The following is a 57,671-nucleotide window of genomic DNA, read 5'->3' as shown; positions in this document are numbered from 1 at the left end:
CCTTTTTCATTTATTTTCATGTCAGGAGTGTTTGAACTATTCCAATGAAAACTACCATTTTTAAATACTTCAAAACCAAGTGATGAAATAGCATTCATCACTTGTTCTTTTGTTGCTTTAAGTGCCATTATCTTACAAAATCATTATGGCTTCTAATCTTTTGTCTAGGTTTAAAAGCTCTTAGTTTTTGGTGATTTGGAGGGATATTTGTTTTCTCTGGATTAATCTCTTTTTTGCTCTTTTTTTTCATAATTAAACCTTTGTTTATTATCTTTCTATATCTTTATCTACTTTTTTGTCTTTAGCTAGATATAGTTTTTTTTTACTAGATTCATTCTGTTGATTTTCCACTTCTTTACTATTTTTATATAACTCATTATTTGCTTGTATTCGGTAACCATCTTTACTTAAAATAACAGTATGTCTTTCGTTTGTTGAGCTCTCTTTATCAATTAACTCTTGTTTTATTTCATCATTTTTCAAAGTTATTCTTGCACTTAGATATGATGATTTTTCAGTAGATGTAATATTGATGCTATCAACTAACTCTTTTGAATTATTATTATCATTTAGTACATGGTAATAAGTTCCATTTTCCTTATCTACTTTATTAAAATTAATATATTTAGATTCATCTTTCGGATCTTCCATAGATTTTAAAACAATATTATTATTCTCATCTTTATTTACAAAAAAATTCTGGTAACCATTTTTTGTGTTTAATGATAAAGAAACAGCACCTCTTTTGGTATCAGCTACAGTTCCTGCTTCTCTTACAATATCAGTTAAAGCAGTTTGTTTTGTTCTATCTAAAAGATTTCCTTCTTTATCTTGATATTTTAAAGAGTTATTTACTTTCACCGCTAGTTGTGGTTTTTCACTTGTTGTTAATTCTAAAAATGCCATTTTTGCTCCTTTTAGCAATATTTTGTAAGAGATTGATTTAAGTAAACTCACTATTGGATAAATTTTTTGGCTCAATTTTTTATACACCAAAAATATAGGCATAAAAAAAGGAAAAGCTATAAAACTTTTCCTTGATTACTAATATTTTAAATAGATAGACTATTTGCTCCAAATCCAACAATTTTTATTTATTGGAATATTTTTATATTTTACATATTCTTTAAAGCTAACTCTTGCATATTCTGATTGTTCTGTAGAAGTTAGTTTTTTATACTCTGGATAAGAAATAGATTTTTCAGCTACTTTTTCATAACCATTTTTCCAATCTTCTTCTAAATACCATTTCTTTGGATCACAAGTATAAATAGGATTTATGTTTGTATACACACTGCTTGCTAATGCTTTGCAAGATTGATTTAAAGTAGGTGAGATTTGGTAAAAAATTTGATAGTTAAAAGAGTATTCATCATTATTTGAATTATTTCTACTTTTAATAGCTACATTTAATTCATCTAAATCACAACCACTTTTTAAATTTTTAATTATGTTATCTCTTAGATTTGTAAATTCTCTATCCTTCTCACCTTCATCTCCAATTGGACATAGTTTTAGAAAATTGCCTCTAGCTTTTAGTGTATCGCTCCATTTTTTATGACTAATTGAAAAATATCTATTTAATGATGGATTGCACTCTTTAGGTCTTGTATTGCTACTTAAACATAAAATTGCTTCACAAGATAGTTTTGTATCCCCTGTTAAGATTTCATTTGAATATAAAAAAGAACTATTTATAAAAATAGCTCCTAAAACTGTTAATTTTTTCAGCATTTGATTCTCCTATTTATCTATTTTTTGGATTGGAATTTCTATGCTTGTTTCATTTAATTGAATCATTTTTTCCCAATCTTTATAATTTGGTTTTTTAATATTTTTCATATGTGAAGATATTTTTCTAAATTTATTTATGAAATATTCATCATTGTAGTAAAATGCTTTATTGCAAATAATCGGTTTTGACCCCTTTAACATCAGTAAAGCTTTGTTTGATGGAAGTTCAATTAGTTCTTGAGGAAGCATCAAAGCTCTTCTTTGTTCACTAAGACTATGAGAAGAACTTCCTCCCTCAAGTAATGCTCCATGATTAAAAGATCTTGATTTTACTTCGACTGTTGTATCACCTAATCTTTTACTAATTTTCTCTGCTTCTTCAAATTCACTTGGAGTGTAATAAATTTTTGCACCCATATTCTGTAATAAAGTACTCGCTCCATCTTTTCCATAACCATCTGGAATAGGAGCTTCTAATTGACTAATTGCTTGAAATATCATCATTATTCTTAGATGATAACCAGATATATATGAAACTCCCTTTTTAAGAATTGGCATGTTTCCAATACTTGTAAATTCATCCATTAAAAGTAAACAACTGTATATTAAATCTGGATTATTTTGAGGTAATTCTTTTGTATTTACATTTATTAGTTGAGAAAAGAATATATTTAATATAGGTCTAGAAATTGCAAGTTTATCAGGAGTTATACCTATATAAATGGTTGTCTTTTCTTTTCTTAAATCTCTTAAATCAAAATCACTTGCAGCTGTTGCAGTTGTAATTGGTTCATTTCTATAAATCATAAGAGGAGCGTTAAAAGAACTCATAACGCCTGATTTTGTATTTTGACTATCAATAGTAAGATAACTATTTAATCTATTTTTTGTCTCTTTTGATACTATATCAAGAAAATCTAGATATTCAAATGTATCATCAAAACCAGATATTTTTTGCTCTTCATTGTTTTCTCCTTCAATTTTTAAATCAAATCCTGCACTTAAATTTAGTAAGCCACAAAGTGACCATTCAACCTTTAAATTATTTTCATCTAAAAATTCTTTACCTTCTGCTGTTAGTGCTAAATCTTTATAAAGATAAGCAAGACCTATAAAAAGATTTTGTGCTTGTTGATTGAAAAATACAGTTGTGTTATCTCCATCAGCTGGATACAATAGATTCACAAAATCTAGTAAATCATTATCCATAGTCATATTGTTTGTTAAATCTATGTAAGTTAGTGGATTGTATCTATGGGTTCTAAAATCAAATGGATTAAATAAATAAACTTTTTGACCTAAAATATCTCTTCTATATTTACTTGAAAAGTTGAAACACTCTTGTTTGATATCTAATACAACGCAACTTTCTTTCCACTCCATTAAGTTTGGAATAACTATAGCAACACCTTTACCACTTCTTGTTGGTGCACCTAATGCTAAAAATTCACTACTTTGCCATTTTAAAAGCTTTCCATTTTCAAGTTTTCCTAGAATTAAACCATTATCATTTAATAAACCTAATTTCTTAATTTCTGAGGTTGATGCAAATTTTGCATTACCATGTAATGATTTTTTATTTGGAATCAAAATTAAAAATAGCCCAATAAAACTAAAAAAACTTATAGTATATGCCAATGCTTCATATGCTTTTGGATAACTATTTACCAAAGCTTTGTAAGTAAATAAAAGATCATATTGATTATTTATCATTTTAAAAATATTTATACTAAAAAAACCATTTAGGAAAAATACTAAAATGCCTGTTGTTATGTAGCTAAATATCAAAACAAATAATATAAAAAATATGATTTTACTTTTATTGATATTTTCCATCATTAAACCCTTTGTAGTAAACCTCTCCAAAATGCCTTATGCCATCAATATTTTCGATATGAATAATTACATCGATAACTAGTTGAAGGCTTTTTTTAATTACTTCAAATGGTATATTTTGTACTTGAGAATTTAGTTCTACCATGCTACTTAGCCTATAAAAGGCTTGTTCAATTCCTCCTGCATGTATAGAAGTGATGCTTCCACCATGACCACTATTTAAAATATTTAGATATTCATATGCTTCAGCTCCACGTAATTCAGCTAGTAAAATTCTATCAGGCTTCATCCTTAGTGATGATTTAAGTAAAGTTGTACTTGTAATTGGATCACTTTCTTTAGCTTCACTTGGATAAAAAAGTTGCACATAGTTTTTATGATTATAAAAAGATATTTCTTCTGTATCTTCAATTGTAATTATTCTTTCCTTGTCGGGAATATAATCTATTAGAGATTTCATAAATGTAGTTTTTCCACTACCCGTTGCTCCAGCAATCACAATATTTTTCCCTTGCCTAATTGCTTCTAATAAAAAAGAATCCCACTCTTTTTTTTCAAATAAATTAATTAAATTCTTTTCTTCTGAATTTGACATCTTCTCATCACTTCTTATTGCATTATCAAACATACCTTGCTTTTTATAATCTTCCATGGTGTATCTTACCCTTGAAGGTTTTCTAATAGTTACTGATATTCTAAATTTCTTTGTAACTGGAGGAATAACCACTTGAACTCTTTCACCAGTGTTAAGTGTTGCACTTAATACTGGTTTATTGTTTTTGAGAGTATCTTCTTTGTAACTTGCAAGTGCAATTGAAAATGCCATTATCTGTTCAAATGAAATATTTCTTTGATGTTCGGTCCATAAACCTTTATTATTTTGAGTCCAAATTGCTCCATCTCCGTTGTAACAAATTTCATTTATAGATTCATCATCCAAATACTCACCAAATAAATTTCTAGTTTGAATTTCCAAACTTCGTGAATAGTTATTTATACTCATATTAGATCTTCTTTTTTAATTTGTAAACTTTTGAAAAGTCAATATCTCTATTTACATAAGCTCCTACCAAATCACCATGTTGTTTATAAATAGTTGGTTTTATATTTATAAATTTCTCAAGAGCTATATTTGCCATATTTGATGCATTTTCTCTTGTATTCTCAGAATAATCAATTTGATTTCTACTGCTGTTGCCATTATTCTTATTTGTGAGTTTCCAAGCTAAAACATTAAATACATCATCTACTGCACTTAGTAAAATAGAACTTCCAAATCTCATCATCCATTTATGATCAATTTCTCCTTCTAAACCAGCTCCACCTAACTCATCACTAGCACCACTATTTAATGGTATTCTTAAATGATTTGGGGTCCTTATCTCTTGCCAAATTACAAAGTATCTACTTGCTCCATCGTTTGCATCTCCACCTTTAAATGTTCCAAATAGTTTTGAACCTCTTTCAATTAAAAGAATATTTCCATTACTTGAGTAGATGTTTTGACTAACAGTACAAGAAGTGCTGCCACTTAAATTTGAAATAAATCTAGTATCTAATGAACAACCAATATATGAACCTTTTGGAAGTAAAAAATCAGGATTAAATTGACTTATTTTTGCAATTGAGGGAGCAAATGTATCTCCACTATAAAGATCTGAACTATCGCTTTGTAAATCATTATTTTTATTTTGTTCATTTTTTAATTCTTCAATTTGTCGATTATATTCATCATTTGGATTTGAATTTTTAATTAACACTTCACTCTCTCCTTTTACAATCATTTGTTTAAACATAGGTGGTTTTAGATTTGTTGTAAAAGTTTCACCGCTTTCTTTTATAATTTCAAATTGTTTATTAGTTTTTAAATCTTCAATACTATTTAAAAATTCATCTTTAGGATTTTCTTTAATAGGAAGCTCTTTAGATAAAGGTTTTACAATAGTTGCTGCAATCTCTTCTTTTTTCACTTCATTTTCTTTGGAACTCCCAAAAATAGTTACAACGGTTTTATAAACAAGATATAAAAAAATAATTACACCCATTATAATAAAAAGATAAGTTTGCATCTTTTTTAATGTACTTGCACCTGGTTCTTTCATATCAGTAATTTTTGGATTGATTATCTTCTCTTCATTTCTTAACTCATCTTTTGAGTCATCAGCTCCTTCACTGTTATATATTTTATTTTCCATCTATAAGCTCCCTTTGAATATCTTTTGAGATTGTTGTTTGTTGAACCTCTTTTGGATTAATTCCAAAGCTTTTATTCCAAATACCAACAATTCTATCTCCGCTTCTTAGAACAAATTGTTTAGCTGTTTTTTGAATAACTAAAACATCATAATTTCCATCTTTTTTAATATGTGTATTTAAAATGCTCTCTTTGTCATTTTCATATAAAAATACAGATGGAATATCTTTTATACTGTTAAATCCAAGGTAGGTAAATTGTCCATCATCATATGCAAAAGTAGGGGATATATTTTCACTGTATTTATTCTGGTTCATGTAATAGTCCCAATTTCTAGGAATAGCTGTTTTATTTAACTCTTCTCTTATTTCATCTTTTTGGATAATCTCTTTTTTCAATTTCTCCTGTTGTTGTTTTTTATTTAGTTCTTCTTGTGGATATTTAAAAGTAAATTTGAAGTAGCTATTTTTATCGGTATTTAAATCAAGATTAAAAACATACTCTCTTTTATTTGTAAGTACAATAAGATTTGTTTTCCAATCATTTGGATTTGGATCAATAATCATTTTTTTATTAACTGTTTCTCCTAGTTCATCAATTGCAAAGTTGCTTTCATAGGATTTTGGTTTTATAAATACAAAGTTTCTTCTATCTTGAATATCCCAACCAGAACTAAAACCACTTGCCATATCTAAAATTCTTTCATCTTCGGCAAACTGTATAACTGTTGTGTATCCATTTTTTGCAGAAATTTGAAATACATCATCTTTATTAAAATTTGTATATACAATTCTTTTATCAAATAATGTACTTTTTGGAATATCAATTGCAAAGAGTACATTTATTGTAAATATTGTGAAAAAAACTAATTGTTTCATTCTTATGCTCCTATTAATAATGTTTTATTTCTTCATCAACTCTGTATGAAGAAACAACAAATCCAAGTGGGTTTTCTAATCTATTTTTTGTATTGAGTTTTATTGGTAAGTATTCATAAGCAAGTGTAATTACTTTAATACTTTTTTCAATATTTTCACTTGAAGCATCTTTTTTAATTATTTCGGCTCTAATGGTACTTGTTCTAGTTCCATTGCTTTCATTTAGAACAATTGATAAAATATTTACATCAAGTTCTACATTGTTTTTATAAATAGAAGTTTTTCCATATTTTTCATTTGTCATCTCTTCTATATAATTATCAGCTACTTTTTTACTTGAATAAAGTTGAGTTGTTTCATAGTCTTGGTTTAAAATATTGTAAAAATATTGTTCTCTTGTTTTTACATATTTATAGATAAAATGTTTATCCCAAGCTTCACTGGTTGTTAAAATTTCTTCTTGAACATCAGTTATCACATCTAAAAAACCATTTTTATCAACTTTTACAACTGCTAAATCTACTCTTTTTAAAGGTAACATCACTATAATTGCAATTGTTAAAAGTAGAGAGATAAACCCAAAAATAAAAGTTACCAGCCAGGCTCTTTTATTGCTTTTATCAATTATATAAAGCCTTGAACTCTCAAAATCCAAGGCTTTACTTTGATTAAAATTATCATTTGTAATATTTTTAGCCATTACTTAACTACCTTTTCATTACCAATAATCTCTTGATTTATTTTATTTATTGGTTGCCAGTTTTCTTTGTTTTCGAACAAATTCTTATTTTGAATATCATTTATATTTGGTTCTAGTTTTTTTGAACAACCAACAAGTAATAAAGATATAAACAGTATTAATAAATTACTAATTCTCATTTTTTTCCTTTGATTGATTTGCCAAAATTTAGGCATAAAAAAAGGCAGAACTATAAAGTCCTACCTTTGATTTAATATTTTGATTTACTAATCTTATTTAGATTTGGTGTTTCTAAATTGTTTTAGATAATTACTAGTGGATTGACTTGCTTGATTAAAGCCACTTTCTCCAACGCCTTCAATACTAACCTGTGCTAATTTCTCTGCTATTGTTACAACAGTTTTAAGAAGCATAAATAGTAAAAAACCATACATAATTCCCTGCATTCCTATTGCAATTGCATCAACTTTATCTGCGTTCATATCAACCTTTGTTAAAAATTCTCCATATTTTAATGAGAATTGATTTAAAAGCATTCCGACCATATAAACTGTAAGTAAATTTCCTATGAATATAGCTAACCATTGTGTAAACACATTTTTAAACCATCCATAAAGTCTAGCGAATATTACTATTGGTGCTAGAATTAATATTAATCTTAATGTAATGTCAGTTGTAATCATCACTAAAAATGCGGGAACAATTCCTATCATAAATGATATCAGATTTAAAATTACTCCAATTAATGATTGAAATATACTTCCATCCCATATCTCAGCATTTTCATATAGTTTTGCATTTAATTTAATAACTGCATCGAGCTTTGCATCTAATACAGCATACAGGTTTTCTCCGCCACTAAAAGAGTTATGTAGCTGCTCCATTGCATCTTTCACTAAATCTAGCCATCCTCCAATATTTAGTGCAAAAATTGCTATAAACATCTTTAACATTAGGTCAAATATTACATCTCTTATAGGATCATTTATTTTTCCTATTAAAGTTAGATAAGCTTTAAATATTACTTGTATCGTAATTGTAATAGCTATTAAAGAAGCAAGAGTTGTAATTAAATCAGAGTTTGATTGAGTTCTTAAAAAATTTAAAATTTCATTTATTGTTGAACCTAATTTTTGAAATACATCCATGAATTCCTTTCCTTAATATAGTTATCTTATTAAATAACCTTTGTTAAGTTCTAATAGAACTTTATCTACAACATCTTTTCCATATTTTGGATAGAGTTGACCTTTTATGACAGTTAAATTAAGTTTTATACCACCATGTGTACTGTTAAGTTGAGTCATCTCATTTTTAACTTGTTCGTAAGTGAACCATTTGTTTTTTGTTTTTAAATCTTCAATCCAAGATTGAACAATTTCCTCTTTATGACTAGCTTCTGCTACTTCTTTTGCTTTCATATAGCCAAGAGTTACTGTATCTCTTTCAAATTGTATTTTTGCATTTTTAAGAGTTTCATCTTCAGTGCAACCTGTAAAAAGTAAAGTTGCTAAAACAGTTCCTGCAATCAATTTTTTCATCTTAGTTCCTTCTTTATAAATAATTAATTATATTATATCTTTTTTATTAAATAATACTAATTAATTAGTTTTACACTCTTTCCTAATCTATTGTGAAAATCACGAGTGTGTTGTTCTTCTTCTGCCTTTTGTAAAGCTTCATTTTGTTTATACATCATATCAAGCTTCATTTGTGCAACTTGAATATTTCCTATTTCTATATTTATAGCATTGGCTAAATCCTGGCTCTCTTTGATATCTTTTGAAGCTGATACATTTTTCCCAAGTGATTCTAAATTTTGGGAAGATTTATTTATCATATTGTTTGTAGCTTGAACAGTTGCAATATTATTAACTTCTCTTTTTAGTACATTTTTACAATTTGCAATTTCCCATTCTCTACTTAAATCTTTACATCTATCATAAACATTATACTTATCAAAAAGTTGGTCACTCATCTTTCCAATTTGCCCTGATTTTGTTCCACTAAGATTTAAATAATCATCACCATACATTTTAGAATATTCACTTAATTTGTTTAAATCTTTTAAAAATCCAACAGTATCTCTAACACCTGTTTTACTTAGCAAATCATTTTCATAAGCTTTTAATTGATTTTGATAATGTGTTGCAGTTTTTGCCCATCTTTCGGCCTCTCTCGCCCATTCTTCTATGGTTTTTATATTTTGAGCCATTGATTGTGCGTTTGCAACTCCATCTACAACAGGAATACCACTTGCATTTAATAAGTTTATTGTAATTAATATACTTAATATATATTTTTTCATTGTTTTTCTCCTTTATATTTAACTTTTTATTCCATTGAAAAAAAGAATATTTATTTTTTCAAAATCTTTTTCTAATGGATTTATTACCTGTAATTTTATATTTCCTGTGACTTGATTATCTAAGAAATATTTTTTATACTCTTTTATTAAATCTTCTTTTCCTATTAAAACTATCTCTTGTGAATTGTGAGCTATAAAGAAAGTTTTAACAATTTCGCTATTTTTAAAAAAATTATCTCCTTGCTTTTGAGCGACTATTTGATAAGTCCAGTTCTCATTTTTTAAAAATGGGTCTTTAGGAACTTTATATTCCTTGTGTAAGATGAACTCTTTATTTATTGTTAATGCTGTATTTCTTTCCCATTCTACTTTTTCAGCATCGGGTATTTTGTTAGAGCAAGCTGTAAAACTTAAAGCAGTTAAAGCTGCTAGACTTAATAGAATTTTATTTTTCATTTTTTATCTCCTAAATGTTTTTGTAATAAGTTCTTAAATTCTCAACTTTTTGATTAAGAGTTAAATTCTCTTGTGAAAAAATTGATCTGATTGTTTCTACGTGTGCAGTACTTGTTGAGATGATGCTTATATTCTCTTTTCCTAATTTTGATAAATCAAGATTTACAACAACAGCCTCATCTGAATTTTTTACTAAAAATGGATATTGTGCAGGATTAAACTTTTTTATTGTTTCAAACTCTTCAACAGTGCAAGAAAGACCATTTACATAATCTTCATAATTTGCTTTTTTATTTGGAAAAAAGATATGAGTTTGTGTTTGCTCAACTATTGCTCTTGCAATTTTTAATTTTAATACATCCTCAACACTTTGACTAGCCATTCCGATAAATCCATTCTCTTTTCTAATAGTTTTTAGTTTATTAAAAACTTCATCTTGAATTAATGGATTATCAAGCCATTGCCAGAACTCATCAATAATCATTCCAAATCTTCTACCATCAATTAAATTTGTAACTCTCCATAAGATGTAATAACTTAAAGGTGCAGATACATCAGGATCATTTAAAAATTCTGTTCCATCTATTCCAAAAAAGTTAATATTTTTTGAAAAATCTAATAAATCATTTTCATTGTCAAACACCCAAGCATATTTTCCATCTCTTGCCCATAAAGAGAATCTTTGTTTTAAAGAGTTTTCATCGCTATTATCATCTGTTAAATTCTCCATCAAAAGAGATATTCCATATTTTCTGTCTTTTAGAGGAATAAAATCCATAATAAAACTAATTGCATTTGCCAACTCTTTCTCTTCGCTAGTTTTTAGTGATTCTCCTTTATTTGTAACTAAAATCTTCATCAATATTTCTAAGGCTCTTTTATTCTCTTTAGTATTTTCAATCATAAAAGGATTAAACCCTGTTGAAACTCCACTTTTTATAGAAATATATTTTCCACCAGCACTTAAAATATTTCCCATAGCTCCATAATCTTTATCAAGGTAGATTAAACTCATCTGTTTTTTATTGGAACTTAAATTATTTGGAAATGTTTCACTATTTTTAAACTTTAAAAGTTGGTTACATAAAAATTGCATAAATGCAGTTTTTCCACCACCACTTTGCCCTAAAACTAAAAAGTTAGCTAGTGTCGTATCTCCAAAATCATCTTTAGATTTAATAGCATGCAGATTTAAGTAGTATGGCTGTTTAGATGGAGTTTTTAAAACGGTTACACAATCACCCCAACAGTTATTTTTTTCTCTTCCTTTTGGAAAATTATGTAAAGCTATTAAATCACTATAATTTTTATTAGTTATCAAACTAACTCTTGGTCTTAGTACAAAATTAGAAGGTATTTGTGCAAAGTAAGTACTAGGAAGTGCAATATCTGCTAATGTTACTCCAAATCCTAGATCTTGCATTTTTGTGATAACTTTATTTGTATTCTCTTTTGTACTTTTTGCATCTTCTCCAAAGACTAATAGGGAAAAATGGTAATTTCCAAAGCATATATCACCATTTGTTAAATCATCTAAAGCAATATCAAATTGTTCTGCTTGTGTAAAACTATCATCTTCACTTGCTTTAAAATGTTTTTTCTGTTTTTTTAATTTCTCTTTTGCTTCATGTCTTGCAATTGGAGAAAAACTTTGTGTCATAGTATAATTTACATCTAAATACATTAAGGCATCTAAAATACCTATCATTGTGTAAGAGCTATACTCCTTAATCTCAATTATTTGTGCAAACTGTTTATTTCCATTTGTATAATTTAACTGTATTAAGTCATAGGAAAATTGGATATTTTTTAATCCACCAATTAAATACTCATTTAATGGTGCATTCAAAGCTCTTGTTTTTAGAAAAAATCCACCTAAAAGGTAGTTGTAAAACTCTAATTGACTTGAGAATAAAGAGTTATTATCATTATAAATTTTTAGTTTATTTGCTTTGAAATGATTTAAATTTGCTTCAAATCTATTTGTATAATCTTCAAATCTCACAAAATAGTTTAAAAGATCATTTCTCTTTTTATTCTCATTTAAACTTTGAAATTTACTTTTATCTAAATTATTTACAAAAGGATTATAAATAATTGTCAAATAAAGATTAGTCGCTTTACTGCTACCCTTTGTAAATGATTTAAAATAGAGTTCATTTACATCTTGAAGATATGAATTTCCATATTCAACATCTAAATTTATATTTGTATCGTGTCTTGAAGAGTGAAAGTAAAATGAAACAGGTTCACTTGCAAAGGCTTGAAAAACATTTGCCAAAATATTTTTATAGTAGTCTTGATTACTATTACTTTCAACTTCAAAATCTATTCCTTTGATTTCCCATGAAGTTATAAAATTAAAATCTTTTGTTAAAACTACATCATCATTTATCAACGATGAAAAAGGTATAAATTTCTCAAAAGAGGGATTAGAATTTAATCCCAATATTGAGATTGGTGGAAAATCTACTAAATTACTCATCTTTCTATACTCCATACTTGAATAGGTTTTTACTCCATAATATTTTTTATTTAATTTTGAAGTAAACATTTTCATTCTTTGAAAAAGCAATGAAAACATAAAATCATCTTGTGAAGCTATAAACTTCATAATAAAAAATACTGGTATTGAAAAAAGCATAATTGAAAGATTTATCCAAACTGAAATAAGTGAAAACAGACATAACATTATAATTAATGGATAAATTGGAACACCCCATAACATTGCTGGTCTAGTCATTCCTTTAAATAGTATTTCTAAATTTTTTGCTTCCATAATATTTTCAACTTATTCCAGTAAACATTCCACCAATTGCACTTGCTGTTGCAATTAATAATCCACCAACTATTACAGGCGTCATCTTTTGGATAGCTTGACCTTGAACCATTACTTGATATGCAACATAAGCAATAACAACAGTTACAGAAATAGCTGCAAGAGCAAATAATGCATCTCTAATATTTTCCATCAAAGTTTCAGCTCTACTTACACTTATTCCAGCTCCTAAAAGAATATCTGGAATGAAAATAAATGCTGCTATTAGCATTAAATTTTTGATATTATTTTTTTTGAATCTCATAATTCTCCTTTTTAATATTTTTTAAATCAACAACGAATTTATATATATTTTTTACCTCCTTTCATTTAATTTTGATTAGCCCTACAGTTAGAACTAATTCAAATTAAAACTAAATTGGTTTTTATATTATTAAAATTAACAATAAAAAAATGCAATTCCTACACCTCTATAAAGGATTAATCCTTTACTAAAGTTCTTTCAAATTGCTGTTTGCACTTTTGCTTTTGGCAGGTGAATTTTATTTTATACTCCTATCACTTCCTTGCAGTCGGAGTCAATTGAATGTTAAAAAATGTTTACTAGAAATTAACTGTTAAATCCTTAGTTATTTTGAAATCTCATTTTTTTTCTTTAAGTGATTAACTCAACTTTCGCACATAAAAAATCATTAATTTCTTATATGTAAAAGATACAATAAAGCCCATAAATAGGCACTTTTTGATATAATTTCATCACGACAATCAACTATATAAAGGGCTTTTTTATGAGACTTGATAATTTTATCCAAACTGCTATGAACAACGTATTAAAAAATCCAGTATTATCTGTTTTAAGAGATATAAATTTTAGTTCAATTTTAAAACAGAGTAATTTTATAAAAAGAGATATTGGAAAATCACCATACTTAATAATTTTACATTTTTTATATATGTTTATCATTAATAAAAGAATCTCTACATTTATGAAACAAAGCTCTGATAGCTATAAAAAGGATGTATATTATAGACTTTTGAAAAACAGTAAATATAATTGGAGAAAACTATTACTATTAAGTTCTGTAAAATTAATCTCAAAACTTCATATACTTCAAAAGGCTACTGATACTAGAGTATTAATTATTGATGACACAGTTGAAATTAAAAGAGGAAAATTTATAGAAGGAAGCTGTAGAAATCTTTGGAATAATAAGGAACATAGAACTGTAAAAGGTTTGAATATTGTATCACTAAATTATAGTGATTCCCATACTGATATGATGTTAGATTTTTCTATTAACTACAACAAAAATCAAATTGTAAATGTTAATGAAAACTATTTTCATCATAAAAGTAATGCTTATAAACGAAGAGTTGAAGGTAATAATAGTAAAAATAATTTAGCTCTTCAAATGGTAAATAGAGTATTAAAATCTGGAATATATGCAGATTATTTACTTGTTGATAGTTGGTATGCCAAACCAAATTTTATTTATGAAATAAAAGAAAAAGGTCTTGATGTAATTGCAAGATTATCAAAATCAAATAGAATTTGGCAATTTACAGGAAAATATAATACGCTTGAAAGACTGTACACTCGAGTAAAAAGTCATAAATCTTCTAAACTAGGTAACTACAATTCTATAAAATACAGCTATGTATCAACTACAACTACACATAAAACACTTGGTAGAATTAAAATAGTTTTTATAAAAACAAAAGATAATCTTATTCCAATTGTTTCAACAAATATAAATTTATCAGATATTGAAATTATTAATACCTATAAAAAAAGATGGAACATAGAACAAGGATATAAAGATTTGCGAGAGTATTTCCAATTTGGTAAAGAAGAAAATAGAATTTACGAAGCACTCATTGCTAGGATTACTCTATCTTTCCTTGCTTATAACCTTACAAGCTATATCAATCGTATCAATAATGAACCACAAACATTAGGAGAACTTTTCAGAAATTTAGAGTGTCAGCTTGAAACCCTTGCAATTTCGATGGAACTATTTATAAAAATATTAGAACAACTAGTTCAAGCCCAAGAAATTGTCAAGAGAAATAAAGATTTGGAACAGATTATCCTAATGCTCAGGGTTTACACTAAAAAACAGTTAGGTTTTATCTGCGAAAGTTGAGTTAATTACATCCAAATATTATCAAGAAGCCTTACTTTTCCAAATCTTACAACTACTAAAATTATTGTATTTGAAGGCTCAATAGTATTTATTTCATCAAATTTTTTATTTACAATTTTTACATATTCAACGTCAAGATTTTCTAAAATTTCATAAATTTTTTCTTTTACTACTTTCGAATTTCTTTCGCCTTTAGCGATTAAATTTCCAGCCATATAAATAGATTTAGATATTTTAAGAGCTTCTTGTTTTTGTTCAGTACTTAAATATACATTTCTTGAACTCAGCGCTAAACCACTAATTTCTCTTACTATATCACAAGGTACAATATTTATATCTATAAATAAATTTTTTACCATCTGCTGTATAAGAGCTAATTGTTGAGCATCTTTTTTTCCAAAATATGCATTTGTAGGTCTTGTAAGATTAAACAGTTTTAAAACAACTTGTAAAACTCCATCAAAGTGACCAGGTCGTGTAAGACCTTCTAAAACATAACTATTTTGAGGGGCTTTTATTAAAACTTCATCTTCTTCATACATAGTATTTATATCTGGCATAAAAAGAAAATCAACTTTACACATTTGGCAAATTTTTATATCTGCTTCTTCTTTTCTTGGATATGTACTTAAATCTTCACCTTTTAAGAACTGTGTAGGATTTACAAAAATAGATACTATTACAAAGTCATTATTTGCTCTAGCTTCTTTTATTAAAGATATATGCCCATCATGTAAAGCACCCATTGTTGGAACAAAACCAATAGTTCCATTTAACTTTTTTCTAATAGTTTTTAATTCTTCAACTGTTTTAATAACTTGCAAAATATTTTCCTTTTATTTTTGTTGATTTTATTTTTCACTGTAGTTTGGATTTAATTTTAATAATACTAAATCAGCTAATATATTTCCTAAAAGTGTAAGAAAGGAACCAATAATAAGTATTCCCATAATCACGGGATAATCATGACTTAAAGCACTCTGGTAAAATAAAAGACCCATTCCATCTATTGAAAAAATTGTCTCTAAAATTACACTTCCTCCAATAATTCCAGGAAGGCTTAGTCCTAAAAGAGTAATAATTGGAGGGTATAAATTTGGTAATATATAGTGTCTTAGAATAATTTTATTGTTTAATCCTCTTGCTCTTGCAAAAAATATGTAATCACTTTTTAAAATTTCAATTGTTAATGCTCTTATATATAAAATCAAGCTTCCAATTCCACCAAAAACTATAATAAATATAGGAAGTGTTAAATGCCAAGCAAAATCTAAATAGTAAGTCAAGCTTCCATCTTTTGCTACACTGTGAAGTCCCGCTATTGGGAAAAGTTCAAATTTTATAGAAAAAATTAAAACCAATACAAGTGCTAGATAAAAAGATGGCATTGAAAAGCTTAAAAGTGAAAGCTGATTTGTAAATCTATCAAAGAAGCTATTTTGCTTCATTGCTGATTTTATACCAAAATATAAACTTATTAACTTAACTTTCGCACCTAAAACCAAGTAGTTTTCCAGTCACATCTCTTAATAGATCGATTATTGCTGTAAAATCCTCATTTCTATTGACAACTTCTTCAATTTTTGCAATCTCATCTAAAATAGCTAAAAATGCTTGCATAGCAATTGCCAAGGTGTGAAGTTCACATTCTAGATCTTTAAACAATCCACCAATAGTTTTTGGTTCATTACTGATACGATTTATATAGCTAACAACATTGTATGTAAAAAATGAGAGTGTTATGCGAGCAATAAGTGCTTCATAAATTCGATTTTCTTCTTTACCAAACCCAAAGTGTTCACGAAGTTCTTTATACCCTTGTTCTATATCCCATCGTCGTTTGTAAATATCGATAATTTCTTCATCACTCAAGTCTAAGTTTGTAGATACAATAGGGATGAGATTCTCTTTGGTTTTTATAAAAACAATTTTTAATTTTCCTGCTTTTTTATGTTCAACTATGACCCCGAAGTATTCAAACTTTATCTTTTTGCCATATTGACCCATCTTAATAGTTTTAAGCTTTTTAAACTTGTTATAGATACCATCAAGAGTTTTTTTCTCCCCTGTGAAGTTCCAGATTCTATCATTGTTTACCATTCTTGAAATAACTTGCAATCCTAGCTCATTCATTGTTTCTATAAACACAGGTTTAGAATACCAACTATCCACAAGCAGATAATCTGCATATATACCACTAGCTACTGCTCTTTTAATCATCTCTATAGCAATTTGTGATTTCCCTTTTAAGCTTTCCAATCTTCGCTTATGTGCATTGGTTCGATGATCAATAATATTTGTAAACTCTTCTATCTTTACCCTTGCATAATTATTCATAGCAATTGCAAAGTCCAACATAAAATTTGAATAACCATCACTATAGTTTAGTGATACAACATTTACACCTCTGATTTTTCTCTTTGCTTTATTGCTCCAAAGGTTGTCACAACTTCCCTCTATATTTTTACCAACTTTATCTTCAACAGTATCATCAAGTATAAGAACTCTTACTAGCTTTGCATCTTGTACTTTATGAAGCAGTGATAAAATCTTTAAAGAACTAAGTGATAATAGTTTTCTCCAGTTGTAGTGAGCATTAGCAAGTAGTCTGTAATAGACATCTTTTTTAAAGCTATCATTACTCTGATCCATAAAAGTTGATATTTTTTTATTCATAACTAGCATATATACAAAGTGTAATACAACCATATGAACAGCAACTCCCTCTTTTTTAGAAAAATTGCTCTTTGTTAAAATCGTTTTCATATTTAATAGTCGCAATGTTTCATAAATTGGATTCTTTAGTTTGTCGTTTATGATGCTTATTATCTTAGATTCTATCTGCATTCTTACCCTTTAATATAATAGATATTATATCTAAAAGTTCCTATTTAAGGGCTTTATTGAGAGTTCAAAATAGAAAAATATCATAGAAAAACAACTAAATTATTTTTATGTCAACAAGGATAATATTATTACCTATAGCAGTAATATTTTAGGGAGATTTAGCTACAATTTTAATCAACTTAACGTGCGAAAGTTAAGTGATTAAATTTATTCTCCTTTTTAAATTTTGAATTTAATTCAGAAGAAAATATTTGATTATCTTTCTCTCTTTTTATTTTCATATATTCAAAGTTTTTAATATCCAAATCACTTAAATATTTTTCTTGATAACTATAGAAATTTTTTCTATTTTCTGTTTTTAAAGTTTCATCTAAATCTTTTTCAGCTCTGCCGATAATAGAAATATCCCATATATTTTTATAGGAAGTTCTTGTATACACCATTCTTTTTTTAGTCACTTTATCAACTTTTTTAATAACAGTTTCGAATGGTTCTTTAGAGATTATTTTAAATTTAGCGAACTCACCTTTCTTTAAATCACTACTCTTTACAAGTTTTTCGAGTTCTTTACTCCAAATAGTCGTTACATGATCTTTACTACTTAGATAGCTTACAAAATAGGAAGCTTTTCCATTTTCTGCAAATTTGTAATTTGCTTTACCAAAATCAATCACTTCAAAGTGATTATTTTTCATACTAGATTTTACTTCTTTTAACTTTTGAGGATTTAGTATCTTTTCCTGAGATAGATTTCTTTCCCATTTTCTAGTTGCATATGCCTCAATTCCTAAATCATTTAAGTGCTTTGCAAATATTTCTCTCATATTTTCTAAATCAGTTTTTTTTACATCTATTCTTAATCCATCAATACTTTTGATTTTTAAATCGCAATGAATATGAGGATTATCAGTATCTGAGTGATAAACAAAATATGCTTGATTATTTGGATATTTTTCAGTAATTGTTTGCAAAGCAGCTTTGAGAAGTTTTTCTTTTGGTGTTGCTTCATGCTCTTTCATTGAAAAAACAAAGTGTAAAACTTCTCTGATCTCTTTTTTGTTTTCGTTTTTTCTAGGTATTGCTAAATCAAAATTGTAATAATCTTTAAAACTATTTTGCTCATCTTTACCTTCATACATATTTGAATCTTGATCATAAATTTCTAATTCATTATTTCTAGTATTGTATTTGAAGTGATCTGACCATTTTTCAAATGTTTTAGAGTTCCCTGTAATTCTAATAACAACTTCTTTTCCTCTAGGAGTATTTTTTTGTAGTTGTTTGCTATTCCCTTTTTTTCTATAAACAAAAGATGATTTTGAATTTTGTTCAATTTTCGAAAATACTCTTCTTGCTCTTAGTTCATCCTCATCAAACTTAACTTTCTTTGACATCATAAGCCTTTAAAAGAAGTAGATTTAAAGCTTTAAGCTGTAGTTCTACTATTTGTATAATCTAAAACTTTTTTTATTTCAACTAGATTTTCATCCAATTTTTCATCAAGTTTTGAAATTGATTCCATAAGGAAATCAACTTTAATTTGTTGATTTGAGTTTAATTTTTTAGAAATTTGGTTTAAGTTAACACCAATCATTTTAATCTGATATTTTAAATTATAAAAAGATTGCATCTCGTTTGGTGATAAAAATCTTTTTTTGTAAATAGTGTTTAATAATCTAAATCTAATTTCTTGGTTTAAACTATTTGTTCCTGTAAATTTTGAAGATTCTAAGAGAAATTCTTTTTCATTCTCATAAATTCTAATTTTTACTTCAGTTTGTTCTTTTGCTAATTTTGATTTAAACTCCTTTAACAAATTAGATTTTTCATTTAATTGTTCATAGATACATGAATTAACTAAAGCTGTAATTGGAATTTTGTTCTCTTGATTTATCTTTTTTAGAATCTCAAGATTATTAGGAAATATTTTTATCCTCACTATTTGAACTCCTAATCTTTAATTTTGCCAATAAAAGAAAAATAGATTTTAACTTTTACTCCAAAAACTAGTTTTGACCTGAAAGGCAAATAATTTGATTTTCCTTACTTGCTTGTGCTAGATCTTCATATTTTTGTTTCTGCTTATCTTTTGAAATTTGTTTTGCTAATAAAAATGTGTTAAGTTTCTCAAATTTTTCAGCATCATTTTTTTCAGAGGCATTATTACTTATTTCTTTATTTCTTTTATTTATTAATTTATTTATTGTTGTACATGAGTTCAACATATGTTTACTTGAGTCTATTTGACTCAATACCAAAAGCTGCTCTTCCTGTTTTTGTTTTTTCTTTAATGCACTTATTTTGCCTGCTCTACTAAGCTTATCAACCTTAGTATAATATGGTTCAAGCCATTTGTTTAACTGAATAGAAATAAATTGATTACCATTTGCTTCTTCAATTATTTCAAATAAACCATAAGAAGAGATTACAGTATTTATTATAGGAACACTAACTTTCATTTCATCAGATAACAAATCAATATCATTTATTGGATACTTATGCCCATCTGTTTCTGCTAAAGTTTCAAGTAAATAAACTGCAATACCATAGCCTTGAATGTTAAAATCCTTTATCAATCTTTTGACATTTTTACCATTACGAAAATTTGTAGGAAAAAGGAAATTAGGAGGTATTTTTTCCATATATACTTCTTAGTTACATTATTTTGACTTGTCTAAGCGCCAAAAATTCAGCTATATATCTTTTAGGATATACAATTCGACCAACTACTTCAATGTAAGTTATACCTAGGCCACATTTTCTCCAATTTTCAATACTACTTGGACTAACACCAATTATTCTTGCAGTTTCACTCGAATTTAAATTCATTTTATCTTTAAATCCCATTTTATTAATTTCTTCTAGAAATTTATCAATCTCTTCATCTATATTTGCATTCATTTGAATATTTCTCCTTTTAGGAATGTTGCAACTGATGTTCTGCATGTTTTAAGCCTATAATTTGAGTTTAAATATTTAGCTATTTGTACATATGCATAACCTTTTTTTCTTAATTCAACTATTTCATCTTTATATATAGCAAGCGCTTCTTGCTTATTTATTTTAGATGGAATTTCATTTTTCATAAATTCTTTCAATTTTTCCATGTTTATTTATATCCTAAAATATTATTTTTTCTAGTAAACATTTTTTAACATTAAATTGTAAAGGAACTTGTTATATAATAGTTAATAATTTATATAATAATTACCAGAATTATGACAACATAATTCTTAATTATACCTTATTTATAACCAACAAGATAGGAAGATAATGATTGATATTGAAATAATTTTACAAAACTTACTGGATTACTATGACTTAGATACATTATCCCAGTTAGCAGACAAACTGGATGTAACACAACCCACTATATCTAAATGGAAATCAAGAGGTTCAATTACACCTATAAAAAAGAAATGTAAAGATTTGGGAATTTATGATGATATATTTAAAGAGAAGAAAAAAACTCATTGCTTTGGATTTGATACAAGCTTAATGGATATAAAACTTAATTTAAGAGCAGAATGTCAAAAATATGGTATACAAATTACAACTCTAAAGAATAAAAGGTTATTGTACCTTTTAGAACATATTGCACTTGAAGCAGAAGTTAATAAACAAACACAAGATTTAGAGAAGGATCTGATTGATCTATTTTTTAAATATTATCCACTTCTAAACAAAGATTTGTTTCCAATTAAAGATGTATTAGATTCATTTGAAAAAGAATCTTAACTATTTATTTACAAAAATAAAATAATCTATTTAAACAAAATTTTTTCTACAGAAAAAACCTAAAATCTTTTTGAAAAAAAGTTTTAGCAAGTGAATCTCATAGAGCAGAGAATAAAAATGTGTACATTTTTGGGAAGTCATTCCCTATCTCTGCATTAGATAAATTTTTTAATTTGTTACGATATTAATTTATTGTAAATTTTATATTAATTTATTAACAACTATTAAGTGTTTATTTTATATAATTGTGCATATGAATTTTCAACACAAGAGAAAATAATATTTCAAAAGATTTAATTTTAAGAAAATTGAAGTCAACTATTGATCAGAAGTTAACATCACAAGATTTTAAGTATTAATTTAAAAAAGAAGATTAATTGTTAAACTATGCTAGTAATTGTAGAAGCCTTTCTAGAGTTGCTTAACTTAAAATAAAATCTAATTATATGTTGACTCTTGATAAAGCAATTGAAATTAAATCTAATAAAAATTTACATTGAAATAAAAAAGGAGAAATAAATGAAAGGCATAATCCTAGCAGGTGGAAGCGGAACAAGACTATACCCAATTACAAAAGGTGTTAGTAAACAACTAGTTCCAATCTATGATAAACCTATGATTTATTATCCTTTGTCTGTTTTAATGCTTGCTGGTATTAAAGAAGTACTAATTATTACAACTCCTCAAGATCAACCAAGCTTTATTAACCTTTTAGGTGATGGAAGTGAACTTGGTATGAGTTTTGAATATGTAGTTCAACCAAGCCCTGATGGTTTAGCTCAAGCATTTATCTTAGGTGAAGAGTTTTTAGCTGGTGATGATGCTTGTTTAGTTCTTGGTGATAATATATTCTATGGTCATGGTTTAACTGAACTATTAGCTAAAAGTATAAAAAATGCTAAAGATGAAAATAAAGCAACTGTGTTTGGATATTACGTTTCAGATCCAGAAAGGTATGGAGTTGCTGAATTTAATGAAAGTGGAGATGTAATCTCTATTGAAGAGAAACCAAAAATTCCAAAATCAAACTATGCTGTTGTTGGATTGTACTTTTACCCTAATGATGTTGTAAAAAAAGCTAAAGATGTAAAACCAAGTGATAGAGGTGAATTAGAAATTACAACACTAAATCAAGATTACCTTAATGAAAATAGATTAAAAGTTGAACTAATGGGAAGAGGGTATGCTTGGCTTGATACTGGAACTCATGAATCTTTACTTGAAGCTAGTAGCTTTATTCAAACTATTGAAAATAGACAAAGCCTAAAAGTTGCATGTTTAGAAGAAATAGCTTATGAAATGGGATATATCTCAAAAGAAAAACTTCTTGAACTAGCAGAACCTTTAAAAAAGAACCAATATGGTCAATATTTAATTTCTAGAGCAAATCAACCAAGAAGGATGAAATAATATGCAGTTTACAAGAACAGCTATTCCTGATGTAGTAATTATTGAGCCAAAAGTTCATGGTGATAGTAGGGGTTACTTTGTTGAAACTTTTAGAGCTGATAAACTTGAAGAGTTCTTGGGTTATAAAATAAACTTCTGTCAAGATAATGAATCAAAATCTTCTAAAGGAGTTTTGCGAGGACTTCATTATCAATTATCTCCATACTCACAAACAAAACTAGTACGAGTTATTCAAGGAAGAGTTTTAGATGTTGCAGTTGATATAAGAAAAAATTCTCCAACTTTTGGAAAATATGTAGCAGTTGAACTAAGTGCAGAGAATAAAAAACAACTATTGGTTCCAAGAGGGTTTGCTCATGGATTTGTAGTTTTACAAGATGATACAATCTTTGCATATAAAGTAGATAACTACTATAGTCCTGAATGTGATAGAGGAATAGCATTTGATGATAAAAATCTAAATATAAATTGGATTTTAAATCATGATGAATTAAACCTATCAGCAAAAGATAAAACTCAACCAAAACTTTTTGATATAAAAGATGATAAAGAGATATTTGAGTTTGGAGTAAATTACTATGCCTAATTCAAACTCTAATACTTATAATATCTTAGTAACAGGTTCAAATGGACAAGTTGGATCTGAAATAAAAGAACTTGCTTCAAATTACCCTTATAATTTTTTCTTTACGAATAGATCAAATATTGATATCACAAATAAAGATGATATAAGAAACTTTTGCCAAACAAATGATATAAATGTAATTATTAATTGTGCAGCATATACAGCTGTTGATAAAGCTGAAAGTGATGAATTAAATGCAGATTTAGTAAATAGAAAAGCAGTTAAAAAACTTTCAATCATTGCAAAAGAGCTAAATATAAAATTAATTCATATCTCAACAGATTATGTATTTGATGGTAAAAACTTTAAACCATATGTTGAAGAGTATAAAACAAATCCACAAGGAGTTTACGGTAAATCAAAACTTGATGGTGAACTTGAAATGATTAAGGTAAATCCATTAAACTCTATAATTATTAGAACTTCATGGGTTTATTCATACTATGGAAATAACTTTGTAAAAACAATGCTTCGATTAGGAAAAGAAAAAGAAGAATTAGGTGTAATATTTGATCAAGTTGGAACTCCAACTTATGCTAAGCATCTTGCAAAGACTATTCTAAATATTATTCCACAAATAGAAAACTCAAAAGTAGAAATCTATAATTACTCAAATGAAGGAGTTCTATCTTGGTATGATTTTGCAAAAGAGATAATGAAAATGGCAAAACTAAATTGTAAAATAAACCCAATAGAGACATATCAATACCCAACACCTGCAAAACGACCTCATTTCTCACTTTTAAATAAAAGTAAGATAAAATCAAAATTCAATTTAGAAATACCATACTGGAAAGATGGATTAGATGATTGTTTAAAGAGATTAGGTGAAAGAAGATGAATAACAAGCTCATTGTTCAAGAAACTTTAATCTCTATTCGTCAGCATGAAAAAGAGGATTTTATATCTCTTACAGATATTGCAAGAGCAAAAAATTCTGATGAACCAAAAGATGTGGTAAAAAATTGGTTAAGAAATAAAAATACAATAGAGTTTTTAGGGCTTTGGGAACAAATAAATAATCCAGATTTTAAAGGGGTCGAATTCGACGGGTTTAAAAATTCAGCAGGTCTTAATAGTTTTACAATGTCACCTGTGAAATGGATTGAAACAACGAATGCAATAGGAATTATTAGTAAATCAGGAAGATATGGTGGAACTTTTGCTCATAAAGATATAGCGTTTGAGTTTGCTAGTTGGATTAGTGCTGAATTTAAACTATTTTTAATTAAAGAGTTTCAAAGACTCAAAAATGAAGAGATAGAAAATAAATCATTAGAATGGAACTTGAGCAGAAGCCTTTCTAAAATAAATTATAAAATCCACACAGATGCTATAAAAGAGCATCTTGTACCAAATATACTTTCAAAACCAAAAGATGGATTTGTATATGCAACTGAAGCTGATGTATTAAATATTGCACTATTTGGACAAACAGCAAAAGAGTGGCGAGAAAATAATCCAAAGCAAGATGGAAATATAAGAGATTATGCAAGTGTAGAACAGCTTATCGTGCTTTCAAATATGGAAAGTGTAAATGCAGAACTTATAAAGCAAGGTATGCAACAAGCTGATAGATTGCTAGTGCTAAATAGTATGGCAATATCTCAGATGAAATCTTTAATAAATAATCCAACTATAAAAAAATTAGGAAAATAAAATGTTCAATAACAAAAATAAAACAATACTTGTAACTGGATGTGCTGGATTTATAGGTTCAAACTTTGTGCCATATTTTTTAGAAAAATATCCAAATTATAACCTAGTAAATTTAGACCTTTTAACATATGCAGGAGATTTAGAAAATCTAAAAGAGTGTGAAACAAATTCTTGTTATAAATTTATAAAAGGTGATATCTGTAATAGAGAATTAGTTGAATTTATATTTAGTGAATATGATATTCAAGGTGTTATTCACTTTGCAGCTGAATCTCATGTAGATAACTCTATTAAAAATCCAGGTGTATTTGTGCAAACAAATGTAAATGGAACATTTACTTTGATTGATGTTGCTTATAAATATTGGATGGAGAAACCATTTACTTATAAAGATGAATATCAAGAGTGTAGATTTCATCATATTTCAACAGATGAAGTATATGGAACACTTACTCTTGATCCAAATGATCTGTTCACTGAAAAAACACCTTATGCTCCAAACTCTCCATACTCAGCTTCAAAAGCTTCAAGTGATATGATAATAAGAGCATATAATGAAACATATGGTCTAAATACAGTTATTACAAACTGCTCAAATAATTATGGTCCAAAACAACATGATGAAAAATTAATTCCAACAATTATAAGAAATGCTCTTTTAGGAAATCCAATTCCAATTTATGGTGATGGGAAAAATATAAGAGATTGGTTGTATGTACTTGATCATTGTAAAGGTATTGATCTTGTTTACCATAATGGAAAAACTGGAGAGACATATAATATTGGAGGAAGAAACGAAAGAACAAATCTTCAGATTGTAGATAGAATATGTGAAATTTTAGAAGAGTATCGCAGTCGTGACTTAATGTCACGAGGAGAAACGCAATTAAGTTCCTTCCATAATAAACCGTATAAAGAGTTAATTACTTTTGTAGCTGATCGTGCGGGACACGATAGAAGATATGCTATCGATGCAACAAAACTAGAACAAGAGTTAGGCTGGAAAGCAGATGAGAATTTTGATAGCGGGATAGTGAAAACTATTGAATGGTATTTGGAGAAATATAACTCATGAGCATACTTATTACTGGAGGAGCAGGATATATTGGAAGTCATACATTAGTAGAACTCTCACAATTTAACTATGACTTCATAGTATATGACAATCTTTCAAACTCATCACAAGAATCACTTAAAAGAGTTGAAAAAATCATAGGTAAATCTATCACATTTATCAATGGTGATATAAGAGATAGTGAAAAACTAAAAGAGGTATTTTCAAATTACACTATAGATTCAGTTATTCACTTTGCAGGACTTAAGGCGGTTGGACAATCAGTTGAACAACCACTTGAATACTACGATAATAATGTAGTAGGAACTCTAAGACTGCTTGAAGTGATGAAAGAGTTTGCTTGTAAAAAAATAGTATTTTCTTCAAGTGCTACAGTTTACTCAGAAGTAGATGCTAAAAACTATACACCACTTACTGAATCAAATCCTGTTGGTGGCACTACAAATCCCTATGGCACTAGCAAATATATGATTGAAAGAATTTTAGAAGATTTATATATATCTGACAACTCTTTTAAGATAGCAATTTTGAGATACTTCAATCCTGTAGGTGCTCATGAAAGTGGAACAATAGGTGAAGATCCAAATGGAATACCTAACAACCTTATGCCATTTATCTCTCAAGTAGCAGTTGGAAAAAGAGAATATCTCTCTGTATTTGGAAGTGATTATGATACACATGATGGTACAGGAGTGAGAGACTATATCCATGTGGTTGACCTCTCTATTGCCCATGTAAAAGCGATAGAGTATCTTGGAACCGATGCTTTAGCTTCGGCAATAGGCGAGACTAAAGTCTCACTTCCAAAAATTAATCCTCTTATAGTCAACATTGGTACTGGAGTCGGCTATTCAGTATTGGATGTAGTTAAAGCTTTTGAAAAAGCAAGTGGTAAAGAAGTACTATACAGATTAGTAGATAGAAGAGCTGGGGATATCGCAAAATGTTATGCAAATCCATCTTATGCCAAAGAAGTTCTTGGTTGGGAAGCTACAAAAACACTAGAGCAAATGTGTGAAGATAGTTGGAGATGGCAAAGTAATAATCCAAATGGGTACAATTGTGATAAATAAAATCAAATTCCTAACCAACACAGAAGACAAAAAAAGACTCATGTCAAACTTTTTTTCTCTTTCAGTTCTGCAAGGTGCAAACTACATTCTCCCACTTATCACACTTCCGTATTTAGTGCGAGTTTTGGGAGTGGAATATTTCGGTCTTTTGGCGTTTGCAGGAGCTACAGTTGCTTATTTTGGACTTATAACTGATTATGGATTTGATTTAACTGCCACAAGAGAAATAAGCATACATAGAGATAACAAAGAAAAAGTAATAGAGATATTTTCATCTGTTATGATTATCAAGTTTATGCTTATGTTTGTATCGTTTTTGTTACTTACTATTTTAGTTTTTAGTTTTGAAAAATTCTCTCAAGATGCTTTAATATATTTTCTATCTTTTGGTGCGGTAATAGGACAATTTCTTTTCCCTATTTGGTTTTTTCAGGGCATGGAGAGGATGAAATATATCACTTATATAAATATAGGTTCTAGATTACTTTTTACCATAGCTATATTTATATTTGTACAAGAAAAAAGTGATTTTTATATGGTTCCAGTTCTTAGTGCATTAGGTACTATTTTGGGTGGATTGTATGCTCTTTATTTCATCAAAACAAATTTTGATATAAAGTTTGCTTTTCAAAAAATAACCACTTTAAAGTACTATTTAAACGAGGCACATCATATTTTTATCTCAAAGTTGGCAATCAGTCTTTACACTATCTCAACAACTTTTATATTAGGACTTTTTACAAACAATACAATAGTTGGATATTTTGCAGCAGCAGATAAAATCATACAAGCTTTCAAAGGATTGATGGGTCCAGTTTCGCAAACTATTTATCCTTATGTATCAAAGAAAGTTCACCACTCAAAAGAAGATGGTTTGAAATTTATCAGAAAAGTTGCTTTTTATATAGCAATTTTTACAAGTTTTGTATCTCTGTTTATTTTTATTTTTGCAGAGTTTTTAGTAAATTTACTACTTGGAACAGAATACCAAAACTCCATTATCGTTGTGCAAATATTGGCTCTGATGCCATTTATGATAGGACTTAGTAATGTTTTTGGTATTCAAACTATGCTAAATTTTGGAAGAAAAAAACCATTTAGTCAGATACTTATAGCTGGAAGTATCATCAATCTCATACTTTCATTTGTATTAGTGCCTTTATATCAACATATTGGTTCAGCTATATCAGTGCTTATAGTAGAGAGTTTTATCACGATAGCTATGTTTATATATTTACAAAGAAACGGATTAAAATTAATAGGAGAAAATAAATAATGATTGATTACATAATAGTAGGTTCAGGTCTTGCAGGTGTTGTAATGGCTGAACGAATAGCTACACAACTAAATAAAAAAGTATTAATAATAGAAAAACGAAATCACATAGGTGGAAACTGTTTCGATTTTAAAGATGAGAATAATATTTTGATTCACAAATATGGACCACATCTTTTTCACACAAACAATAAAGAAGTTATAGAGTATCTATCAAACTTTACTGCATGGGATATCTATAATCATGAAGTATTAGCTTATATCGATGGAAAAAAAGTATCTATCCCTTTTAATTTTAATACTTTATATGAAGTATTTCCTACTTCAAAAGCAAAAGCTTTAGAAGAGAAGTTGTTGCAAGCATATGACTATAACTCTAAAGTGCCAATTTTAGAGCTTAAGAAGTCAATAGATAAGGATTTACAATTTTTAGCAGATTTTATCTATGACAAAATATTTGTAAACTACACTGCAAAACAGTGGGGCATGAAACCTGAAGATATGGATGGAGCGGTAACTGCAAGAGTTCCAGTTTTTATAGGTCGTGATAATAGATATTTTAACGATAGCTATCAAATGCTTCCAAAACATGGTTACACCAATATGATCAATAAGATGCTTGACCATCCAAACATTAAAATAATGCTCAATACAGATTTTAAAGAGATATGTGAATTAAAAGAAAAAGATTTTTACCTTTTTGGTTCAAAATTTGATGGAAAAGTTATCTACACTGGACAAATAGATGAGTTGTTTGAGTATAAATTTGGAGAGTTGCCATATAGAAGTGTAGATATGAAGTTTGAAACAGTTGAAAAAGATTTTTATCAAGAAAAAGCAACAGTAAATTACCCAAATGATTACGATTTTACAAGAATCACAGAGTTTAAACATATTCACCCGACAAATTCACCTAAAACTACTATTTTAAAAGAGTATCCACAAGAGTATATAATAGGGCAAAATACACCATACTATCCAATCTTTACAAATGAAAATCAAGAAAAATATAATAAATATTTAGAATATTTACAAGAGTTTGATAATCTAATTTTACTTGGAAGACTTGCTGAATATAAATATTATGATATGGATGATATGGTTGAGAGAGCTTTAGAAGTATTTGAAAAGGAAGTGAAATAATGAAAAAAGTAATGTTTTATTGCCATGTTTTTTATCCACAAAATTCTGGATATTCAAATGCTTTTCAAAATTTAATTAATGCTATTTTAGATTATTCGTCAGAAATTCAGATAACAGTTGTTACTCCTTATGAACTAGGAGAAAATAAAGAACTCGAAAGAGATGGATTGAAAATTGTAAGATTAAAGCCGAAGATTAATATACGAAAAATTAGATATTTTCTAAATGAGTATCTTTTCGCTAGGGAAGTTTCTAAAAAATTTAAGTTAGAAAATTATAATTTACTCTTTGTTGAAACTTTTGATCAGTCTTTATTTATTAATTCATTAGATTCTGATATTTATGATAAAACTATTATAAGAATTCATTCTACTAATGAAACTGAATATACGATATTTGATAAGTCTATAAGTTATAAGATACGAAAATTTGTTATTTCTAACTTTCTATCAAAAAAAGTTATTAATATTGCATCGACGAATAGTTTTCATATTGACTTTGCAAAAAAATACTACTTTGATGAAAATGTTATTGAAATTGGTAATAAGAATTTTTTTATTATTCCAAATACGATAAAAAATGATAATGAAATTATTGATTTAAATGTTGGAGATAAATTAAAACTTTTTATTTTGGGAAGAATGGATAGATTAGGATTTAATCAAAAAGGTTTTTTAGATTTCATACATGCCTTAAAGCTACTGGATGATAAAGTCGTAAATAGATTTGAAATTACCGTTGTAGGCAAGGGTAATGAAAAATCAAAAATCTTGTCATTGGCAAAAGAATTTCATAATATAACTTTCATCGATGAACTTCCGCATTTGCAAACTATTAATTTTTTAAAGCAATCTGACATAGTTGTATTACCAAGTCGCTATGAAGGTTTGTCAATGTTCGCCTTGGAAGGCTTAGCCACTGGAAATGCTGTAATCTTTTCAAAAACAGGTGGTTTAATTGACTTAGTAGATGGTAACGGATTATTTTTTGAACCACAAGATATCGATTCATTGGTTGAGGCATTAGTTAAAATTTCGAATTTACCCAAAGATGAAATTATAAAAATGAAATCTAAATCAATAGAAATTGTAAAAGAAAAATTTATTCCTTTCATAGTTGCTAAAAAATTCAATTCTATTTTAAACATAATAGGTTCCTAGATGTGTGGAATAGCAGGATTTTGTGATTTCACAAAAAAAACAGATAAACAAACTTTAGTAAAAATGACAGATGTACTTCATCATAGAGGACCAGATGATAGTGGTTATAGTTTTTATGAAAATGAATTTTCACATATAGGTTTGGGACATAGAAGACTTTCTATATTAGACCTTTCCGCTCATGGACATCAGCCTATGATTCATCAGCATTTAGAAATCATCTTCAATGGTGAAGTTTATAATTTTGCAGAGATAGCTAAAGAACTTGAAAACTTTGGATATATTTTTGAGTCTCATAGTGATACTGAGGTAATCTTAAAAGCTTATCATCATTGGGGTATAAAAGCCGTTGATAAGTTTATAGGGATGTTTGCGATAGTGATTTATGATAAAGAGGTACAAAAATTAATATTTCTTAGAGATAGAGCAGGAGTAAAACCACTAAACTACTATTTTAAAGATGGACTTTTTCTATTTTCTAGTGAACTTAAAAGTTTTCACGAACATCCAAAATTTGAAAAAGAGATAAATAGAGATGCTTTAGCACTCTTTTTTCAATACAGCTATATTTTAGAACCTTATACTATATTTAGACACACGCATAAACTTCCAGCAGGTCACTACGCAGAACTTGACCTTCAAACCCATACATTTAAGATTCACAAATACTGGGATGTGATAGATAGTTATAATAAACCAAAACTTGATATTAGTTTTGAAGAAGCAAAATCAGAAACACAAAAGTTGTTAAAATCAGCTTGTGAATATAGAATGGTATCGGATGTACCCGTGGGAATGTTTCTAAGTGGAGGATATGATAGTAGTGCAGTAACAGCGATACTTCAAAAAGATAGAACTGAAAAACTCAAAACTTTTAGTATAGGTTTTCATGAAGAAAAATATAATGAAGCGCACTATGCTAAAGATATAGCAAAACATTTAGGAACTGAACATACAGAATACTACTGTACACAAAAAGATGCTCAAGAACTACTTCCACTTATGAGCGAGATTTGGGATGAACCATTTGGAGATAGCTCAAATATACCTACTACACTTGTGAGTCGCTTGGCTCGAAAAGATGTTACAGTCAGTCTAAGTGCTGATGGTGGAGATGAGATATTTGGAGGGTACGATAAATATACACAAACTCTTAAATATCGAAAAATGTTTTCAAAAATGCCATCTTTTTTTGGGGATATTATGGGGCTAGTCGATCCAAAATACTTAGTAGGGCTAAACAAAACATACAACTTCAAAAATAGATATGAAAAACTAAAAACTCTACTAAAAGCAAAAGATGAGATAGAGATGATGAGTGGTACAACTTACTACTTTAATCCATCAGAGGCTGATAGCTTGCTCGGCAAGAGTACTGCTATCAAAACATCTTTTGATGATAAGATACTTTTAAACTCTCATAATGATGCTATCGATAAAATGATGGCAATAGACTATAAAACTTATCAGTTAGATGATATCTTGACCAAAGTAGACAGAGCGACCATGAGTGTGAGCCTGGAAGGAAGAGAACCGTTTTTAGACCATAGAATCATAGAATTTGTAAGTCAACTTCCAAGTGATTTTAAAATCAATGATGGAAACAAAAAATATATTTTAAAGTCAATCGTTCATGACTATATCCCAAAGGAGATCATGGATAGACCAAAGATGGGATTTAGCATACCTCTTAATGAATGGTTTGGGGATGAGCTAAAAAAATATGTTTTAGAGTATCTGGATAGTGAAAAAGTTGCTAAAACTGGTGTGTTAAATGTAAAAGAGGTTGAGAGACTTAAAAAAGAGTGGCTTGAAAATAGTAGTTTTAGTGCAAATAAGATTTGGCTTATTTTGACATTTATGATGTGGCATGAAAGGTGGATGAGATGAAGAAAAAGGATTTAAATGAAATATGATAAAGTAAAACAAGAACTTTTAACCAATCAAAAAACTTGGGTTATTACAGGAGTTGCAGGGTTTATTGGCTCAAATCTAGCAGAACAATTACTAAAACTTAATCAAAAAGTAGTAGGGCTTGACAATTTTGCTACAGGACATAAACATAATTTAGATCATATCAAAAACTCTGTTTCTCAAGGTCAATGGGCAAATTTTGCTTTTACAGAAGGTGATATAACAGACTATAAAACTTGCATAGAAATCACTAAAAATGTAGATATAGTTCTTCATCAAGCAGCACTTGGATCAGTTCCAAGGTCTATCGATAATCCTATAAATTCAAATGCTTCAAATGTAAGTGGATTTTTAAATATGCTTACAGCTTCTAAAGACAATGGTGTAAAAAGATTTGTTTATGCTTCAAGTTCATCTGTATATGGTGACTCAGCTGAACTTCCAAAAGTTGAAAGCAGAACAGGTAATCTCCTCTCGCCTTATGCTGTTACAAAATATGTCAATGAACTTTATATGGGGGTATTTTATAAATGTTATGGGTTTGAATCTATCGGGCTCAGATACTTCAATGTATTTGGCAAAAGACAAGATCCAAATGGAGCTTATGCTGCAGTGATGCCAAAGTGGATATCACAAATGCTAAATGGTGAAGATGTTTATATAAATGGTGATGGTGAAACAAGTAGAGATTTTACCTATATCGACAATGTTATTCAAGCAAATATATTGGCAGGAACTACTACAAATCCACTAAGCTTTGCAAAAGCTTATAACACAGCAGCAGGTGGAAGAGAAGCTTTAAATAATCTTTTTCATGCGATAAGAAATGAACTTGAAGCTAAACTACCAGACTTAAAAATCAAAGATGCCATCTATAGAGATTTTCGAGCGGGGGATATAAGACACTCAAATGCGAACATAGATAGTGCAAAAGAATTGCTAGGCTATGAACCTACTCATACTTTAGAACAAGGTTTGAAAGAATCAATACAATGGTATATAAACGATATAAAAGGAGTTGAATAAAATGAAAATTAAAATATGTGTTATAGGGCTAGGATATGTAGGGCTTCCACTTGCTCATGCATTTAGTGAAAAATATGAAGTAGTAGGATTTGATATCTCTAAATGGAGAATAGATGAGCTTTCAAGTGGCTATGATAGAACTTTAGAGTTAAATGAAACTCAAGTTAACGAAGCTATAAAAAATGGTATGAAATTTACTCTTGATATCAACGACATCAAAGAGTGTAATATCTACATAGTCACTGTCCCAACACCTATAGATAAAAACAAAAGACCAGATTTAACTCCTCTTATCAAAGCTAGTGAAACAGTAGGAAAAGTTTTAAAACAAAACGACATTGTCATCTATGAATCTACAGTTTATCCAGGAGCTACAGAAGAAGACTGTGTGCCTATTCTTGAGAAGTTCTCAACCCTTACTTTCAATAAAGATTTCTTTTGCGGATATTCTCCTGAAAGAATCAATCCAGGTGATAAAGAACATACAGTTACAAAAATACTTAAAGTTACAAGTGGTTCAACTCCTGAGATAGGTCAAAAAGTAAATGAACTCTATGCGAGTATCATCACAGCAGGTACTCATCTTGCACCAACTATAAAAGTAGCAGAAGCAGCAAAAGTAATAGAAAACTCTCAAAGAGATATCAATATCGCATTTGTAAATGAACTTGCAATTATTTTTAATAAACTTGGAATCAATACAAATGATGTACTAGCAGCAGCAGGGACAAAATGGAACTTCTTACCATTTAAACCAGGTCTTGTTGGTGGACACTGTATCGGTGTAGATCCATACTATTTAACTCATAAAGCCCAACAAGTAGGATATAACCCAGAAATTATCCTAGCAGGTAGAAGACTCAATGATAATATGGGAATCTATGTAGCAAATCAAGTAATAAAACTGATGATAAAAAAAGGTCATAAGATAGAGGGTTCTAAAGTCTTAGTCCTTGGTATCACTTTTAAAGAGAATTGTCCAGATATAAGAAATAGTAGAGTGATAGATGTTATAGAAGAGCTTAAAGAGTTTGGATGTGATATCACTGTAACTGACTATTGGGCAGATAAAGATGAAGTAAAACATGAGTACAATCTAAACTTAGATAATGATCTGAACTATGACGACTATGAAGCTATAGTCTTAGCGGTATCACATGATAAATATAAAAATTTGACTTTTGGAAATCAAAATCAAATTGTTTATGATATAAAATCTATCTTAAAAGACAGTGATGGAAGATTGTAGTATGGCGACCACGGCTAAAAGTAATCTTGTAGTATATACAGCACTTTTTGGCAACTATGATGATTTGATAGAACCAAAAGAGAATTATGAAGGATGTGACTTCATCTGCTTTACAGACCAAAAACATCTTACATCTGATGTTTGGGAAATTCGACTGATAGAAGAGTGTGAAATGCCCGCAAATATGATGAATAGAAAATACAAAATACTTCCGCATCTGTTTTTGAGCCAGTATGAGTGGAGTATGTATGTGGATGCAAATATTAAAATTTTAAATAACCCTTTTGAATTGGCAAATAAGTATCTAGCTAAACACGACTTTGCTATGCCAAAACACTTTGCAAGAGACTGTATCTATGAAGAATCAAAAGAGTGTGTGATACTTGGCAAATCCAAATATGACGAAACAAGAAAACAGATGGATAATTATAAAAAAGAAGGTTTTCCAAAAAACTTTGGACTTGGAGAAAACGGTATATTGTTTAGAAAGCACAATAGTGAAAAAGTCGTAAGACTTATGAATGACTGGTGGGAAGAGCTAAATACTCACACCAAAAGAGATCAATTGAGTTTGGCTTATGTGCTTTGGAAGAGTGGTGAGAAGTTTAGTTATATGGATGAGAGTGCGAGAGAAGGAAAAGGATATTTTGAATATGTAATCCATACTACATTTAGAACTAGGAGTTTTTCTCAAAAAGTCAAAGATAGCCTAAGGGTTAGAACAATGGCTAAAGTTGTACCAATATTAATCAGATATAGAATAATGAAGCTATGAATATTACTATAAAAAAAACAAGTATTTTTTACACCTTTTTAACAATATTACTTATCATAATTGCAGGACTAAGGCTTTTTGGTTGGGCAAATGACACAGCAAACTATTATGAAATGGCGATATTTCAGGATGAACTATTACTTGGAAGCAAAGAAGTTTTTTTTAGATTGATTATTTTTTTAAATACTGAAATTTTTTCTAGTAACTTTACAGTGTTCTTATTACTCTTTGCCGTTCTAGGCGTTAGCATAAAAATATTTGCATTAGTTAAACTATCGCCTCTACCTGCATTATCTATTGTGTTGTATTTATTATCATACTTTTGGTTACATGAATATATCCAAATAAGAGCAGGCGTAGCAACGGCAATTTTCTTACTCGCCACTAAAGATTTAGCAGATGGAAATTCAAAAAAATATTTTTTAAAAGCTTTTTTAGCAATTATGTTCCATTGGTCCTCTATTGTTATGATACCAATCTATTTTTTAGTTAAATACAAAAATTCAAAAGCTTATGCTCTTTTACCAATCATAGGAATAATTTTAAATATTTTAAATGTAAATTTTTATCTTATAATAGAATTTATACTAAATACAATAGGGATTGACCCTATGTTTTATAAAATGTATGCTGGATATCAAAATGATATCAATGTATTTAATCTAATTAGTCTATCTTATATATTGGTGTTCTATACAATTACAGCAGTGATTTTTACTCATAAAAATACAGTTAATGACTATGAAATAATTCTTTATAAAATAATATCTATTGGTATTTTTACCTTCTTTTTGGTCTCTCTTCTTAACGCGCCAGTTGTCGCATTTAGGCTTTTAGAATATTTTATGGTTGTGCTTTTATTATCGATACCATTTTTAGTTATCAAGTTTAAGCAAAAATTATTTGCCTCTGTGTTGGCGATCGCTTATTATTGTTTGTACTGCTATTTTTTATTTACAAATGTAATCGAATTTGAAAAAGGAATTTTATGAAAGAAAAAGTTGATGTTGTTTTAGTAACTTACAATCCAGATATAGACACTTTAAATAAGTGTGTTGATAGCTTAATAAATCAAGTAGAAAAAGTTATCATTGTTGATAATACCCCATCAGGGTGTAAAGAATTAAATTTTTTTAATCATGAGAATATCGAGATTTTATGTTTATATGAAAATATGGGAATCGCATATGCTCAAAATATAGGTATAAAAAAAGCTATGGATAATGGTGCTGAGTTTGTGTTAACAAGCGATCAGGATACGGTGTATCCTGAAAATTATGTATTGGGTATGTTAGCTATATATAAAATACATATAACCGATTTAAGAATCGGAGCAATCGCACCATTTTTTAGAGATATTAATTCCAATAATGAATTAATGCCGATAATGATTTATGAAAATGAAAAAATAAGTCGACTTAGAAGTTTTGATACTGACATACAGGAAGTTTATTGCGTTTCACATGTAATTTCGTCAGGTATGATTATGAGTAGAGATGCTCTTCTTGAGATTGGTTTAATGGATGCTGATTTATTTATTGATTGGGTTGATACAGAATGGTGCTTTAGGGCAAATAAACTTAACTATAAGATTCTTCAAACATCAAAGTTGGTTATAACTCATCAGCTTGGTGATAATGCGAAGAAACTATTTAAATATACTCTAACAAATCATAATTATATTAGAAGATATTATAGAGTTAGAAATGGTATTTACATTCTTTTTTATAATAAGTATATAAATAAATCCATGAAATGGTACATAATTGAATCTTTGCTGAAGATGGTTATTATGCATTTTTTTCAAGCAAATAGCAAAATCAATGAAATTAAAAATAAATATTTCGCCATCAAGGATGGAATAGTAAAAAATATTGGAATTTTAAAACGAGATTTAAAAATAAATGAAAAAAATTAGCATAATAGGAATAGTCGGTATCCCAGCAAAATACGGTGGGTTTGAGACACTTACGGAGTATTTGACAAAAAATCTTCATGATAGTTACGAACTTACAGTATTTTGTAGTGGGAAAAGTTATGCTCATATGTTAGATAGTTATAACGGTGCGAAGTTGGAGTATGTAAACCTTCATGCAAATGGTGTGCAAAGTATCCCTTATGACATCATCTCGATTTTTAAGTCTTTGAGGTTTGCCGATACACTGCTGATACTTGGAGTTTCTGGATGTGTCGTTTTGCCATTTGTGCGACTGTTTAGTAAAAAACGAATCGTAGTAAATATAGATGGCTTAGAGTGGAAAAGAGACAAATGGGGCAAAGGTGCGAAGTGGTTTTTGAAGTTTTCTGAGAAGTTGGCTGTAAAGTATGCCGATGTGGTAGTAGCTGACAACAAAGTGATACAAGAGTATGTTAGTAGCGAATACGGAGTGCAAAGTGAGCTGATAGCTTATGGAGCAGACCATGTGACAAAAGAGATTTTGAGTGATGAACTAAAGGTGAAGTATCCATTTTTAGGTAGTCGCTATGCTTTTAAAGTGTGTCGTATAGAGCCAGAAAACAATATCCATCTTATACTTGATGCGTTTAGTGAATATAAACTTTTAAATATCGTGATGATTGGAAACTGGGAAAATAGCGAGTATGGCAAAGATCTAAAAGAAAAATACAGTAGTTTTGAAAATATCTTTTTACTTGACCCTATCTATGAGCAAGATATATTAAATCAAATACGAAGCAACTGTTATGTTTATATGCACGGACATAGTGCAGGTGGGACAAATCCATCTTTGGTGGAGGCTATGTATTTAGGTTTGCCTATAATGGCTTATGGTGTACAGTACAACAGAGAAACCACAGAAGGTAAAGCTTTGTATTTTGATGATAAAGATGGGTTAATAGAGTTGTTAGAAAATATAGATGAGGAAATATTGAAAAGAATAGCGAATGATATGAAGCTAGTAGCACTAGAAAATTATACTTGGGAAAAGATATCTCAAAAATATAAAAAATTATTTTAAAATCTTTGTCACGAACTGCTAAAGATACGGGGTCAGAGATTTACTTTTAACATTAACAAAGAATATAGGGGTCAAGGAATATAGGGGTCAAGGATTGGGTTATATACGCGTATAGCAGAGAAGATAACTACAAATGGCATATAGATGAAAAACCATCTATGAGATATAGACAACACACTTCAAATCAAGTTGGAGCAAATGATGGTTTGAAAGCCAAACTAAAAAGACTTAAAAAAGTTTTTTCAAGTTGGTATAGAGATGAAATAATTAAAATAATAAAAGTTCTAAAAATTAAAAATAAATATAATTTTTCAAAATATATTTTAAATAAAAGTTATCTAAATAATATTTTACTATTAAAGTATAGTTTTGAGTTTAGAAGAAACAAAAAAGAAAAAGTATTTTTATTTTTGCTTTTTATTTTAGGTATATTTTAGAATTCAAGATTAATTAGATAAAATCAATATAAGTTGATTTTTTATATATAGGAAAACAGTTATGATAGTTTTGGGTAGGAAATATAAATTTACAAAGTTTGAAAAACTAAGATTAAGAAAAAAGTTTAACAAACGATTGATTATAAAGTATTCAGATAGAGATCCTCTAGAAGTTTTGGAAGAGCTAAAAATATTAGTTGCGAAAACCGATGCTCATTTAATAGTATTAAATACAAAAGCAACAGTTCCCGATGAACTTATTAAATATCTTACAAATTTACAGTTTGAGAAGAATATTAAGCTTATTACAATAGAACAATTTATGGAAAAGTATCTTCATAAATGCTATATTCCAGAAGATCATACTGACTTAAACTATCTTCAAAATATAAGACCTTTCAATTTCTTTGAATATTCAATAAAAAGACTTATAGATTTTGTTGGAATATTTTGTTTATTTATTATATCTTCTCCTATTATGCTCTATGTAATAAAGAAAATAAAACAACAGTCTCCAGGGAATTTAATATTTAGACAAACAAGAGTTGGAGTAAGAGGTAAAATATTTTATTGTAATAAATTTCGTTCTATGCATGAGAATTCTCACCATGATCCATATACACGAGAAAATGATACAAGAATTTTTCCATTTGGAAATACTATGAGAAAAACTAGAATAGATGAACTTCCTCAAATGTTAAATGTATTAAAAGGGGATATGCATTTAATTGGTCCTAGAGCAGAATGGAATATTTTAGTGGAAAATTATGAAAAAGAACTACCATATTATAATGAAAGACATTTAGTTCGACCTGGAATTACAGGTTGGGCACAGGTAAATTATCCTTATGGGGCTTCTATTGAAGATACTAAACAAAAACTTATGTATGATTTATACTATATAAAACATTATAGTCTTTGGCTTGATATAAAAATTGTTTGGAAAACTATTCTAGTTGTTCTTGGTAAAAAAGGGATGTAAGATTTTACAATCCTAATCCAACGACAGCATCTCTTCCACTATCAGGACTCAGTTTTGCATATCGTAAAGTCATTTTTATATCTTTGTGGTTCATTAGTTTTTGAATTGTAAAGATAGGCGTTCCATTTATAGCTAAATGACTTGCAAAAGTGTGTCTTAAAGTATGAATTACAACTTTATTTTTTCTATCATCACTACTGATTCCATTGTTAAAAAGTTCATTTAAAAACTCTCTTAATCTTTTTTCAGGGTTTGTTGTAAAAATTTTATCATTCAAAGATAAATTTTTTGTTTTATTTTCTAAAAGTGCTTTTATTTCATCTGTTAGAAATGCTTTATAAGTTGAATTATTTTTAAAATCTTTTAGAGTTAAAAAATTATGAGTAAAATCAATATCTTTTTTGTGAATATTTAAAATAGTTGAAAATCTAGCACCTGTATTTAAAGCTATTTTGAAAAATAAAAAATCATTTTCATTGTTTCTTGATTCATTATATAAAAGCTCTATTTCTTCTTTTGTAAGAAATCTTTCTCTTGCATTATCTATATCAAAAAGATTTATATATTTTGTGAAATCATTTTTTAGTAAGTCATTTTTTAGAGAATATTTTACAATTGCTTTTAAAATATTTAAAACATTGTTTAAAGTTTTTGGTGCAAGAGATTTATTTAATTTTTTCATTTTCTTATCTTTTAGATAATTTGTAAATTTTACAATATCATTTCTACCTAAAAGTTCTAAATCATAAGATTTCAAAAAAGGTAAAATATGCTTTTCATAATAAACAGAATCAACTCTTTTACTTTCTCCATCTTTTCTTTGTGAAAAATATTCATCTGCTAAAGTTTTAATAGATAAAATTTCTCTTTTCTTCCTTTGAGCAATTATTGGTGGTTCTTCTCCAATTCTCTGTTTTGTTAGAATTTCATTTCTTTTTGCATTGCAATAAGCTTCTCTAATTCCTTCACTATATTTTCCAATTTTTATCCAAATTTTTTTATTTGAATCTAAATCTTTGTATGTAATATAATAAACTTTATCTGCTTTTGAATTTGTATTGATTTCTCTAAAATATACACCAATTTGATTTGTTTTTATCATAATTTTTCTACCCTATTTCTACCCTGAAAATAATTTTATTTGATTTTATAGGTTTATTTTAATTTTGTCAAGAGTTTTAAAAGTTCGATTTTAAGGTATTTTGAGACGTATTTTGAAATTTAAGGTTTATTGAAAAATAATTATTTTGAGGTTCGACTCCTACCAGGCGTATTGCTTTGAAATCTAATCTAAATCAATCTAAAAAATTCTAAAATATCGAACTTAAAAAGACTTATTAATCTAGTATGTTTAAAGCTGATTTAATAAAACAAATATTATCTAGCATAAAACATATGGTTACTTATAAATATATTTTACATTAAAAATTTACTCCAGAGAATGTATAATAAAAAGACTTATTTACAGGTTACTAATATATTAAATCATTTAATGATGATAAAAAATGTAAGATAGAAGATAATATTTTTTAAATGATGGTGGTGAGTTTAGCATTAAAATAAAAAGAAATACCAATAAAAATAGAAAAATGAAAATATTTCTAGAGATGTAAATATAAATTTTAATAGTCAAAGATTCATAAAAGTATTTATTTTTTATGTTATAAATGATGATTATTAATTTAAATTTTTTTGAAAGATTATAAATGGAAGAAAATAAATTCAGTTTTAATACTTTGTATAGTGATTCACAAGAAATTAATAATATAAAGTGTGAAACTAAAAAAGAATATAAAAATTTAATAAATAACTCAACTTTCGCAGATAAAACCTAACTGTTTTTTAGTGTAAACCCTGAGCATTAGGATAATCTGTTCCAAATCTTTATTTCTCTTGACAATTTCTTGGGCTTGAACTAGTTGTTCTAATATTTTTATAAATAGTTCCATCGAAATTGCAAGGGTTTCAAGCTGACACTCTAAATTTCTGAAAAGTTCTCCTAATGTTTGTGGTTCATTATTGATACGATTGATATAGCTTGTAAGGTTATAAGCAAGGAAAGATAGAGTAATCCTAGCAATGAGTGCTTCGTAAATTCTATTTTCTTCTTTACCAAATTGGAAATACTCTCGCAAATCTTTATATCCTTGTTCTATGTTCCATCTTTTTTTATAGGTATTAATAATTTCAATATCTGATAAATTTATATTTGTTGAAACAATTGGAATAAGATTATCTTTTGTTTTTATAAAAACTATTTTAATTCTACCAAGTGTTTTATGTGTAGTTGTAGTTGATACATAGCTGTATTTTATAGAATTGTAGTTACCTAGTTTAGAAGATTTATGACTTTTTACTCGAGTGTACAGTCTTTCAAGCGTATTATATTTTCCTGTAAATTGCCAAATTCTATTTGATTTTGATAATCTTGCAATTACATCAAGACCTTTTTCTTTTATTTCATAAATAAAATTTGGTTTGGCATACCAACTATCAACAAGTAAATAATCTGCATATATTCCAGATTTTAATACTCTATTTACCATTTGAAGAGCTAAATTATTTTTACTATTATTACCTTCAACTCTTCGTTTATAAGCATTACTTTTATGATGAAAATAGTTTTCATTAACATTTACAATTTGATTTTTGTTGTAGTTAATAGAAAAATCTAACATCATATCAGTATGGGAATCACTATAATTTAGTGATACAATATTCAAACCTTTTACAGTTCTATGTTCCTTATTATTCCAAAGATTTCTACAGCTTCCTTCTATAAATTTTCCTCTTTTAATTTCAACTGTGTCATCAATAATTAATACTCTAGTATCAGTAGCCTTTTGAAGTATATGAAGTTTTGAGATTAATTTTACAGAACTTAATAGTAATAGTTTTCTCCAATTATATTTACTGTTTTTCAAAAGTCTATAATATACATCCTTTTTATAGCTATCAGAGCTTTGTTTCATAAATGTAGAGATTCTTTTATTAATGATAAACATATATAAAAAATGTAAAATTATTAAGTATGGTGATTTTCCAATATCTCTTTTTATAAAATTACTCTGTTTTAAAATTGAACTAAAATTTATATCTCTTAAAACAGATAATACTGGATTTTTTAATACGTTGTTCATAGCAGTTTGGATAAAATTATCAAGTCTCATAAAAAAGCCCTTTATATAGTTGATTGTCGTGATGAAATTATATCAAAAAGTGCCTATTTATGGGCTTTATTGTATCTTTTACATATAAGAAATTAATGATTTTTTATGTGCGAAAGTTGAGTAAATAAAATTAAAAATGATTCAAAAGAAAAAGATTTAGAAAAATCTGAGATTAAAAATAAAATCAAAGAAGTAAAATTTTTTTTAAAAATACATTATTTAGATAAAATTGATTTAATTCTAAAAAAATTTGAACTTACAAAAACAAATTTTAAATTTAGTCAAGAACTAATTCTAGAAAAACAAATAGTATATAACTATTTTAATATGCTAAAGTATTATTTTATTCAAAAAAGTAAAAATTCACCAAAGTATGGTGGTACTATAAAATATTATTTTAATATTTGTTTACGTATATTAGAATTTGCGATTTATGTTAATATTAAGAAGATTGAAAATGTTAAAGAAATAGTTTTTAATAAAAAAGAAATAAATATATGTTTTTATTCTCATTTTGTAGAAATTAAAAATGAAATACTGTTGAATAATAGGAATATAATTTTTTATGGTAAAAATAATAATAGTCTTTTAACTCTTGATGAGAAACTTTTGTTTGTCAATAATAAGGATTGGTATAATCCAATATCGAAGCCAACTAATGAATCTGAAGATGATTCAAATAGTGAACCAACTTTTTGGTTTGAAAGATTTTTTAGAGTTAATGATAAGCAAATTAGTGATGTTTTTAATGGTATTGGATCAGCTGGTTCTATTTCAACAAAAGGAGCAAAAGGTAAGAGACCACGTAGATCTGATGATATTCTAGATTTCCTTGATGAAAACATTTATAATAAAAATAGTTTACAAGAGAATAATCAAGATTTAGAGAATATTTTAGAAAGTACTCAAGCAGCTGATGTGATTTCTTCAGCAATTTTACTTGAAAAAGATATAGTTGGCTTTAAAATTAGAAATAAACACGTTAATTCAAATTATAAAAATTTTTTAATAGATAAGAAAATATCAAACAATATGGCTAAAAATGAAATGTTTTTATATTCTAAAGCACCAAATAGAAAGGTTTTAAAAGAATTAATTAAGAAAATATTAGATGATGATAGAGAAGATAAAGAAGAAAGTTATTATAGAAAATTAATAATGGTATCTTTATTTACAGGAATATCAATTGAGAATTTAATCGATAGTTTTTGTAAAAAAATAAATAATATTATATTCGAAAAAGATAATTTATTAAAAATAAAACATGAAAAAAGTATATTTGCTAAGAATGTTACAGTAAATGATGAAATTTTAATTCCCACAATAAAAAATAATAATTCAACAGTAGTTTTGCCAAGTATGCTATCAAATATGGTTTACCATATTAAAAATAGTATTGATAATATTTTTATAGAAACTTTAAATGAAGAAGAATATAAAAAGATGAGAAAAATTGAAATTAACAAATGCGGTAAAATTTTAGGAGCAAGTAAAAGAAATTTAAGTAAATCAATATCTTATGTAACTATAAAATCAATTCATAGATTATTTTTCCACTATTATCATCTTAGTTACGGTTATACAGATACAGGGATATTACCTATGTATAAAGTTTCAAATAATAATAGAGCAAGAGTTTGTTATGTAGCTCAACCAAAAAGATTAATATATTATGAAAAATGGATGATAGATTTTTTAAATAAATTCACTGAAAATAATATTTTATTTCTAGAAAATATACAAAATAATCAGAAAATGATAGGTTCTCCAAAAGTTATTAAAGATAAACCTTTTAAATTATTTTTAAAAAATATTACAAAACTATCACCAAAAAATAATATAGAAAAGTTTAATCTTCAGATGATATTTATAAGGTATTCTTTATCTATTTTATTAGCTACAAGAAATTTTAATACTTCTTGTGAACTGTTAGAATTTTCTGAAAAATTGGGATTATTGACCATTCATGAGAAAGCTAAACATGTAAATAGTTCCAAAAGATTAATTAAAGTTTCACCAAGAGCAGTTAAATACATTAAACTATTTTTTGAATTAAAAAGGGAATTTAGTTACGATGGTTATGCTCCTATATTAATAAAAATATATAAAAGTAAAAAATATAAAGATGAGAATCATGAATTTATTGATTTAAATAAAAAAACAGTTTTAGAATTTTTGGGAAATTATAGTCAAAATAAAAGATATGAAGAATTAGTTAAATTTATTAAAATTGTAGAACTAAATTTTGGAAGGCATGTTTTTGCAACAGAATCTTTAAGTAAAAAGTTAAAAAAAGATTATGAAAATGAATTTATGGGGCATTATTCTAAGGGGAATTTAGGATTTGGTATTTTTAGTAATATGAAATCTGAAAGCTATTTAAATACAGTAGAAAAATTTATGAAAAAAATTGAAAGAATATATTTTAGTAATAAAATAAATCCAAGGAATATAAAATGCAAAGAAAAAAAGATTTTAAAATAAATTTAAAAGATCTTAAATTAAAAATAGAAAAGGAAATTGATAAAAATGACAATAAAATTTTAGTACTAGTTGAAAAAAATATTTTGAATATAATATTCGATAATTTAGATTACAAGAAACATTTTCGAAAAAATCAAATTTATTTTAATATGAGTTTATGGGTAAATATATATGGTAAAAATAAAAAAAAGTTTAAATCTGATGGTGAAATTATTCATAATTTTGTGAAGAAACTTATAGATTGTAAGTTTGTGCATAAAAATTCAAAAAATTATCCAAAGAATCAAAATATATTTTGTATAAATCCATTAAGTCAATCTTTCTTATATTCTAATTTGGATGACTATGATAGAATAGTTGATATAAGAGACTCTCTTATAAAAAAATTAAATGAATTTAGTTTATTTAATCATAAAGAATTAAATTTAGAATTTGAAATTGATTTATTCATATATTTTAAACTTTTTTCTATAGTAAAAATAAATAATACTAGTTTACAACACCTAAAAAGAGAAAATATTATTTATGCAGGTGATAAAGTGATTTTTGTTACAAAAGAAAATACCATAGAAGGTTTTACTCCTATTCACACAATAATCTTTGATGACACTACTTCAAGAATAATTAAACAAGTATTCCCTAAAGAAATAAATATAATTTTTGATGCAAGTAATTTTATTTTTACAAAATCCTACAATTTTTATTATTTAAGAATGAAAAAATTTTGTGAAATGCATAGTATAAATGAAAAAATAACAAACTCAATAATAGAGCTTGAATATCAATTAAATAGTACTCCACTAAATTTGACATTAATGAAATCTACTAAGTTTCCTAGATTAAGTTTATTTGAATTAGAAAAACTTTATCCAAACAGTGTAAATAATAATTTACTTGCAATTGAGAAAGCTAATCAAGAAGTTTATAGAAATTTTAATCAAGCTAATAAAGATATATCTCAAGAAAATTTTGATGATGAAGTTGATGATGAATTGGATTTAAAAACAGAATTAAAATTTAAATTTGATGTTTATGAAAAATTAACTGAAATTGTTAAAGTACCAGATGAAAAGAAATCAATTACTCAATATATTATCAATTGGCGTAAATTTATGTTAATTCAAAAAAATGAAGCTGATAGATTAGAAGCAATTTATAGTTATTTAAATTTTTTATTTTATAAGTATGAAAACAAAGAGATTAATCAAAGAACATTAAAGAATTATTTACAGATAAGTTTTGATTATTGTTTTGATATTCTTGTAAAATCTGTAAGCAAGGAAGAAGCACTAAAAAGTATTTATGAAAAATTAAAAAATAGCAACTTGAATCCACGAGTTCAAAATAAATATTTAAGTAGGATATTATTTTTCTTTGATAAACAACATGAGTTTAAAACTAAAATGATCAATAGTGTTGTAAATTATAATAGGTCTATAGTTTTTAAAGATGAATTACGTGAATTAGTAGAAAAATTATTAAATGAAGATTCAAAATTATACAAGGGTAAAATACTAATATATAGAAGATCTGTTTTTGCAATTATTGCTTATTATTCTGGTTTACGAAAAGGTGAGCTTTATTCAAGAGAAACTAGAGATTTCTTTTATATCGATGGTAGAAATTTTTATATAAATGTTAATAAAAATGGTATTAAAAAAATTAATAGTTATAATCAAAATATTACTATTTCATTAAAAAATAGTAATGCAATAAGAGCTTTTGAATTTAAAATAAGTGATAAAAAACTATTTAAAATAGTTAAAGATTATTATGAGTTATTAGTTGATCGTAAAATAGCATTTTTATTTCCAGATGAAAATAATGGAATAGCATTAAAAGATAAAGTAATGAAAATTGACAAAATAAATAGAATAAACAGTATTTTGCAAGATATAACGAAAAGATACACTGTAATTCATTCATTTAGACATTCTTATGTAACAAATGAGATTAAAAATCTTATTCAAAAAAAAGATAAAAGAAATGAAGATATATATGATTTGATTGCCAGAGTTGGACATGAGGATCCAGAAACTTCTATATCTCATTATGCGCATGTAGATCTTATTAAAATAATGAAAATATAAATTTAATCAGATAAGGTGTACAAATATAAGCGGAATTATTTATACTTTATTATTGTTATAATATTGTGTTTAAATGTTACTACTTTAAATAATCGAAGCTATAGATTATATTCTAAGTTTGAAATTTATTAATACATTAAATATACTTTAATAAATGCATTAATAGAAAATATTCCAATATTTATCAAATTTATAGTGATTTTCATTTTTCTGAGTGTAAAAATTAAGTTCTGATTTTTTAGTATAAAATTTTGTCATAATAGAATTTTTATAAAATATAAATGTTAATTTTACATTCCTTATTATTTAATAATTTGGCATAAATTTAATTAAAAGAATTATCCAAAATAATTAAAATTAAAAAAACAATTCCTAGGTAACCATTTACTGTAAAAAATGCTTTATCAATTTTTCTAAAATCTTTGTTTACTAAATAGTGCTCATATGAAAGCATAATTGCACTTAAAATCACAGCTAAATATGCAAAATATGAACTTTGTGAATAAATAACAAATAAAAGCCAAAAAATAACAGTTAAAAAATGAAAAATTTTAGAAAATAACATCGTTTTTTGTGGACCAAAAATAGATGGAATAGAATGAAGTCCAAGTTTTTTATCTACATCAATATCTTGTAATGAATAGAGTAAATCAAAACCTGCGACCCAGAACATTACACCTATGCTCAATAGAATCACCCAAAAAGGAATAGTTTCACTAACAGCAACAACACCAGCAATTGGAGCAAGTGCCAAAGAAATTCCTAAGATAATATGTGCAAGATAAGAAAATCTTTTAAAATATGAGTATGAACCAATAATTATTAAAATTGGAATTGATAAAATTAAAGCTAAATCATTTACAAAATATGCAACAGCTATAAAACCAAAAGCATTTATAAGCACAAATATAAACATATCCTTTGCACTTATTCTTCCATCAACATTTGGACGATTAGCAGTTCTTGGATTTAAACCATCTATATCCCTATCCATAAAACGATTAAATCCCATAGCAAAGTTTCTAGCAGTTACAGCTGCTAAAGTTCCCAAAATAAGAAGTTTAAAACCAAACCAAGGAGAACCATTTACTTGTGAAGAAGAGACAACCATAGCTATAAAGATAAATGGTAGTGCAAAAACAGAGTGCTGAAATACAACAAGTTCACTAAAATCTTTTATTTTTTTTATTAATTTTTCCATGGATTGGATTTTATCGAATAATCAGTAAATTAATCCTTTTTAGTTATAATCTAGATAAATAATAAAATAATGAAGAAGAGAGATTTATGAAAAATTGTCTATTTTTAATATTTTTTACAATACTTTTTACTGCTTGTAGTACAAAAGTTGAACAAAGTGTTGATAAATCAAATTCACAAGATGTTACAGAACTTATAAGAATATTAATTCAAAAGGAAAAAGATATTAATGCTCTTAAACTAGAACTTGAAGAGTGTAAAGAGAAAAAAGTAAAATGAAAGAAATTGCTATCATAGGTACAACAGCATCTGGTAAAACTGGATTATCTCTTGAATTAGCAGAAAAGACTAACTCTATAATACTTTCATTAGATTCTTTATGTGTCTATAAAGAAATTGATATTGTTAGTGCAAAACCAACAAAAAATGAAAGAGGGGATATTATCCATTTTGGAATAGATGAAGTTTATCCAAATGAGAATTTTGATGTAGTTGAATTTATGAATTTGTATAAAAAAGCAAAAATTTTTGCTCAAAATAATTCAAAAAACTTAATAATTGTTGGTGGAACAGGTTTTTATCTAAAAGCATTAGTTGATGGATTAAGTAGTGGTTTACAGACAAAAATAAAACTAGATATACCTTTAAATGATGCTTATGATTTATTATATAGTTTAGATAAAGAGTATATGAAAAAAATAGAAAGAAATGATAAATATAGGATAGAAAAAGCTTATAGTATTTACAAAGAGAGTGGATTAGTACCTACAGAATTTTTTTCAAAAAATCAAAAATCTCCTTTATCAAAAAATTTAAAAATATTTGAAATAATTTGGCAAAAAGAGGATTTAGTAAAAAGAATTGCTTTAAGAACAAAACAGATGGTAAAAGAAGGCCTTATAGACGAAATAATATATCTTGAAAAGAAATATACAAGAAGTCCAAATTGTATGGCAAGTATTGGAATTGTAGAAACTTTAGAATATCTTGATGGAAAATTAAATAAAGAAGAATTAGAAAATAAGATTATTTTAAATACAACAAAATTGGCAAAAAGACAAAATACTTTTAATAAAGGTCAATTTTACAATGTATCTTCAAATATAATTAATAGCTTAAATTCAGAGATAGTTAAGTATTTTTCGATATAATCGCAACTCAAAAGTCTATTAAAGGACCTGCAAAGACTTGCTCTTTTTTTAGGCGCTTAAATTTTAAAAGGAAAATGGAATGAAAAAAGATATTCATCCAGATTACAAAGTTTGTCAAGTTAGTTGTGCGTGTGGAAATAGTTTTGAGACAAAATCAAATGTTGAAACTTTAAGAGTTGATATTTGTTCATCTTGTCACCCATTCTTTACAGGAGAGCAAAAATTAGTTGATGCTGCTGGAAGAGTTGAGAAATTCAAAGCTAAATATAGTATGGCTAAATAATACAAACTTATGTTGTGCTTAGTTCCAACACCAATAGGAAACCTTGAGGATATTTCAAAAAGGTCTTTAAAGGCTCTATTGGAAGCGGAACTTATTTTTTGTGAAGATACAAGAGTAACAAAAAAACTTCTAAATCTTTTAGCTGAGAAATACGAATTAGATTTTTCACAAAAAGAGTTCAAATCTTTTCATTCTCATAATGAAAAAGAGATTTTAAATAGTTTAACAAGAGATACTTTTACTAAAAATGTTGTTTATTGTAGTGATGCTGGAATGCCATGTGTTAGTGATCCTGGAGCTACATTAGTAGACTGGTGTATTAAAAATGAAGTACCTTATGATGTAATACCAGGTGCAAATGCAGTAATTACAGCTTTTGCAATGAGTGGCTTTACAAGTACTGAGTTTATATTTTTTGGATTTTTAGATCATAAAGGTGCGAGTAGAGCTTCAAAACTTGATGAGGTTTTAAATAGCTCTAGAGTATCTATTCTTTATGAATCTCCTCATAGACTTTTAAAACTTATTGAAGAGTTAAATAAAAAAGAGCCAAGTAGAACAATATTTTTAGTAAAAGAGATAAGTAAACTGCATCAAAAAGTATATAAAAATAGTGCAGAAAATTTATATAAAGAGTTTGTAAATCTTGATATAAAAGGTGAATGGGTTGTGGTGATTGAACCAAAAATAACAGTTGGTTTAAATTTAGAATTAGATGATATTTTACCTCTTGATATTGCTCCTAAAATTAAAGCAAAATTGATTGCAAAACTTACAGGAGCTACTATAAAAGAGGTTTATCAACAATTATTGGATAAAATGGACAAATGATAATATATGGAAAACAAATAGTACTATATGTACTTGAGAAACACTCAGATTTAATTGAAGAGGTTTTTTTATCAAAAGAAATTGATAGTAAACTTTTTTCAAGATTTGCTAAATTAAATAAAAAAATTCACAGAGTTGACAATCAAAAAGCTCAAGCATTAGCTAAAGGTGGAAATCACCAAGGTATGATTTTAAAACTTAGTGAATTTAATTATACACCTTTAAAAGATATAAAAAATATGAATTTTATAGTGGTTTTAGATGGACTTACTGATGTTGGTAACATTGGAGCAATAGCAAGAACAGCTTACTCTTTAGGAGTTGAAGGTTTAATAGCATCAAATATAAAAACAGTAAATAATTCTGGAACTATAAGAACAAGTGCTGGTGCATTACTTGATTTACCATTTTGTTTACATCCAAGAAGTGTTGATTTAGCAAGTGAATTAATAGATGCTGGATTTACATTAATTGGTGCAACAATGGATGGAGTTGATCTTAAAAAGTATGGAAAAATAGAAAAAACTGATAAAGTTGCTCTGTTTTTAGGAAATGAAGGTGAAGGAATTTCTCCAAAAGTTGTAAAAAAACTAGATTTAAAAGTTTCAATAAAAATGGAACAAGAGTTTGATTCTTTAAACGTTTCAGCAGCAGCAGCGATTTTAATTTATAATTTAAAAAGATAAATAAAATAAAAAGAGGATATGATGAAAAAGTTACTATTAAGTGCTATTTTATGTGCAAGTTTAAATGCAAATGTAAATGAAGCAGTTTTAGGAATTTTAGGACTTAGTGAATACAATACACATAAAAATTTAATTAATCATATCTTTAAAAATGAAAAAGATTTTTATACAAATGGTAGATTAGATTATTCAAAAATAAATGATGAATTAGAAAAGAATAATCTTTTAAAAAGTACAACTACATCAATTTCTGGAATGGAAATAACTTTTAATTTTAATGAAAATCCTAAAATAGCTTTCAAAAATATCAATGATATATTAAGAGCAGTTGGAATACAAAACTATACAACAACAAGCCAAACAACGATTGATAATCAACTACAATGGAGTATAAAAGTACAAACTGCAGCCGCCATTAACCCTCTTAAGATATCTAATGAGCTTAAAAATGCAAATTGTAGAGTTATGGATATAAAAAAAGAGGGAAAAAAACTGAGTTTTTATATTGACTCAAGTAAAGCTTCAATATATAAAGCAGAAGATTTAGTTACTCAAAGAGAAGTAATTTTAAAAAGAGCCAATAGACCATATTTTGTCGAACTAGGAAGTATGTATAGAGTAAATATAGAGTCAAATCCAGGAAATAGCTGGTATCCAATGGTTACTTTTTATGATAGTAGTTTTAATGCTATTGAAGTTGTAGAAAAAGAGAGTTTAGAGAAGAGTTTAAAGCTTGTTGTTCCAAGTGGCGCGAGATTTATGAAAATTGATGATTTATATGCCCTAACAAATATTAAGAATGGGCTTACTATTACTAAGGAGTGATAAAAATGTTTCCAGAAATTGAATTTGAAAGAATGAAAAGACTTCCAAACTATGTATTTGCAGAAGTAAATGCAATTAAAATGGAAGCTAGAAGAAAAGGTGAAGATATTATAGATTTTTCTATGGGAAATCCTGATGGTCCGACACCAAAACATATTGTTGATAAATTAAAAGAAGCTTCTATGAAGCCAAAAAATTATGGTTATAGTGCAAGTATTGGTATATATAAATTAAGATTAGCTATTTGTAACTGGTACAAAAGAAAATATAATGTTGATTTTTTAGATCCTGATAAACATGCATGTGCAACAATGGGTTCAAAAGAGGGATATGTTCATCTTGTTCAAGCAATTGTAAATGTTGGAGATGTTGCTGTTGTCCCAGATCCTACATATCCAATTCACTCTTATGCATTCATGTTAAATGGAGCAGCTATTCATAAATTTGAATTAATTTTTGACAATGAATTTAAAGTAGATGAGGAATTATTCTTTAAAAATTTACAAAAAACTATTGATGAGTCTATTCCAAAAGTAAAATATGTTGTTGTGAATTTCCCACATAATCCATCTTGTGCAACTGTAACTCCTGAGTTTTATACAAGATTAGTAGCTATGGCTAAAAAAGAGAGATTCTATATAATTTCTGATATAGCTTATGCAGATATTACTTTTGATGGATACAAAACTCCATCAATTTTTCAAGCAGAAGGTGCTTTAGATGTTGCTGTTGAATGTTTTACTTTAAGTAAATCTTATAACATGGCTGGATGGAGAGTAGGATTTGTTGTAGGAAATGAAAAACTTGTAGGTGCATTAAAAAGAATAAAATCGTGGTTAGATTATGGAATGTTTGCTCCTATTCAAATTGCAGCAACTGTTGCTTTAGATGGTCCTCAAGATTGTGTTGATGAGATAGTTTCTAAATATGAAAAAAGAAGAGATGTTATGTTAAAAACATTTGCTGAAGCTGGGTGGGTTATGGATAAACCAAATGCATCTATGTTTATATGGGCAAAGATTCCAGAAAAAGCTCAACACTTAGGAAGTTTAGAATTCTCCAAACAACTTTTAAGAGAAGCACAAGTTGCTGTAAGTCCAGGTATTGGTTTTGGACACTATGGTGATAAGTATGTAAGAATAGCTTTAATTGAAAATGAAAAAAGAATTAGACAAGCTGCAAAAAATATAAAAAGATATTTAAAAACATTAGGATAGGAATATAGTTATGCTTAAAGTTGGAATTATTGGAGTTGGTACAGTTGGAACTAGTGTTGCAAATATTTTAAGAGATAATAAAAATATTATAACTGCACGAGCTGGGGTTGAAATTGTACCAACAATTGGTGTAGTTTCAAATTTAAATAAAAAAAGAGATGTAGAAATTGAAATAACTGATGATGTTTCAAAAGTTTTAGAAGATGAAAGTATTGATATTGTTGTTGAACTTATGGGTGGAATAGAAAAGCCATATGAAATAGTTAAAAGAGCTCTAGAAAATGGTAAATCAGTTGTTACTGCAAATAAAGCTCTTTTAGCTTATCATAGATATGAGTTACAAGAACTAGCTGGAGATACACCTTTTGAATTTGAAGCAGCAGTTGCTGGAGGAATTCCTATAATTAATGCTTTAAGAGATGGACTTAGTGCAAACAATATAAAATCTATTCAAGGAATAATGAATGGAACTTGTAATTTTATGCTTACAAAAATGATAAATGAAGGTGTAAATTACGACGAAATTTTAAAACAAGCTCAAGAATTAGGTTATGCAGAAGCAGATCCTACTTTTGATGTTGGAGGATTTGACACAGCTCATAAGCTTTTAATTTTAGGTTCAATTGCTTATGGAATCGATATAAAACCTGAAGATATTTTAATTGAAGGTATTCAAAATATTGATAAAACAGACATAGAGTTTGCAAAAGAGTTTGAATATAATATTAAACTTTTAGGAATTGCAAAAAAAGTTGGAAATCAAATAGAATTGAGAGTGCATCCAGTTTTAATTCCTCAAGATAAGATGATTGCAAAAGTTGATGGTGTTATGAATGGAATATCTGTTGTTGGTGATAAAGTTGGTGAAACAATGTATTATGGAGCAGGAGCAGGTGGAGATGCTACAGCTAGTGCTGTAATTGCAAATATTATTGATATTGCAAGAAGAGGTAAGGGTTCTCCAATGTTAGGTTTTGAAAAACAAATTGGAGAGAAACCAACATTAATGCCAAAAGATGAGATAAGAACTAAATATTACTTAAGACTTGAAGTTGCAGATAAAACTGGAACTTTAGCAAAAGTAGCAAAAATATTTGGTGATAATGATATTTCTATTGAAAATATGATGCAAAAATCAAAAAAAGATGAAAAAGCAAATCTTCTTTTAACAACTCATACATGTGTTGAGAAAGATATATTAAAAGCTATTGAAGAGTTAAAGCACTCACAAGTAGTACTAAAAAAACCTGCAATGATAAGAATAGAAGATTAAATATCTTCTATTTACATAATTTAAAAATTTCAATAACCTTAGAAGCATAACCCCATTCATTGTCATACCAAAGTAAAAGTTTTATCATATTATTTTTTACTTCTAAAAATCTATGATCTATTATAGTAGTATAATTTTCTTTTTTAAAATCACTTGAAACTAAGGCTTCAAAATTATTTAAAACTATTGGGAATTTTTGATTATTTTCGAAATTCATAAATAGTTTTGTAATTTCATCTTTTGATGAAATATCTTTAGTAAAAAGTGTCACATTTATAGCTCCAACTGTATCTGTTGGAACTCTTAAAGAATTTGAAGATATTAAATCACTATTAAATTTATTAAGTACATAAGAACAAGCTTTAATTGTAGTAGTTTTACTTGGAATTATATTTTGTGTAGAAGAACGACCAAATTCAAAGTTTAAATCAACATCTCTTGTTGCACTTTGAACAAAACTTCCATCAAGAACTCTTTGATGATTTAATAAAGGATGAATTGTAACAATATCACCACAAACTATATTTTTCTTTTCATCAATTAATTTTAAAGCTGGAAGTAAAGCAGTTGCATTGCAAGAACTTGTAGATATTATTTTGTGCTTAGATAAATCTAATTTATCTTCATTAACTCCTAAAATAATATTTATATCAGCATCTTTTTGTGGATGTGTTAAAATTATTTTTTTAACATTTAATGATTTTAATTTTTCTATATTTACTTTTTGACCGCTTGAATCAATTAAAATATCAATACCATTTAGGTCTAATTCACTAATATCTTTAATGTTTGTAATTTTGATTTTTGATTTTTGATTTTTGATAAAATTATTTTCAAAAACTTTAAATTTATCATCTAATTTCCCATAAGTTGAATCATAGTTTATAGAGTAAACTATATTTTCTATTGATGGATTTATTTCATTTATTGTAACAACTTCAACATTATCGGTATCTAGAAGCTGTTTTAAAACAGCTTTCCCAATTCTACCTGCTCCATTTAGAAGAACTTTTGTACTCATTAATTAACCTATATAAATTTTTCTAGATGTAAGTATAGTTGAATTTTATTTAATATCTTGATTATCAAACATTAATTAGATTTTTATAATTAAAAATAAAAATTAATTAATGTTTTCATCTTCATCAAATATAAAGCTTTCCATTGAAATATTTGAAAATAACATTTCACTATTAAAAGATTTTCCAGATTTATTTAATGCATTTCCAAAAGCTATATATAAAGGTAAAAAATGTTCAGTTGATGGATGGTTTTTATAAAAATTTATATTTTTACTTATGTTTATCAACTCTTCATTATTTCCATTATTTATAATTTCTACTAATTTATCATTAAACTCTTTTGCATAATATTTTACTTTTGAACCATAAGATGCATCACCTAAATTATGAGTTAAACTTCCACTACAAATAATTAATGCTTCATCTTTAAAAGTTTTTAATTTTTCACCTAAATTAATTAATTCTGAAGGCGAGTATGAAATAGGAATACTAAGTTGCAAAACTGGAATTTCTAGTTTTGGAAACATAATTGATAAGACACTCCATACTCCATGGTCAAAGCTAACTCTATTTTCATCAATAGAAATATTTATATTTTCATTTTTTAAATTATTGATTAAATTAGTAGTTAGTTCATCATTGCTTTTAATATCATATTTAAATCTATACAGTGCATCTTCAAAGCCATAAAAATCATACATCAATTCATTTGCTTTTGGATTAATAATTTTTAAATCTCTTGTTAAATAATGAGCAGAAAAAATTATTATATATTTTGGAATTTTTAAATTTCTGCCAATGTTCTCTAAACTTTTTTTTGATTTTAAATTACTTAAAACTAAATTTGGAGCACCATGAGATATAAATAGTGTTGGATTCATTTTAATTATTTTGAGTGTGAACCATCACAAAATGGTATATTTGATGTTTTTTTACAATCACATAAACTATACTCTTTTGTTTCACTTACAGTGAACTCTTTTGGAGTAAATGAAGTACCTTTGTGCGCACCATTACAAAAAACTTCATCACTACTTTTAC

General features: G+C 27.2%; 59 protein-coding genes and 1 pseudogene (2 of these 60 only partly in view). 30 read left to right on the top strand and 30 right to left on the bottom strand.

Annotation, left to right across the window (positions count from 1 at the left end):
* From ACBT_RS10995 to ACBT_RS10925, 16 genes are all read right to left on the bottom strand, one after another.
* On the bottom strand, nt 1-128 hold the 5' portion of the coding sequence (locus ACBT_RS10995) for a toprim domain-containing protein (RefSeq protein WP_024774496.1). It extends 919 nt beyond the left edge of the window; the window shows 128 of its 1,047 coding nt (coding positions 1-128); it begins with the start codon at nt 126-128; the stop codon falls past the left edge of the window.
* Complete coding sequence (locus tag ACBT_RS11800) at nt 128-250, bottom strand: hypothetical protein (RefSeq protein ID WP_266094533.1); 123 nt, start codon at nt 248-250, stop codon at nt 128-130. Before ACBT_RS11800 ends, ACBT_RS10995 begins: the two co-directional genes overlap by 1 nt.
* Before the next feature lie 17 nt (nt 251-267).
* A complete protein-coding gene (locus ACBT_RS10990; RefSeq protein WP_024774495.1) occupies nt 268-906 on the bottom strand; it encodes a hypothetical protein in 639 nt (212 codons plus the stop codon).
* Nucleotides 907-1,065: 159 nt separating this feature from the next.
* On the bottom strand, nt 1,066-1,734 hold the full coding sequence (locus ACBT_RS10985; protein WP_051429930.1) for a TrbM/KikA/MpfK family conjugal transfer protein: 669 nt from the start codon (nt 1,732-1,734) through the stop codon (nt 1,066-1,068).
* Between the two features lie 9 nt (nt 1,735-1,743).
* Nucleotides 1,744-3,570 carry a type IV secretory system conjugative DNA transfer family protein gene (locus tag ACBT_RS10980; RefSeq protein ID WP_034218416.1) on the bottom strand — a complete coding sequence of 609 codons (1,827 nt, stop codon included), beginning with the start codon at nt 3,568-3,570 and terminating at the stop codon, nt 1,744-1,746.
* Nucleotides 3,554-4,573 carry a P-type DNA transfer ATPase VirB11 gene (gene virB11, locus ACBT_RS10975; protein ID WP_024774493.1) on the bottom strand — a complete coding sequence of 340 codons (1,020 nt, stop codon included), beginning with the start codon at nt 4,571-4,573 and terminating at the stop codon, nt 3,554-3,556. The genes ACBT_RS10980 and virB11 overlap by 17 nt, the downstream gene beginning before the upstream one ends.
* Before the next feature lies 1 nt (nt 4,574).
* On the bottom strand, nt 4,575-5,765 hold the full coding sequence (locus ACBT_RS10970; protein ID WP_024774492.1) for a TrbI/VirB10 family protein: 1,191 nt from the start codon (nt 5,763-5,765) through the stop codon (nt 4,575-4,577).
* Nucleotides 5,755-6,642 (bottom strand): P-type conjugative transfer protein VirB9, encoded by an 888-nt coding sequence (virB9, locus tag ACBT_RS10965; protein WP_024774491.1) that lies wholly within the window; start codon nt 6,640-6,642, stop codon nt 5,755-5,757. The genes ACBT_RS10970 and virB9 overlap by 11 nt, the downstream gene beginning before the upstream one ends.
* Nucleotides 6,643-6,655: 13 nt before the next feature.
* The gene (locus tag ACBT_RS10960; protein WP_024774490.1) at nt 6,656-7,342 is read right to left on the bottom strand and encodes a virB8 family protein; all 687 of its coding nucleotides are present in this window, start codon (nt 7,340-7,342) and stop codon (nt 6,656-6,658) included.
* Nucleotides 7,342-7,521 (bottom strand): hypothetical protein, encoded by a 180-nt coding sequence (locus ACBT_RS10955; RefSeq protein ID WP_024774489.1) that lies wholly within the window; start codon nt 7,519-7,521, stop codon nt 7,342-7,344. The genes ACBT_RS10960 and ACBT_RS10955 overlap by 1 nt, the downstream gene beginning before the upstream one ends.
* Nucleotides 7,522-7,614: 93 nt before the next feature.
* Nucleotides 7,615-8,490, bottom strand: coding sequence for a type IV secretion system protein (locus ACBT_RS10950; protein ID WP_024774488.1), 876 nt, complete (start codon nt 8,488-8,490; stop codon nt 7,615-7,617).
* Between the two features lie 21 nt (nt 8,491-8,511).
* Entirely contained in the window at nt 8,512-8,883 is a 372-nt protein-coding gene (locus ACBT_RS10945) for a hypothetical protein (protein WP_024774487.1), read from the bottom strand.
* 56 nt (nt 8,884-8,939) lie between these two features.
* The gene (locus tag ACBT_RS10940; RefSeq protein ID WP_024774486.1) at nt 8,940-9,650 is read right to left on the bottom strand and encodes a type IV secretion system protein; all 711 of its coding nucleotides are present in this window, start codon (nt 9,648-9,650) and stop codon (nt 8,940-8,942) included.
* An 18-nt stretch (nt 9,651-9,668) separates the two neighbouring features.
* Nucleotides 9,669-10,106: a cag pathogenicity island Cag12 family protein gene (locus tag ACBT_RS10935; RefSeq protein ID WP_034218415.1), complete on the bottom strand. Its 438-nt coding sequence runs from the start codon at nt 10,104-10,106 to the stop codon at nt 9,669-9,671.
* 10 nt (nt 10,107-10,116) lie between these two features.
* The gene (locus ACBT_RS10930; RefSeq protein ID WP_024774484.1) at nt 10,117-12,885 is read right to left on the bottom strand and encodes a VirB4 family type IV secretion/conjugal transfer ATPase; all 2,769 of its coding nucleotides are present in this window, start codon (nt 12,883-12,885) and stop codon (nt 10,117-10,119) included.
* A 7-nt stretch (nt 12,886-12,892) separates the two neighbouring features.
* Nucleotides 12,893-13,189, bottom strand: coding sequence for a TrbC/VirB2 family protein (locus tag ACBT_RS10925; RefSeq protein WP_024774483.1), 297 nt, complete (start codon nt 13,187-13,189; stop codon nt 12,893-12,895).
* A gap of 484 nt (nt 13,190-13,673) precedes the next feature.
* Between ACBT_RS10925 and ACBT_RS10920 the strand changes: the two genes are divergently transcribed.
* Nucleotides 13,674-15,032 (top strand): IS4 family transposase, encoded by a 1,359-nt coding sequence (locus ACBT_RS10920; protein WP_024775179.1) that lies wholly within the window; start codon nt 13,674-13,676, stop codon nt 15,030-15,032.
* A gap of 5 nt (nt 15,033-15,037) precedes the next feature.
* On the opposite strand, the gene panC is transcribed toward ACBT_RS10920, so the two are convergent.
* The 8 genes and pseudogenes from panC to ACBT_RS10880 form a co-directional block, all read right to left on the bottom strand.
* On the bottom strand, nt 15,038-15,856 hold the full coding sequence (gene panC, locus ACBT_RS10915; protein WP_024776264.1) for a pantoate--beta-alanine ligase: 819 nt from the start codon (nt 15,854-15,856) through the stop codon (nt 15,038-15,040).
* Nucleotides 15,857-15,883: 27 nt separating this feature from the next.
* A pseudogene (locus tag ACBT_RS10910) lies at nt 15,884-16,513 on the bottom strand (ABC transporter permease); the annotation flags it as partial.
* A gap of 1 nt (nt 16,514) precedes the next feature.
* On the bottom strand, nt 16,515-17,879 hold the full coding sequence (locus ACBT_RS10905; protein ID WP_024774758.1) for an IS4 family transposase: 1,365 nt from the start codon (nt 17,877-17,879) through the stop codon (nt 16,515-16,517).
* A 179-nt stretch (nt 17,880-18,058) separates the two neighbouring features.
* Nucleotides 18,059-19,273 (bottom strand): MobP1 family relaxase, encoded by a 1,215-nt coding sequence (gene mobP1 / locus ACBT_RS10900; protein ID WP_024774482.1) that lies wholly within the window; start codon nt 19,271-19,273, stop codon nt 18,059-18,061.
* A gap of 32 nt (nt 19,274-19,305) precedes the next feature.
* Nucleotides 19,306-19,818, bottom strand: coding sequence for a plasmid mobilization relaxosome protein MobC (gene mobC / locus ACBT_RS10895; protein ID WP_024774481.1), 513 nt, complete (start codon nt 19,816-19,818; stop codon nt 19,306-19,308).
* Between the two features lie 67 nt (nt 19,819-19,885).
* Nucleotides 19,886-20,521: a Lin1244/Lin1753 domain-containing protein gene (locus tag ACBT_RS10890; protein ID WP_024774480.1), complete on the bottom strand. Its 636-nt coding sequence runs from the start codon at nt 20,519-20,521 to the stop codon at nt 19,886-19,888.
* 13 nt (nt 20,522-20,534) lie between these two features.
* Complete coding sequence (locus ACBT_RS10885) at nt 20,535-20,780, bottom strand: hypothetical protein (RefSeq protein ID WP_024774479.1); 246 nt, start codon at nt 20,778-20,780, stop codon at nt 20,535-20,537.
* Nucleotides 20,777-20,986, bottom strand: a complete 210-nt coding sequence (locus ACBT_RS10880; protein WP_024774478.1) for a hypothetical protein — start codon at nt 20,984-20,986, stop codon at nt 20,777-20,779. Before ACBT_RS10880 ends, ACBT_RS10885 begins: the two co-directional genes overlap by 4 nt.
* A 166-nt stretch (nt 20,987-21,152) precedes the next feature.
* Here ACBT_RS10880 and ACBT_RS10875 point away from each other — a divergent pair, with 166 nt between their 5' ends.
* The 19 genes from ACBT_RS10875 (at nt 21,153) to ACBT_RS10785 (ending at nt 40,398) form a co-directional block, all read left to right on the top strand.
* Nucleotides 21,153-21,617: a hypothetical protein gene (locus ACBT_RS10875; protein WP_024774477.1), complete on the top strand. Its 465-nt coding sequence runs from the start codon at nt 21,153-21,155 to the stop codon at nt 21,615-21,617.
* A 519-nt stretch (nt 21,618-22,136) separates the two neighbouring features.
* The gene (gene rfbA / locus ACBT_RS10870; RefSeq protein ID WP_024774476.1) at nt 22,137-23,027 is read left to right on the top strand and encodes a glucose-1-phosphate thymidylyltransferase RfbA; all 891 of its coding nucleotides are present in this window, start codon (nt 22,137-22,139) and stop codon (nt 23,025-23,027) included.
* Between the two features lies 1 nt (nt 23,028).
* Nucleotides 23,029-23,613 (top strand): dTDP-4-dehydrorhamnose 3,5-epimerase, encoded by a 585-nt coding sequence (gene rfbC, locus ACBT_RS10865; RefSeq protein WP_024774475.1) that lies wholly within the window; start codon nt 23,029-23,031, stop codon nt 23,611-23,613.
* Complete coding sequence (gene rfbD / locus ACBT_RS10860) at nt 23,606-24,493, top strand: dTDP-4-dehydrorhamnose reductase (protein WP_024774474.1); 888 nt, start codon at nt 23,606-23,608, stop codon at nt 24,491-24,493. The genes rfbC and rfbD overlap by 8 nt, the downstream gene beginning before the upstream one ends.
* Entirely contained in the window at nt 24,490-25,311 is an 822-nt protein-coding gene (locus ACBT_RS10855; RefSeq protein WP_024774473.1) for a KilA-N domain-containing protein, read from the top strand. Before rfbD ends, ACBT_RS10855 begins: the two co-directional genes overlap by 4 nt.
* A 1-nt stretch (nt 25,312) precedes the next feature.
* Nucleotides 25,313-26,386, top strand: a complete 1,074-nt coding sequence (gene rfbB, locus ACBT_RS10850) for a dTDP-glucose 4,6-dehydratase (protein WP_024774472.1) — start codon at nt 25,313-25,315, stop codon at nt 26,384-26,386.
* The gene (gene galE / locus ACBT_RS10845) at nt 26,383-27,459 is read left to right on the top strand and encodes a UDP-glucose 4-epimerase GalE (RefSeq protein WP_024774471.1); all 1,077 of its coding nucleotides are present in this window, start codon (nt 26,383-26,385) and stop codon (nt 27,457-27,459) included. The genes rfbB and galE overlap by 4 nt, the downstream gene beginning before the upstream one ends.
* Complete coding sequence (locus ACBT_RS10840) at nt 27,437-28,735, top strand: flippase (protein WP_034218414.1); 1,299 nt, start codon at nt 27,437-27,439, stop codon at nt 28,733-28,735. The genes galE and ACBT_RS10840 overlap by 23 nt, the downstream gene beginning before the upstream one ends.
* On the top strand, nt 28,735-29,877 hold the full coding sequence (gene glf, locus ACBT_RS10835; protein WP_024774469.1) for a UDP-galactopyranose mutase: 1,143 nt from the start codon (nt 28,735-28,737) through the stop codon (nt 29,875-29,877). The genes ACBT_RS10840 and glf overlap by 1 nt, the downstream gene beginning before the upstream one ends.
* A complete protein-coding gene (locus tag ACBT_RS10830; protein WP_024774468.1) occupies nt 29,877-31,037 on the top strand; it encodes a glycosyltransferase family 4 protein in 1,161 nt (386 codons plus the stop codon). The genes glf and ACBT_RS10830 overlap by 1 nt, the downstream gene beginning before the upstream one ends.
* Nucleotides 31,038-32,927, top strand: coding sequence for an asparagine synthase (glutamine-hydrolyzing) (gene asnB / locus ACBT_RS10825; RefSeq protein WP_024774467.1), 1,890 nt, complete (start codon nt 31,038-31,040; stop codon nt 32,925-32,927).
* Between the two features lie 15 nt (nt 32,928-32,942).
* Nucleotides 32,943-33,977: an SDR family oxidoreductase gene (locus ACBT_RS10820; protein ID WP_024774466.1), complete on the top strand. Its 1,035-nt coding sequence runs from the start codon at nt 32,943-32,945 to the stop codon at nt 33,975-33,977.
* A 7-nt stretch (nt 33,978-33,984) separates the two neighbouring features.
* Complete coding sequence (locus tag ACBT_RS10815) at nt 33,985-35,226, top strand: nucleotide sugar dehydrogenase (RefSeq protein ID WP_024774465.1); 1,242 nt, start codon at nt 33,985-33,987, stop codon at nt 35,224-35,226.
* A 1-nt stretch (nt 35,227) separates the two neighbouring features.
* On the top strand, nt 35,228-36,001 hold the full coding sequence (locus tag ACBT_RS10810) for a glycosyltransferase domain-containing protein (protein WP_084031337.1): 774 nt from the start codon (nt 35,228-35,230) through the stop codon (nt 35,999-36,001).
* Nucleotides 35,998-36,993, top strand: coding sequence for an EpsG family protein (locus tag ACBT_RS10805; protein ID WP_024774463.1), 996 nt, complete (start codon nt 35,998-36,000; stop codon nt 36,991-36,993). The genes ACBT_RS10810 and ACBT_RS10805 overlap by 4 nt, the downstream gene beginning before the upstream one ends.
* On the top strand, nt 36,990-37,919 hold the full coding sequence (locus tag ACBT_RS10800; RefSeq protein WP_024774462.1) for a glycosyltransferase family 2 protein: 930 nt from the start codon (nt 36,990-36,992) through the stop codon (nt 37,917-37,919). Before ACBT_RS10805 ends, ACBT_RS10800 begins: the two co-directional genes overlap by 4 nt.
* Complete coding sequence (locus ACBT_RS10795; protein WP_024774461.1) at nt 37,906-38,979, top strand: DUF1972 domain-containing protein; 1,074 nt, start codon at nt 37,906-37,908, stop codon at nt 38,977-38,979. Before ACBT_RS10800 ends, ACBT_RS10795 begins: the two co-directional genes overlap by 14 nt.
* A 158-nt stretch (nt 38,980-39,137) precedes the next feature.
* Nucleotides 39,138-39,416 (top strand): hypothetical protein, encoded by a 279-nt coding sequence (locus ACBT_RS10790; protein ID WP_024774460.1) that lies wholly within the window; start codon nt 39,138-39,140, stop codon nt 39,414-39,416.
* A 61-nt stretch (nt 39,417-39,477) separates the two neighbouring features.
* Nucleotides 39,478-40,398: a sugar transferase gene (locus ACBT_RS10785; protein ID WP_024774459.1), complete on the top strand. Its 921-nt coding sequence runs from the start codon at nt 39,478-39,480 to the stop codon at nt 40,396-40,398.
* A 4-nt stretch (nt 40,399-40,402) separates the two neighbouring features.
* On the opposite strand, the gene ACBT_RS10780 is transcribed toward ACBT_RS10785, so the two are convergent.
* Nucleotides 40,403-41,500, bottom strand: a complete 1,098-nt coding sequence (locus ACBT_RS10780; RefSeq protein ID WP_024774458.1) for a tyrosine-type recombinase/integrase — start codon at nt 41,498-41,500, stop codon at nt 40,403-40,405.
* A gap of 709 nt (nt 41,501-42,209) precedes the next feature.
* Nucleotides 42,210-43,568 (bottom strand): IS4 family transposase, encoded by a 1,359-nt coding sequence (locus tag ACBT_RS10775; RefSeq protein ID WP_024775179.1) that lies wholly within the window; start codon nt 43,566-43,568, stop codon nt 42,210-42,212.
* Nucleotides 43,569-43,895: 327 nt separating this feature from the next.
* Between ACBT_RS10775 and ACBT_RS10770 the strand changes: the two genes are divergently transcribed.
* Together ACBT_RS10770 and ACBT_RS10765 are read left to right on the top strand one after the other, a co-directional pair.
* Entirely contained in the window at nt 43,896-46,052 is a 2,157-nt protein-coding gene (locus tag ACBT_RS10770; RefSeq protein WP_024774457.1) for a hypothetical protein, read from the top strand.
* The gene (locus ACBT_RS10765) at nt 46,025-48,142 is read left to right on the top strand and encodes a site-specific integrase (protein WP_024774456.1); all 2,118 of its coding nucleotides are present in this window, start codon (nt 46,025-46,027) and stop codon (nt 48,140-48,142) included. The genes ACBT_RS10770 and ACBT_RS10765 overlap by 28 nt, the downstream gene beginning before the upstream one ends.
* A gap of 325 nt (nt 48,143-48,467) precedes the next feature.
* On the opposite strand, the gene mqnP is transcribed toward ACBT_RS10765, so the two are convergent.
* Nucleotides 48,468-49,343, bottom strand: coding sequence for a menaquinone biosynthesis prenyltransferase MqnP (mqnP, locus tag ACBT_RS10760; protein WP_024774455.1), 876 nt, complete (start codon nt 49,341-49,343; stop codon nt 48,468-48,470).
* An 86-nt stretch (nt 49,344-49,429) separates the two neighbouring features.
* Here mqnP and ACBT_RS10755 point away from each other — a divergent pair, with 86 nt between their 5' ends.
* From ACBT_RS10755 to ACBT_RS10720, 8 genes are all read left to right on the top strand, one after another.
* Nucleotides 49,430-49,621, top strand: coding sequence for a putative periplasmic lipoprotein (locus tag ACBT_RS10755; RefSeq protein WP_024774454.1), 192 nt, complete (start codon nt 49,430-49,432; stop codon nt 49,619-49,621).
* Nucleotides 49,618-50,493, top strand: a complete 876-nt coding sequence (gene miaA / locus ACBT_RS10750; protein ID WP_024774453.1) for a tRNA (adenosine(37)-N6)-dimethylallyltransferase MiaA — start codon at nt 49,618-49,620, stop codon at nt 50,491-50,493. Before ACBT_RS10755 ends, miaA begins: the two co-directional genes overlap by 4 nt.
* Nucleotides 50,494-50,572: 79 nt before the next feature.
* Nucleotides 50,573-50,776, top strand: coding sequence for a 50S ribosomal protein L31 (gene rpmE / locus ACBT_RS10745; protein WP_024774452.1), 204 nt, complete (start codon nt 50,573-50,575; stop codon nt 50,774-50,776).
* 9 nt (nt 50,777-50,785) lie between these two features.
* Entirely contained in the window at nt 50,786-51,607 is an 822-nt protein-coding gene (rsmI, locus tag ACBT_RS10740; protein WP_024774451.1) for a 16S rRNA (cytidine(1402)-2'-O)-methyltransferase, read from the top strand.
* On the top strand, nt 51,604-52,293 hold the full coding sequence (gene rlmB / locus ACBT_RS10735; RefSeq protein WP_024774450.1) for a 23S rRNA (guanosine(2251)-2'-O)-methyltransferase RlmB: 690 nt from the start codon (nt 51,604-51,606) through the stop codon (nt 52,291-52,293). Before rsmI ends, rlmB begins: the two co-directional genes overlap by 4 nt.
* Before the next feature lie 21 nt (nt 52,294-52,314).
* A complete protein-coding gene (locus ACBT_RS10730) occupies nt 52,315-53,118 on the top strand; it encodes a hypothetical protein (RefSeq protein WP_169729039.1) in 804 nt (267 codons plus the stop codon).
* Between the two features lie 5 nt (nt 53,119-53,123).
* Complete coding sequence (locus tag ACBT_RS10725) at nt 53,124-54,335, top strand: LL-diaminopimelate aminotransferase (protein ID WP_024774448.1); 1,212 nt, start codon at nt 53,124-53,126, stop codon at nt 54,333-54,335.
* 10 nt (nt 54,336-54,345) lie between these two features.
* The gene (locus tag ACBT_RS10720) at nt 54,346-55,608 is read left to right on the top strand and encodes a homoserine dehydrogenase (protein WP_024774447.1); all 1,263 of its coding nucleotides are present in this window, start codon (nt 54,346-54,348) and stop codon (nt 55,606-55,608) included.
* 7 nt (nt 55,609-55,615) lie between these two features.
* Here ACBT_RS10720 and ACBT_RS10715 read toward each other — a convergent pair whose 3' ends face one another.
* The 3 genes from ACBT_RS10715 to ACBT_RS10705 all read right to left on the bottom strand — a co-directional run.
* Nucleotides 55,616-56,629, bottom strand: coding sequence for a glyceraldehyde 3-phosphate dehydrogenase NAD-binding domain-containing protein (locus ACBT_RS10715; protein ID WP_024774446.1), 1,014 nt, complete (start codon nt 56,627-56,629; stop codon nt 55,616-55,618).
* A 102-nt stretch (nt 56,630-56,731) separates the two neighbouring features.
* Nucleotides 56,732-57,511 (bottom strand): DODA-type extradiol aromatic ring-opening family dioxygenase, encoded by a 780-nt coding sequence (locus ACBT_RS10710; RefSeq protein ID WP_024774445.1) that lies wholly within the window; start codon nt 57,509-57,511, stop codon nt 56,732-56,734.
* A gap of 5 nt (nt 57,512-57,516) precedes the next feature.
* Nucleotides 57,517-57,671: the 3' portion of a CDGSH iron-sulfur domain-containing protein gene (locus ACBT_RS10705; RefSeq protein WP_024774444.1), read on the bottom strand. It continues 49 nt past the right edge of the window; only the last 155 of its 204 coding nucleotides appear in the window; the start codon falls outside the window, past its right edge; it ends in the stop codon at nt 57,517-57,519.

This window comes from Aliarcobacter cibarius (assembly GCF_013372265.1).
GTDB classification, from domain to species: Bacteria; Campylobacterota; Campylobacteria; order Campylobacterales; family Arcobacteraceae; genus Aliarcobacter; species Aliarcobacter cibarius.
The sequence above is the reverse complement of the archived record's forward strand: the minus strand, read 5'-3'. Positions and strand labels throughout refer to the sequence as shown.

What these genes read in the sequence shown, in the direction of transcription:
- ACBT_RS10940 (WP_024774486.1), bottom strand. Translation starts at nt 9,650, where the DNA reads ATGAAAAAATATATATTAAGTATATTAATTACAATAAACTTATTAAAT.
- ACBT_RS10905 (WP_024774758.1), bottom strand. Translation starts at nt 17,879, where the DNA reads ATGCAGATAGAATCTAAGATAATAAGCATCATAAACGACAAACTAAAG.
- glf (WP_024774469.1), top strand. Translation starts at nt 28,735, where the DNA reads ATGATTGATTACATAATAGTAGGTTCAGGTCTTGCAGGTGTTGTAATG.
- rlmB (WP_024774450.1), top strand. Translation starts at nt 51,604, where the DNA reads ATGATAATATATGGAAAACAAATAGTACTATATGTACTTGAGAAACAC.
- ACBT_RS10765 (WP_024774456.1), top strand. Translation starts at nt 46,025, where the DNA reads ATGCAAAGAAAAAAAGATTTTAAAATAAATTTAAAAGATCTTAAATTA.
- ACBT_RS10955 (WP_024774489.1), bottom strand. Translation starts at nt 7,521, where the DNA reads ATGAGAATTAGTAATTTATTAATACTGTTTATATCTTTATTACTTGTT.
- rfbC (WP_024774475.1), top strand. Translation starts at nt 23,029, where the DNA reads ATGCAGTTTACAAGAACAGCTATTCCTGATGTAGTAATTATTGAGCCA.
- ACBT_RS10790 (WP_024774460.1), top strand. Translation starts at nt 39,138, where the DNA reads ATGAGATATAGACAACACACTTCAAATCAAGTTGGAGCAAATGATGGT.
- rfbA (WP_024774476.1), top strand. Translation starts at nt 22,137, where the DNA reads ATGAAAGGCATAATCCTAGCAGGTGGAAGCGGAACAAGACTATACCCA.
- ACBT_RS10920 (WP_024775179.1), top strand. Translation starts at nt 13,674, where the DNA reads ATGAGACTTGATAATTTTATCCAAACTGCTATGAACAACGTATTAAAA.
- ACBT_RS10880 (WP_024774478.1), bottom strand. Translation starts at nt 20,986, where the DNA reads ATGGAAAAATTGAAAGAATTTATGAAAAATGAAATTCCATCTAAAATA.
- ACBT_RS11800 (WP_266094533.1), bottom strand. Translation starts at nt 250, where the DNA reads ATGAAAAAAAAGAGCAAAAAAGAGATTAATCCAGAGAAAACAAATATC.
- ACBT_RS10730 (WP_169729039.1), top strand. Translation starts at nt 52,315, where the DNA reads ATGAAAAAGTTACTATTAAGTGCTATTTTATGTGCAAGTTTAAATGCA.
- asnB (WP_024774467.1), top strand. Translation starts at nt 31,038, where the DNA reads ATGTGTGGAATAGCAGGATTTTGTGATTTCACAAAAAAAACAGATAAA.
- rfbB (WP_024774472.1), top strand. Translation starts at nt 25,313, where the DNA reads ATGTTCAATAACAAAAATAAAACAATACTTGTAACTGGATGTGCTGGA.
- ACBT_RS10935 (WP_034218415.1), bottom strand. Translation starts at nt 10,106, where the DNA reads ATGAAAAATAAAATTCTATTAAGTCTAGCAGCTTTAACTGCTTTAAGT.
- ACBT_RS10775 (WP_024775179.1), bottom strand. Translation starts at nt 43,568, where the DNA reads ATGAGACTTGATAATTTTATCCAAACTGCTATGAACAACGTATTAAAA.
- ACBT_RS10925 (WP_024774483.1), bottom strand. Translation starts at nt 13,189, where the DNA reads ATGAGATTCAAAAAAAATAATATCAAAAATTTAATGCTAATAGCAGCA.
- miaA (WP_024774453.1), top strand. Translation starts at nt 49,618, where the DNA reads ATGAAAGAAATTGCTATCATAGGTACAACAGCATCTGGTAAAACTGGA.
- ACBT_RS10885 (WP_024774479.1), bottom strand. Translation starts at nt 20,780, where the DNA reads ATGAATGCAAATATAGATGAAGAGATTGATAAATTTCTAGAAGAAATT.
- ACBT_RS10810 (WP_084031337.1), top strand. Translation starts at nt 35,228, where the DNA reads ATGGCGACCACGGCTAAAAGTAATCTTGTAGTATATACAGCACTTTTT.
- ACBT_RS10980 (WP_034218416.1), bottom strand. Translation starts at nt 3,570, where the DNA reads ATGGAAAATATCAATAAAAGTAAAATCATATTTTTTATATTATTTGTT.
- ACBT_RS10800 (WP_024774462.1), top strand. Translation starts at nt 36,990, where the DNA reads ATGAAAGAAAAAGTTGATGTTGTTTTAGTAACTTACAATCCAGATATA.
- ACBT_RS10840 (WP_034218414.1), top strand. Translation starts at nt 27,437, where the DNA reads ATGGGTACAATTGTGATAAATAAAATCAAATTCCTAACCAACACAGAA.
- ACBT_RS10890 (WP_024774480.1), bottom strand. Translation starts at nt 20,521, where the DNA reads ATGGAAAAAATACCTCCTAATTTCCTTTTTCCTACAAATTTTCGTAAT.
- ACBT_RS10805 (WP_024774463.1), top strand. Translation starts at nt 35,998, where the DNA reads ATGAATATTACTATAAAAAAAACAAGTATTTTTTACACCTTTTTAACA.
- ACBT_RS10795 (WP_024774461.1), top strand. Translation starts at nt 37,906, where the DNA reads ATGAAAAAAATTAGCATAATAGGAATAGTCGGTATCCCAGCAAAATAC.
- ACBT_RS10785 (WP_024774459.1), top strand. Translation starts at nt 39,478, where the DNA reads ATGATAGTTTTGGGTAGGAAATATAAATTTACAAAGTTTGAAAAACTA.
- mobP1 (WP_024774482.1), bottom strand. Translation starts at nt 19,273, where the DNA reads ATGTCAAAGAAAGTTAAGTTTGATGAGGATGAACTAAGAGCAAGAAGA.
- ACBT_RS10725 (WP_024774448.1), top strand. Translation starts at nt 53,124, where the DNA reads ATGTTTCCAGAAATTGAATTTGAAAGAATGAAAAGACTTCCAAACTAT.
- virB9 (WP_024774491.1), bottom strand. Translation starts at nt 6,642, where the DNA reads ATGAAACAATTAGTTTTTTTCACAATATTTACAATAAATGTACTCTTT.
- ACBT_RS10950 (WP_024774488.1), bottom strand. Translation starts at nt 8,490, where the DNA reads ATGGATGTATTTCAAAAATTAGGTTCAACAATAAATGAAATTTTAAAT.
- ACBT_RS10720 (WP_024774447.1), top strand. Translation starts at nt 54,346, where the DNA reads ATGCTTAAAGTTGGAATTATTGGAGTTGGTACAGTTGGAACTAGTGTT.
- ACBT_RS10715 (WP_024774446.1), bottom strand. Translation starts at nt 56,629, where the DNA reads ATGAGTACAAAAGTTCTTCTAAATGGAGCAGGTAGAATTGGGAAAGCT.
- ACBT_RS10755 (WP_024774454.1), top strand. Translation starts at nt 49,430, where the DNA reads ATGAAAAATTGTCTATTTTTAATATTTTTTACAATACTTTTTACTGCT.
- ACBT_RS10710 (WP_024774445.1), bottom strand. Translation starts at nt 57,511, where the DNA reads ATGAATCCAACACTATTTATATCTCATGGTGCTCCAAATTTAGTTTTA.
- ACBT_RS10930 (WP_024774484.1), bottom strand. Translation starts at nt 12,885, where the DNA reads ATGGAAGCAAAAAATTTAGAAATACTATTTAAAGGAATGACTAGACCA.
- ACBT_RS10830 (WP_024774468.1), top strand. Translation starts at nt 29,877, where the DNA reads ATGAAAAAAGTAATGTTTTATTGCCATGTTTTTTATCCACAAAATTCT.
- ACBT_RS10960 (WP_024774490.1), bottom strand. Translation starts at nt 7,342, where the DNA reads ATGGCTAAAAATATTACAAATGATAATTTTAATCAAAGTAAAGCCTTG.
- ACBT_RS10820 (WP_024774466.1), top strand. Translation starts at nt 32,943, where the DNA reads ATGAAATATGATAAAGTAAAACAAGAACTTTTAACCAATCAAAAAACT.
- ACBT_RS10780 (WP_024774458.1), bottom strand. Translation starts at nt 41,500, where the DNA reads ATGATAAAAACAAATCAAATTGGTGTATATTTTAGAGAAATCAATACA.
- virB11 (WP_024774493.1), bottom strand. Translation starts at nt 4,573, where the DNA reads ATGAGTATAAATAACTATTCACGAAGTTTGGAAATTCAAACTAGAAAT.
- rpmE (WP_024774452.1), top strand. Translation starts at nt 50,573, where the DNA reads ATGAAAAAAGATATTCATCCAGATTACAAAGTTTGTCAAGTTAGTTGT.
- ACBT_RS10770 (WP_024774457.1), top strand. Translation starts at nt 43,896, where the DNA reads ATGCTAAAGTATTATTTTATTCAAAAAAGTAAAAATTCACCAAAGTAT.
- galE (WP_024774471.1), top strand. Translation starts at nt 26,383, where the DNA reads ATGAGCATACTTATTACTGGAGGAGCAGGATATATTGGAAGTCATACA.
- ACBT_RS10990 (WP_024774495.1), bottom strand. Translation starts at nt 906, where the DNA reads ATGGCATTTTTAGAATTAACAACAAGTGAAAAACCACAACTAGCGGTG.
- ACBT_RS10945 (WP_024774487.1), bottom strand. Translation starts at nt 8,883, where the DNA reads ATGAAAAAATTGATTGCAGGAACTGTTTTAGCAACTTTACTTTTTACA.
- ACBT_RS10985 (WP_051429930.1), bottom strand. Translation starts at nt 1,734, where the DNA reads ATGCTGAAAAAATTAACAGTTTTAGGAGCTATTTTTATAAATAGTTCT.
- ACBT_RS10875 (WP_024774477.1), top strand. Translation starts at nt 21,153, where the DNA reads ATGATTGATATTGAAATAATTTTACAAAACTTACTGGATTACTATGAC.
- mqnP (WP_024774455.1), bottom strand. Translation starts at nt 49,343, where the DNA reads ATGGAAAAATTAATAAAAAAAATAAAAGATTTTAGTGAACTTGTTGTA.
- rfbD (WP_024774474.1), top strand. Translation starts at nt 23,606, where the DNA reads ATGCCTAATTCAAACTCTAATACTTATAATATCTTAGTAACAGGTTCA.
- ACBT_RS10855 (WP_024774473.1), top strand. Translation starts at nt 24,490, where the DNA reads ATGAATAACAAGCTCATTGTTCAAGAAACTTTAATCTCTATTCGTCAG.
- rsmI (WP_024774451.1), top strand. Translation starts at nt 50,786, where the DNA reads ATGTTGTGCTTAGTTCCAACACCAATAGGAAACCTTGAGGATATTTCA.
- ACBT_RS10970 (WP_024774492.1), bottom strand. Translation starts at nt 5,765, where the DNA reads ATGGAAAATAAAATATATAACAGTGAAGGAGCTGATGACTCAAAAGAT.